Source organism: Micromonospora sp. NPDC000121 (assembly GCF_042899165.1).
GTDB lineage: Bacteria > Actinomycetota > Actinomycetes > Mycobacteriales > Micromonosporaceae > Micromonospora.
This window is the reverse complement of record NZ_JBIAZP010000017.1, coordinates 57,672-103,066: the sequence shown is the minus strand read 5'-3', so window position 1 is coordinate 103,066 and position 45,395 is coordinate 57,672. Positions and strand designations below refer to the sequence as shown.

General features: G+C 73.5%; 16 protein-coding genes (1 of these 16 only partly in view). 3 read left to right on the top strand and 13 right to left on the bottom strand.

Annotation, left to right across the window (positions count from 1 at the left end; genetic code table 11):
• From ACFY23_RS30840 to ACFY23_RS30800, 9 genes are all read right to left on the bottom strand, one after another.
• Positions 1-3,476, bottom strand: a 3,476-nt coding sequence (locus ACFY23_RS30840) for a beta-ketoacyl synthase N-terminal-like domain-containing protein (RefSeq protein ID WP_350684168.1), incomplete at its 3' end; no start/stop codon positions are given.
• Complete coding sequence (locus ACFY23_RS30835) at positions 3,454-5,355, bottom strand: ABC transporter ATP-binding protein (RefSeq protein ID WP_350684169.1); 1,902 nt, start codon at positions 5,353-5,355, stop codon at positions 3,454-3,456. The genes ACFY23_RS30835 and ACFY23_RS30840, both read right to left, overlap by 23 nt.
• The gene (locus tag ACFY23_RS30830) at positions 5,352-6,509 is read right to left on the bottom strand and encodes a CaiB/BaiF CoA-transferase family protein (RefSeq protein WP_350684170.1); all 1,158 of its coding nucleotides are present in this window, start codon (positions 6,507-6,509) and stop codon (positions 5,352-5,354) included. The genes ACFY23_RS30835 and ACFY23_RS30830 overlap by 4 nt, the downstream gene beginning before the upstream one ends.
• 53 nt (positions 6,510-6,562) lie before the next feature.
• Positions 6,563-6,772: an MbtH family protein gene (locus ACFY23_RS30825; protein WP_350684171.1), complete on the bottom strand. Its 210-nt coding sequence runs from the start codon at positions 6,770-6,772 to the stop codon at positions 6,563-6,565.
• 106 nt (positions 6,773-6,878) lie between these two features.
• A complete protein-coding gene (locus tag ACFY23_RS30820) occupies positions 6,879-8,033 on the bottom strand; it encodes a branched-chain amino acid aminotransferase (RefSeq protein ID WP_350684172.1) in 1,155 nt (384 codons plus the stop codon).
• Positions 8,034-8,038: 5 nt separating this feature from the next.
• The gene (locus ACFY23_RS30815) at positions 8,039-8,404 is read right to left on the bottom strand and encodes a nuclear transport factor 2 family protein (protein WP_350684173.1); all 366 of its coding nucleotides are present in this window, start codon (positions 8,402-8,404) and stop codon (positions 8,039-8,041) included.
• A 199-nt stretch (positions 8,405-8,603) separates the two neighbouring features.
• The gene (locus ACFY23_RS30810; RefSeq protein WP_350684174.1) at positions 8,604-9,374 is read right to left on the bottom strand and encodes an alpha/beta fold hydrolase; all 771 of its coding nucleotides are present in this window, start codon (positions 9,372-9,374) and stop codon (positions 8,604-8,606) included.
• 87 nt (positions 9,375-9,461) lie between these two features.
• Positions 9,462-10,112 (bottom strand): response regulator transcription factor, encoded by a 651-nt coding sequence (locus tag ACFY23_RS30805; protein WP_350684175.1) that lies wholly within the window; start codon positions 10,110-10,112, stop codon positions 9,462-9,464.
• A gap of 11 nt (positions 10,113-10,123) precedes the next feature.
• The gene (locus tag ACFY23_RS30800) at positions 10,124-11,374 is read right to left on the bottom strand and encodes a histidine kinase (protein WP_350819527.1); all 1,251 of its coding nucleotides are present in this window, start codon (positions 11,372-11,374) and stop codon (positions 10,124-10,126) included.
• A 138-nt stretch (positions 11,375-11,512) separates the two neighbouring features.
• Here ACFY23_RS30800 and ACFY23_RS30795 point away from each other — a divergent pair, with 138 nt between their 5' ends.
• The 3 genes from ACFY23_RS30795 to ACFY23_RS30785 all read left to right on the top strand — a co-directional run bounded on the left by ACFY23_RS30795 (position 11,513) and on the right by ACFY23_RS30785 (position 14,564).
• Positions 11,513-12,481: an ATP-binding cassette domain-containing protein gene (locus ACFY23_RS30795; protein WP_350684177.1), complete on the top strand. Its 969-nt coding sequence runs from the start codon at positions 11,513-11,515 to the stop codon at positions 12,479-12,481.
• Between the two features lie 50 nt (positions 12,482-12,531).
• Positions 12,532-13,227 (top strand): ABC transporter permease subunit, encoded by a 696-nt coding sequence (locus tag ACFY23_RS30790; protein WP_350684178.1) that lies wholly within the window; start codon positions 12,532-12,534, stop codon positions 13,225-13,227.
• A gap of 317 nt (positions 13,228-13,544) precedes the next feature.
• On the top strand, positions 13,545-14,564 hold the full coding sequence (locus ACFY23_RS30785) for a cysteine synthase family protein (protein ID WP_350684179.1): 1,020 nt from the start codon (positions 13,545-13,547) through the stop codon (positions 14,562-14,564).
• A 96-nt stretch (positions 14,565-14,660) separates the two neighbouring features.
• On the opposite strand, the gene ccrA is transcribed toward ACFY23_RS30785, so the two are convergent.
• The 4 genes in view from ccrA to ACFY23_RS30765 are tightly spaced (at most 47 nt apart) and all read right to left on the bottom strand, a layout consistent with a single transcriptional unit that may run on beyond the window.
• Positions 14,661-15,893, bottom strand: a complete 1,233-nt coding sequence (ccrA, locus tag ACFY23_RS30780) for a crotonyl-CoA carboxylase/reductase (protein WP_350684180.1) — start codon at positions 15,891-15,893, stop codon at positions 14,661-14,663.
• Complete coding sequence (locus ACFY23_RS30775; protein WP_350819529.1) at positions 15,877-35,403, bottom strand: non-ribosomal peptide synthase/polyketide synthase; 19,527 nt, start codon at positions 35,401-35,403, stop codon at positions 15,877-15,879. Before ACFY23_RS30775 ends, ccrA begins: the two co-directional genes overlap by 17 nt.
• Positions 35,404-35,450: 47 nt before the next feature.
• Complete coding sequence (locus ACFY23_RS30770) at positions 35,451-36,386, bottom strand: TauD/TfdA family dioxygenase (RefSeq protein ID WP_350685570.1); 936 nt, start codon at positions 36,384-36,386, stop codon at positions 35,451-35,453.
• Positions 36,387-36,429: 43 nt separating this feature from the next.
• Positions 36,430-45,395 carry the 3' portion of an amino acid adenylation domain-containing protein gene (locus ACFY23_RS30765; RefSeq protein ID WP_350819531.1) on the bottom strand. 5,191 nt of this gene lie beyond the right edge of the window, so 8,966 of the gene's 14,157 nt are visible here — the last part of the coding sequence; its start codon lies off the right edge, out of view; the stop codon is at positions 36,430-36,432.

Genomic DNA, 45,395 nt, shown 5'->3' with positions numbered 1-45,395 from the left:
CCCGCAAAATGCAACGCCACCAACGACGACGAACACGCCGTGTCCACCGACACCGCCGGCCCCTCAAGACCCAGCACATAAGCAATACGACCAGAGGCGACACTGATCGAACCCCCGGTCAACCCGTAACCCTCTACCAGGGCGTCGGCCTCGCCCAGCCGAGGCCCGTACTCCTGCGCCATCACGCCCGCGAACACGCCCGTCGGCGAACCACGCAGAGAGTCGGGGGCGATACCAGCCCGTTCGAGTGCCTCCCAGGAGACCTCCAGAAGCAGCCGCTGCTGCGGATCCATTGCCAAAGCCTCACGCGGCGAGATACCGAACAACTCCGGATCGAAGTCCGCGGCGGCGTCGATAAAACCGCCGACCCGAGCGAAGGAACCGTCAACCGTCCAACCACGGTCGACCGGGAAATCCCCGACCACATCACGGCCCTCGACAACCACCCGCCACAAATCCTCAGGCGAATCCACCCCACCCGGAAAACGACACGCCATACCCACGATCGCCAACGGCTCGTCGGACGGCAGGGCCCTCGGCGTACCGGGGGCGACCGCGGAGGTTCCGCCGATCCGGTCGGTCAGGTGAGCGACGAGCTCCGTAACGGTGGGGTGGTTGAAGACCACGGAGACGGGCAGCGTGGCTCCGACGGCCGCGCCGAGGCGTCTGCACAGTTCGAGGGAGAGGCTGGAGTCGAACCCGAGGTCCTTGAACGGCCGGTCCACGTCGATGTCGTCGGGTCGTTCGTGGCCGAGAACGCGGGCGGTGACGGTGCGGGTCAGTTCACCCAGGTCACTCGTCTGGACGATGATCTCGGCGCCGCCGCCGGCCGTCCCGTCGTCGGCGGGTTCGGCGGTGAACCAGTGCCGAGCGCGCTGGAAGGCGTAGGTGGGCAGGTCGACGTGGGTGCGACCGGGCCCGAGGACGGTGGTCCAGTCCACCGGCGCGCCGACGGCCCAGACCTGACCGAGCGCACGGAGCAGAGTTTCGTACTGCGGGTGGTCACGGCGTTGCGAGGCGACGACGACGCCCGGCACACCCGCGGCCTCGACGCACTCGGACATGGCGAGTTCGAGCACCGGATGGGCACTGACCTCGACGAAGACCCGGGCGCCCAGACCGACGAGGGTCTGCATGGCGAGGTCGAACCGCACGGTGTGGCGGAGGTTGCGCAGCCAGTAGCGGCCATCCATGTCGGCGGTGTCGAGCACCTCACCGGTCGCGGTGGACACCAGCGGAACCGCCGACGACCGGGGCCTCAGGCCGTCCAGCTCCGCGACCAACCGGTCGGCGACGCTGTCCACGGCGGCGGAGTGGGAGGCGTAGTCGACCGGGATCAGCCGCGCTCGTACCCCACGCTCGGTCCACCGGGCCGCGAGCGCCTCCAGCACCGGGACCGGACCGGCGACCACGGTCGACGTCGCGCTGTTGACGACTGCCGCCTCCACGCCGTCGGGAAGTTCCGGTTCGACGTCGGCCCGGCTGAGACCGACCGACAGCATGCCGCCCGTGCCGGCCAACTCGCGGATCAAGCGCGAGCGGACCACGACGATCCGGGCGCCGTCCTCCAGCGAGAGCCCACCGGCGACGCAGGCCGCGGCGACCTCGCCCTGGGAGTGGCCGACCACGCCCGTCACCGGGACACCGGAGGACAGCCACACCGCCCCGAGGGAAACCATGACCGACCACAGCAGCGGTTGCAGCACGTCCACCTGCGACAGCCAGGAGTCGTCCTCGCTCTCGAGGAGGTCGATGACGGACCAGTCGACGAGGCCGGACAGCGCGCGGTCGCACGCGGCGAGCCGGTCGGCGAAGACCGGCGACGCCCTGATCAGCTCGCGGGCCATGCCGGCCCACTGCCAGCCCTGGCCGGGAAAGACGAGCACGACCCCGCCCGGCGGGGGACCGGAGGCCTCGGCTGCCACCGAGCGCAGATCGGCGACGATCGACTCGCGGTCGGCGCCGACCACCACGGCCCGGTGCTCCATGGCGGCCCGGGAGGCCGCCAGGGCCCGCGCCACCGCCGGCACGGGGGTGGCCCGGCCCGGCCCCTGCCACCAGTCGGCCAGCCGACGCGCCTGGGCCCGCACCGCCGCAGCGGACCGGCCCGAGATCAGCACGGGCACCGGGCGGACGCCGGTCACCGGGCCGACGCCGGTTCCCGCGGTGCCCTGGGGCGCCTCGGCGAGGACCAGATGGCAGTTGGTGCCGCCCATGGCGAACGCGCTGACCCCGGCGAGCAGTGGCCCGCCGGCAGCGGGCCAGGGAGCCAGTTCCGTGCTGACCCGCAGGCCCAGCTCGCCGAGCCGGATCGCGGGGCCGGCGGTACGAAAGTTGAGGCTGGCCGGCAGTTCCCGGTGCCGCAGTGCCAGCACCACCTTCAGCAGACCGGCGATGCCGGCGGCGCCCTCGAGATGGCCGATGTTGGTCTTCACCGAGCCCACGATCAGCGGATCACCTGCCGGACGGGCCCGGCCCAGGACGGCGCCCAGCGCGGCCGCCTCGACCGGGTCGCCGACGGGGGTGCCGGTGCCGTGCAGTTCGACGTAGCCGACCTGCGCCGGAGGGACCCCGGCGCGTGCGTAGGCGCGGCGCAGCACCTGCTCCTGGCCGGCCTGGCTCGGTGCGGTGAGCCGGTCACCGCCGCCGTCGTGGTTGGTCGCGCCGCCGCGGATGACGCAGTAGACGCGGTCGCCGTCGGCGACGGCCCGGTCGAGCGGCTTCAGCACGACCAGCGCGGCGCCCTCGCCCCGGACATAGCCGTTGGCCCGCTCGTCGAAGGTGTAGCACCGCCCGTCTGGCGACAGTGCGCCGAAGTCGGCGGTGTATCGGGCGGTGTCGGCGAGGAGGTTCAGGTTGACGCCGCCCGCCAGGGCGACCTCACACTCGCCGGAGCGCAGGCTCTCGGCCGCGACGTGCACGGCGAGCAGGGAGGATGCCTGTCCGGCATCGACCGTCAGGCTGGGTCCGGAGAAGCCGAGCCGGTAGGAGATGCGGTTGGCCAGGACGCTGCGGTGCAGGCCGGTCAGGACGTGCGGCGCGTCGTCGCCCGGTCCGTGCCGGTACACCAGCTTGGCGTAGTCGTCGGCCATCGCGCCGATGAAGACTCCGACCGGGCGGCCGGTCAGGTGGTCGACGGGCAACCCGGTGTCCTCGATGCCCTCCCAGGCCAGTTCGAGCAGGAGGCGCTGCTGGGGGTCCATCATACGTGCCTCGCGCGGCGAGATCCCGAAGAATCCGGCGTCGAAACCGTCGATGTCGGGCAGGAAGCAGCCCCAGCGGGTCGGGTCGTCCGGGCCGGAGGGGTGCCAGCGCTCCGGAGGCACCTCGGTGACGGCGTGTCGGCCGTCGCGCAGCAGGGCCCAGAACGCGGCCGGGTCGGGTGCGCCCGGGAGCCGGCAGGCCAGGCCGACGATGGCGATCGGTGCCCCGCCCGGGGGCGGTACGAGCAGGTCAGCGCTTGGTGTGCTCGACAACGTCTCTCCCCGTGGTGTCGGCCGGCAGCGCCGCATCGTCGAACTGGACGGCGCAGAGTTGGGCGTAGAGGCCGCCGTGGCGCAGCAACTCATCGTGGCGGCCGTGTTCGACGACCCGGCCGCGTTCGAGAACGAGAATCTGGTCGGCGCTGCGCACGGTGGACAGCCGGTGCGCGATGACGAGGCAGGTGCGAACGGCCATGACATGGTGCAGCGCGCGCTGGACGGCCACCTCGGATTCGGAGTCCAGGTGTGCGGTCGCCTCGTCGAGGATGACGACGGGCGGTGCCTTGACGAGCAGCCGGGCCAAGGCGAGCCGCTGCTTCTCGCCGCCGGAGAGCCGGTATCCGCGGTCACCGACGACGGTGTCGAGCCCGTCGGGCAGACGCCGCATCAGATCGGCCAACTGGGCCGCCTCCAGCGCGGCGTGCATCTCGGCGTCCGTCACGCCCGGCCGGGCGTACTCCAGGTTGGCGCGGATGGTGTCGTGGAACAGGTGGGAGTCCTGGGTGACCACGCCGATGGCCGCGTTGAGCGAGGCGAGCGTCAGGTCGCGCACGTCGTGCCCGTCGATGCTGACGCTGCCGGACGTCACGTCGTACAGCCGGGGCAACAGGTTCAGCAGGCTGCTCTTCCCGGCGCCCGACGGCCCGACCAGGGCGATCATCTGGCCGGGCTCGGCGCGGAAGGACACGTCACGGACCACGACCGGGTTGGGCGCCTCGACCGGGCCGCTCTCCGTCGGCGCGGACAGGTCGCCCTCGGCACTGTCTGGGTAGGCGAAGCAGACGTTGCGGAACTCGACCCGGCCGGCGGCATCGGTCAGTGTCACGGCGTCCGGCCGCTCGGCGACGTGCGGCGCGAGGTCGAGCACCTCGAAGACCCGGTCGAAGCTGACCAGTGCGGTCATCACGTCGGCGTGCACGTTGGAGAGCCCGACCAGCGGGCGGTAGAGGCGGGTGAGCAGCGCGGCGAGCGCCACGAGCGCACCCAGCTGGATCGTGCCGTCGATCACCTGGCGGCCGCCCAGTCCGTACACCAGCGCGGTGGTGACGGCGGCGAGCACGGTCAGCGTGACGGCGAAGACCCGGCCGTACATGAAGACGACGACACCGGCGTCGCGCAGGTCCCTGGCGTTGGCGGCGAACCGGCCCGCGTCGTCGGCTCGGCGGCCGTACAGCTTGGACAGCACGGCGCCGGCCACGTTGAACCGCTCTGCCATGAAGCCGCCGAGTGCCGCGTCGGCCTGCATCTGCCGCCGGGTCACGTGCTGCATGCGGCGGCCCACGATGCGGGCTGGCAGGTAGATGAACGTCGGCAGCAGGATCGCGATGACGAGGGTCAGCTGCCAGGAGAGGTAGGCCATCGTGACGAGCACCGCCGCCATGCTGATGACGCTGGAGACGACGGACGACAGGGTGGTGGTGAGCGCGCGCTGCGCGCCGTTCACGTCGGCGCCGAGCCGACTGAGCAGGGTGCCGGTGTGGTTGTGCGTGTAGAAGGCGACCGACATGCGCTGCAGGTGCTCGAAGACCTGGATCCGCAGGTCGCACACGACGCCTTGGCCGATGCGCGCGGAGAACCAGTGTTGGGCGAGATTGACGACGCCGTTGACCAACGCGGTGGCCGCGACCAACGCGGCGAGCCCGAGCACCACGCCCACGTCCCGGGGCAGGATGCCGCGGTCGATGATGAGCTTGAGCAGCAGCGGATCCAGCACGACGGCGATCGCGTCCAGAGAGACCAGCAGCAGCAGGATCAGCAGGTCCCGCCGGTAGGGGCCGGCGTAGCGCACGACCCGGCGCAGGGTGCCCGGCCGGACGCGTGAGCGGGCGGCCGGGCGTTCCTGGAGCAGGGAGTGGATGCCCGGGTTGGTCATGTCGCGGCGGTTCCGCCGGCGTCCGGGGCCTGGACCTCAGCGAGCAGGTCCTCGGTGTGCTCGCCGAGTTCGGGGGCGCGGCGGCGGAACGTGTCCAGACCGGCGCCGAACCGCACGGGGAACCGCACCTGCGGCACCGTCGTGCCGCCAGGGGCGGACGCCTCGCCGACGAGCCCGCGCGCCTGCACGTGCGGGTCGGCTTGGAACGCCGCGGCGTCATCGAGCACCGGCGCCCACGGCACATCTACCGCCGACAGCCGTCCGTTCCACCAGTCCAGCGTCCGGGCTGCCACGACCTTGGTGAGCAACGCGTGCACGTCGGCCTTGTGCCGGGTGCGCTCGCGGCGCGTGTCGTAGGCGTCCGTCCCCAGTTCGGGAAACTCTGGTGTCAGTGCCGTGCGAAAGGTGAGCCAGAACCGGTCCTCGAACAGCACCAGCGACAGCCGCTTCCCGTCGGCGGTCTCGAACAGGTCGTAGTCGCCCATCACCAGCGGGCTGTCGGCCGGTGTCGCGAGGTGCCGCGACGGCAGCAGCATGGGCGCCGTCCAGGCCGACGCGGCCTCGTGCGCGGCGACGTCGATGTGCTGGCCGCGGCGGGTGGCTCGGGCACCGGGCAGGGCGACGGCGAGGGCCAGCGCGGCGTACATCGCGGCGGCCAGGTCGGCGACCCGGACGCCGACCCGATCCACCCGCTCACCTGCCCGGTGCGGCAGGGCGAAGAAGCCGGCCAGGGCCAGGAAGTTGAGGTCGTGGCCGGGCCGGTTCGCGTACGGGCCGTCCTGCCCGAAGCCGGACAGCGAACAGAGCACCACGCCGGGATTGACGGTGCGCAGGCGCTCGTAGCCCAGGCCCATCCGGTCGAGCACGCCCGGCCGGAAGCTCTCCACCACCGCGTCGGCCGTCGCCACGAGCCGGAGGAACGCGGCCACACCGTCGGCGGTACGTAGATCGAGCGCAAGCGACCGCTTGTTGCGGTTGATGGCGGCGAATCCTTCGGCGTCGACCCGCCGGCTCGGGTCACCGCCGTCGGGCGACTCCACCTTGATGACGTCGGCACCCAGATCCGCGAGCAGCATGGTGGCGAAGGCGCCCGGAAGCAGCCTGGTGAGATCCAGGATCCGCGCCCCGTCGACCGCCGACCACGTTACCGTCATGTCGCACCCCTCGTGATCTCTCTCGCCCGCGCTGATGGGCGCGGCTCGGTCGGTCAGCCGCCCATCTGCTCGATGAGGCTCTTCGGCCGCAGATCGGTCCAGTTCTCCTCGACGTAGGCGAGGCAGGCGTCACGGCTGTCCTCGCCGTGTGCGACCGTCCACCCCGCGGGCACCTCGGCGAAGTGGGGCCACAGCGAGTGCTGGCCCTCGTCGTTGACCAGCACGTAGAAACGGCCGTCGGGGTCGTCGAACGGGTTCGTCACGGTTTCCTCCCATGGGTACGTCGGTCAGGGTCAGGCGGCACGCGTCGGATCGCGTGCAGCGGAGCAGACTGTCAGGTCGCGGTACGTCGCGGCGGCGGGTCGACCGTCAGCGCACGGGGTGCCGCCAGCCGCGGGGGTCTGGGCCGTCGCCTCGTTGCGCGGCCGTCAGGGCGGCCCGCAACCGCCCGGTGACCGGGGCGCCTGCGGCGGACCCGGCGTTCCAGGCGCCGTCAGCGGTGACGACGCGACGGATGCGCGTCACGCCCGCGGCGGTGCCGCAGGCGAAGGCCTCCGTGATCTCGCCGCGCGCGGCACCGTCACGCCAATCCTCCAGGGCCAGAGGCCTTTCGGTGGCGCGCAGCCCGGCGTCGCGGGCGAGGGTGAGGAGCGAGTCGCGGGTGACGCCCGGCAGGATCGTGCCGGTGAGCGGCGGCGTGACGATTTCGGCGGCGGCGCCGCTGCCACGCACGACGAAGACGTTCATGCCGCCCATCTCCTCGACCCAGCGCCGCTCCGTCGCGTCCAGGTACAGGACCTGCTGGCACTCGTGGTCGGCGGCCTCCTGCTGGGCGAGGTAACCGGAGGCGTAGTTGCCGGCGCACTTCGCCTCGCCGGTGCCGCCGATGACGGCCCGCGTGTAGGTGTCGGTGACCCACACGGAGACACCGTCCTCCGCGGCGCCGAAGAAGTTCTCCGTCACGAAGGCCATCAGCAGATAGCGGTAGGTGGTGGCCGGCCGCAACCCGAGGTGCGGCTCTTCCGCGTACAGGATGGGGCGCAGGTAGAGACTTCGGCCTTCGGCGGCAGGCACCCAGGCCCGGTCGATCCGCACCAGCTCCTGGATGGACTCCGTGAACAGCGATTCCGGCAGCTCGGGCATTTTGAATCGGCGCGCCGACCGCTGCAGGCGGCGGGCGTGGTCGGCCATCCGGAACACCGATGTCTGGCCGTCGGGTGACCGGTATGCCTTGAGCCCTTCGAAGACGACCTGGCCGTAGTGCAGCCCGACCATCGCCGGGTCCAGTGGCAGGCTGCCGTACGGCCGCAGGGACGCGTGGTGCCAGCCGCGGTCGGCGGTCCAGCGGATCGTCACCATGTGCTCGGTGAACGCCTGCCCGAACGGGGAATCCCGCAGCCGGGCGGCTCTCGCGGAGGGGCTCAGCAGCTCCGACGCCGCGACGCCGAAACGACTCCACTCGGTCGTTGTCTCGGTGCGGGCTCCGGTTCCGGCAGGGTCCAGCTGATCCGCGCGACGGGACATGCGCATCACACCATGGGGGCGAAGAAGTACGTGTCGCGCCGGCTGAACAAGCCGTCCGGTGCGATTTCGAAGAAGTCGGCGAACCTGAGCCGCACGTGGTCACCCGACTTGAGTACGCCTTCGAAGTCACCCTGAACCGCGACGGTGGTGCCGTCGCAGATCGTCGCGCGCAGGGTGTGCCGCCCGTCGGCTATCACGCGATCCGCGCGGTAGAAATCGTCGAGCGCGGCACGGCCCTTGAACGTGTCGTATCCAGGCCGGTCATAGACCGCGTCGGGTGTGAACAGTGCGACCATACCCGTGACGTCGCCTTTGTCGACCAATTCGTAATAGCGGCGGACACGCGTCAACGCCTCTTCCGACATGACCATGCAGGAACCACTCCCCCGTAAGACCTGCTATTGGTATGGCCCGGGCGGGTCTCCGCTGCCCGCTTCATGCAGCACCACAACGCCGGACCTGGGGCTTAGTATCGATACATCTGAGTCTTTCGATTGCCTGCGTCGAACTATAACGGCTGTCCGTACCGACCGGAACCCTTTTGACGCAAGCAATATCGTTTACGTCGCCCTACACCGCGCCCTGCGGGCGCAACCGCGCCATGACGTCGCGCACCAGTTCCTCGGTGTCCTCGTGCAGGAAGAAGTGCCCGCCGGAGAAGACCCGCAGCTCGCTCGGACCGGCGGTGAACTCACGCCAGGCGGCGACCGCGTCCACCTCGACATCGGCGTCGGCGGCACCGGCGTAGACCGTCATCGGCGCGCTCACCAGCGCACCCGGCCGGTGCCGGTACGTCTCGATCAACCGTAGGTCACTGCGGAACGCCGGAAGCACCAGCTGGCGGATGTCCTCGTCGGCGAGCAGCCACATGTCCGCCGCGCCGAGCCGGCTCATCTCCGTGACGAGTTCGTCGTCGGGCGCGCGGTGCAGTTGCCGGGTGGGCCTCCGGTTCGGCGCGGCGTTCGCCGACACGAACACGTGCGCAACCTGTACGCCGTGCAGGATCTCCAGGCGGAGCGCGACTTCGTAGGCGATCGCGGCGCCCATGCTGTGCCCGAACACGGCCACCTCACAGCCGAGCTCGCCCTGCAGTGCGCCGGTGACCAGGTCCGCCATGCGGGGCAGGTCGTCGACGCACGGCTCGGCGAGCCGGTCCTGACGGCCGGGATACTGCACGGCGAGCAGCTCGACGTCGTGCGGCAGCAGCGCGGCCCACCCGCGGTAGGCCGCCGCGCTGCCACCGGCATAAGGAAGGCAGACCAGCCGCAGCCGCGGCGACTGGACCGGACGGTAGCGGCGCAGCCACGCTTTGCCAGGTGATCGGACGGCACTGTCTGACATGGACTCCCCCGTGTTGGCGACGGCGGACGCCACGCGCGCCACACCGTCTTCCGCGAGTCGTGAGGGTCCGTGACGCATCCGGTGCGATCAGCGCCTGGGCACCATCCCGGCTTCGTAGGCGGCGATCACGGCCTGGGTGCGATCCCGGACCTGGAGCTTCGCCAGCACACTGCTGACATGTGTCTTCACGGTCTGCCGACCCAGCACGAGTCTTGCGGCGATCTCGGTGTTTGACAACCCCTGCGCCATGAGACGAAGCACCTCGCGCTCGCGGGCGGTCAGCGCGGCGACCGCGGCCAGGTTACCGCCGGGCGCGGGATCGGACTGCTCACCCGGGGGGAGGTAGCTCGCCGGGACCACCCGTGAGGAGCCGTCCGCCGCCAGCCGGATCGCGTGGGCGATCTCGCCCGCCGACGCCCGTTTGCGCAGCAGGCCGTGTGCCCCCGCCCGCAGCGCGGCGTGCACATAGGCGTCCTGCTCCAGCGTGGTGAGGATGAGAACGCGCGGCGGCGAGACGAAGGCTCGCCGCACCTCGGCCGTGGCCTGGATGCCGTCCATCACCGGCATCCGCACGTCGAGCAGCACCACGTGCGGCCGCGTGGCCCTGACGGCCGCCACGACCTCGCTGCCGTCGGCGGCCTCACCGACCACGCGCAGATCGTCATTGGCCTCGATGAGGACCCGCAACCCGGCGCGGACCAGCTCCTCGTCGTCGACAAGAAGGACGTCAATGCCCACGGGACGAGAGTCTAGTGCGTCGTCGCCGCCGCCTCGTCCTGCGGCGCGTGCGGCAGCCGGACGTGCACCCGCCAGCGCTGGCCGACCGGTCCAGCGGCGAGCACCTCGCCACCGAGCAGCACGACCCGTTCACGGATGCCGCGCAGCCCGCCGGAGCGCGGGCCGGCGCCGTTCGCCCGGCGGGCGGCCGGCGGCGAGCCGGGGTGGCGCAACGGGCTGTCGACGCACAGGTCCATCTGGTCGGCACCGATCTCCACGCGCACGGAGACCGGCACCGCACCGCCGTGGCGCAGCGCGTTGGTGAGACCCTCCTGCACGATGCGGTACGCCTCGCGGGAGATCACCGTGGACAGCACGCCGACGGGGCCGTTCACGGTGGCGTCGACCCGCGCGCCGGTGGTGCGGGTGCTGCGCACGAGCGTGCCCAGCTCGGCCAGCGTGGGAGCGGGTGGGGCGGCGGCCGGGTCACCGCGCACGATCGTCAGCACCCGCTCCAGGTCCTCCATCGCGCTGCGGCCGGTCCGCTCGATTGCGCCGAGTGCCTCGCCGACGAAGGCGCTGTCGCGTTCGTGGACCTCGCGCGCCGCCATCGCCTGGAGCACGATGGTGGCCAGCGCGTGCCCGATCGCGTCGTGCAGCTCACGCGCCACCAGGTTCTGCTCCAGCAACCGCTCGGCCCGCGCCTCGGCGGCGGCCACCCGCTCGGTGGGCGACGGGCCCAGCAGCCACAGCGCACCCGCTGCCAGCAGCCTGCCGGAGAGCGCCACCGGCCAGACCGTCGCGACCGCCAGCAGCGGCACCAGTGCCAGCCAGAGCGGCGACCGGCCGGCGGGCAGGGAGACCCCGAAGAGCACCACGTCGGTGGCGCCGAGCGGGGCGGAGAGCAGCACCACCGTGGACTCCAGCATCGCGACGGTGAAGTAGGCGACGACCACTCCCAGCTCGAGGCGCAGCAGCAGCCATGCGACGGTGCGCCCACGCGCGGACCACGACGGCTCACCGCCGGGCAGCACGGCCGCGTCGCCGCCGAACAGCAGCACCCGCGCCTGTGCGCGCTCCGCGTCCCGCACCCGCGGCAGCAGGCCGGCCAGCAGCAGCACCGGGACCGGCACCACCAGCAGCCACGCGGCGGTCCGCGGCGCCGAACCCTCCAGCCCCGGGGCGACGGCCGTACAGGCCGCGGCGAAGACGGCGGCGATCAGCATGTGCAGCCAACGGGCGTAGGTGATCGGCGCGAACAGCGGTGTCACGAATGCGCGCACGCCCCCATCATGTCATCTCCGACCCGGCCGCCGGCCTGCGAAACCATCCCGTGGCGGGAGCGATCTCCCTCCCCGGGGGGAGCCGCACGGCGGGCCACTTCACGACCATGGTGGGCATGTCTACGAGAGGCAAGGCACATGATCGAGGTACGTGAGCTGAGCAAGAGGTACGGCAAGACCCTGGCCGTCGACCGGCTCACCTTCGACGTCACCCCGGGCCAGGTGACGGGCTTCCTCGGGCCCAACGGCGCCGGGAAGTCCACCACCATGCGGATGATCCTCGGGCTGGACCGGCCCAGTCACGGCGACATCCGCATCGACGGCAAACGCTACGTGGAGCTCGCCGAGCCGTTGCGGCACGTGGGTGCGCTGCTCAACGCGAAGGACGCGCAGGAGGCCCGCACGGCCTACGATCATCTGCTCGCCATCGCGCAGACCAACCGCATCTCCCGGCAGCGTGTCGACGAGGTGCTGGCCATCGTGGGCCTGACCGATGTGGCCGGGCGGCGTATCGGTGGGTTCTCCCTCGGCATGTCGCAGCGTCTGGGCATCGCGGTGGCGCTGCTCGGCGACCCGCCGATCCTGATGTTCGACGAGCCGGTCAACGGCCTGGACCCCGAGGGCATCCTCTGGATCCGCAACCTGATGAAGGGCCTGGCCCACGAGGGCCGCACGGTCTTCGTCTCCAGCCACCTGATGAGCGAGATGGCGATCACCGCCGACCACCTCATCGTCATCGGCCGCGGCAAGCTGCTGGCCGACACCACGATGGCGGAGTTCATCAAGGTCAACGCCCGGGGCGTGGTGCGGATCCGGTCCGCCGCGCAGAACCGGCTGGAGTCGTTGATGCGCGCAGAGGGCATGGAGGTCGTCGCGCACCCCGACGGCCTGATCGAGACCGACGAGCGGCACACCGCGCGGGTCGGACAGCTGGCCGCCGACGAAGCCATCCCGCTGCTGGAGCTCAGCCCGCAGCGGCCGTCGCTGGAGGAGGCGTTCATGCGTATGACCGCGACCGCGGTGGAGTTCTCCGCCGCGTCCCCCGCCGGCCGGCCGGCCGAGCGGACCCGGCAGTTGGCCGGCAGCAGCCGGGACGAGGGAAGGTGACGATGTCCCCGCAGGCGGTTCTCAGATCGGAGTGGACGAAGGTCCGCTCCGTGCGCAGTCACGCCTGGACCCTGGCGGCCACGTTCGTCGTGGTGCTCGGGATCAGCGCGGCGGTCAGCAGCTTCTACGGCGAGGGCGAGGCCCTGAGCCCGGACTTCGACGCTACGGCGCTGGCGTACTACGGCGTGAACTTCGGCCAGCTGGCGGTGATCGCGTTCGGTGTGATCGCGGTCAGCGGGGAGTACTCCAGCGGCATGATCCGCACCTCGCTGGCCGCGGTGCCGCGGCGCGGGCTCTTCCTGGCCTGCAAGCTGGCCACGGCGACCGCGGTGATGCTCGTCGTGGGCATGCTCACCAGCGTGGTGACGTTCTTCGTCACCCAGGCGCTGATGCCCAACGCGGCGTCCCTCGGCGATCCGGGCGTCGCCCGAGCGATCGTCGGCGCCGGGCTCTACCTCGCGCTGCTGGCGCTGTTCTCGATGGCCGTGACGTTCATGCTCCGCAACGCGGTGCTGGCGATGGGCGTGCTGATGCCGATGTTCTTCCTGGTCTCGCCGTTCGTCGCCTCGATCGAGCAGGTCGAGCCGGTGGCGAAGTACATGCCCGACCGGGCCGGCATCCTGATCACGCAGTCCAAGCCCGCGGCGGACTCGCTCGGCCCGTGGGTCGGCCTGGGCCTCATGGCGGCCTGGGTGGCCGTCGCGATCGTCGGCGCCTGGATCGTGCTCCGCCGCCGGGACGCATAGCCCTGTGGGTCCTGGGCCGGCTCTGCCTTCGCGTCGGCGTGACGCGAAGGCAGAGCCGCGCCGGGAGCTAGCGACAAACGCCTATGTATTGCTAGGCTCGCCCCCACGTCATAAATGACCAACGGGGGCTCCACCGAAGCATAGTCACAGGCTGTGACCATGCGCTTCGGCGTGGACTCCGAAGTATCCACTCCACTTGGCCTGGCCAGGATCTACCGCGCCGATCTGCATTCCCGGGGGACTCCGTCCGCCGGGCGTCGGCGCTTCCGACATGCCGGGGAGTCCTTGCAGGCTGCGCATTCCGTAACGGCGGTGAAATGGTCGTCTCGCATTTTCCGGTCAGTTTCGAGGAAGAATACTCGGTCGGTGGCACCCCGCTGGTCTCCATCGGGGTTCCGGTGCGTGGCCGTGCGCGCCGCATCTGGCTGAAGATCGAAGCTGGCAACCAGTTCGGCTCGATCAAGGCCCGTACCGCGCACGGGCTGCTCAGCACACTGGAGACGGCCGGGCGCCTCAGCCCGGGGCAACGGGTCGTCGAGTCGTCCTCGGGCAACCTCGGCGTGGCACTGGCCGGGCTGTGCGCGGCGCGGGGCTACCGGTGCACCCTCGTCGTGGACGCCACCGCGCCGCCGGAGAGCGTGCGCCGCATCGCCGCGTACGGCGCTGACGTCGTACAGATCGGTGACGTCAGTGGCGGCAACGCCGTGCGGGCCCGGTTGAGCATGGTGCAGGACATCCTCCGGGCGGACCCGTCGGCGGTCTGGACCGACCAGTACCACAGCCCCGCCAACCCCGACGTGCACTACCGGTGGACGGCGCCCGAGCTGGTCGGCGACCTGAGCGGCGGGCTGGACGCGGCGGCCGTCGCGGTCTCCACCGGCGGCACGCTCGCCGGGGTGTCACGGTACCTGCGGGAGCAGCACCCGGGCACCCGGGTGATCGCCGTGGACGCCGTCGGCTCGGCGGCGACCGGTGGTGACCCGGCCCCGCGACCGTTCAAACTCGCCGGCTTCGGCTCCGGCGTACGGTCGTCGTTCCTGGCCCCGGCGGACTGGGACAGGCACGTGCGGGTCGGCGACCTGGACGGCGCCTGGGCGTGCCGCATCCTCCGGGAACGCACCGGGCTCGCGCTCGGCGGCTCCGGCGGGGCCGCGGTGCTCGGCGCCGTGGTCGCGACCCTCGGCGATCCGGAGCTGCGCGACATCGCCTGCATCTGCGCGGACGGCGGCGAGAAGTACGCCGCCACCGTCTACAGCAGCGCGCTGCCCGAACCGGGGGACACACCGTCCGAACTCGCCGAGGCACTCGCCTGTCTGCGCTCGGCCCGGCCCTCCTGAGGATCCGGACAACCGCCCACTGTCAGGCCATGCTGGGCCTGGTGCGGGCCGCCAAAGGCGGGACGGCCCCCGGGGGCCGTCCCGCCTTCGCGCTGTTCAGCCCGTCTGCCCGGGCGCCGACGCGCCGATCAGCACGGCCATGTTCCCCGGCTCGTGCCGATTCTCGTACAGGGCCTGATGCAGTGAACCGATCTCGTTCATCGGCTCGGCCACCGTCACGCACGGATCCAGCCGGCCCGCGCCGGCCAGCTGGACCATCGCCGCGGTCTCGCGCACGTTCGCCGCGTGCGAGCCCTGCAACCGCTTCTGGTGCATCCAGAGGAACCGCAGGTCCAGGTCCCCGTTGTAGCCACTCGTGCCGGCGCAGGTCACCACCATGCCCGCGTTGTCGCACAGATACACCGACGTCGGCAGCGTGTCGCGGCCCGGGTGCTCGAAGACGATCCGCGGGTTGCGGCGCTCACCGAGCACCTCCCAGAACTTGCGCCCGAAGGCCCGCACACCGGCCATCCACCTGGCGTACTCCGGCGTGTCCTGGTCGGGCATCCGGCCCCAGTGGTCGAACTCGGACCGGTCGATTACCCCGACCGCGCCGAGCCGCCGGCAGTGCTCGGCCTTGGCCTCGCTGGACACCACGGCGACCGGCCGGCCACCGAACTGGCTCACCAACTGGATCGCCATCGACCCCAGGCCGCCCGCGCCGCCCCACACCAGCACCGGGTCACCGGGTTGCACCGTGTGCGGGTGCCACCCGAACAGCTGCCGGTAGGCGGTCGCCGCGCAGCCGATCATCGCGCCGGCGCCCTCCCACGTGAGGGTGGGAGGCTTGGCGTAACACTGGTACTCGTCGACCAGGCAGTACTGCGAGAAGGCCCCGAAGTTGCTCTCGTAGCCCCAGGCGACCTGGGAGCGCGAAGCGGTCGGGTCCACCCCGAGGCGGATGTCGGGCGCGGACTCGTTCCACTGCAGGCCACCGAAGATGACATGGTCGCCCACGCGGAACTGGGTGACCTCGGAGCCGACGGCGTAGACCACACCGGAACCCTCGGTGCCGGCGATGTGGAAGTCGTACGGGTCGCCCTTCTTCTGCCGAAGGGCGATCACGTCGGCGGGTGCGCCGAGCGCCGCCCACACGCCGTTGTAGTTGATACCGGCCGCCATGACCGAGACCAGGACCTGCTTCGGCCCGACCGGCGGCACCTCGACGACCTCGATCTCGAACGCCTTCGCCGGCTGGCCGTACCGGCTGCGGCGGATCAGCGCCGCGTGCATGAATCGCGGGACCTCGCCCAACGGCGCGGTCGTGCCCAGGTCATGAAGCTCCTGCATCGGTCACGTCCTTTCTCGTACGGTGTGGAAGCCGGTCGCCGAGCCTCTCGACGACGACGGCGAGAGCTTCCGAACGCAGCAGGTCGCTGTGCGCGAACGGCAGCGGGTGGCCGGTCATCCGGCCGGTGACGAACGGCTTCCACCGGGCCAACGCCGCGCCCGGGTCGGTCCCGTCCGCGACGAACAGCTGCAGATCGCCGTCGAAGACCTCCGGTTCGTACGACCGGCGAAGGCGCAAGCCGGTGCGGAACGTCTCGAGCACGGTCTCCACCCGGCCGGCGAGCAGGTCGCCCAGCGGCCCGCCGCGCTCCCGGAGCTCCTCGGCGGCACGGGCCACGGTCAGCCCTTCCGTCCCGGTGGAGTCGAGTGTGACGTCGGCGGCCTCCAGCAGCACCGGTAGGACATCTTCGGCGGCGGGCACGACGATGTCGTCCCCGTCGCGCGCCGGGAACGCGTCCAGCAGCGCCAGCAGCTCGACCCGCTCCCCCGTCGCCTGCAACGCCGTCGCCATGGCGTGTGCCACCAGCCCGCCGAAGGACCAGCCGACGAGGTGGTAGGGCCCGTGCGGCTGGACCGCCCGCAGCTGCGCCACGTAGTCGGCGGCCATCTCCGCCACGTCGGCCGGTTGGTAGCCGGGGGTGCTGTAGGCGCGGGCTTGGAGCCCGTACACCGGCTGACCGGGCGGTAGGTGGCGCAGCAGCCCGTAGTAGCGCCAGCTCAGGCCACCACCGGCGTGCACGCAGAACAGCGGCGGCCGGTCACCCGCGGCCCGCAGCGGGAGCAGCACGGCGAAGCTGTCGGCCGCGCCGGCCGCCGGGTCGTCCAGCGCCTCGGCGACCCGCGCCGGGGTGGGCCCGGCGAACAGCGCCTGGATGCTCAGCCCCGCGCCGAAGACCGTACGCAGCCGGGTCAGCAGCGCGGCGGCGAGCAGCGAGTTGCCGCCCAGCGCGAAGAAGTCGTCGTCCAGCCGCACCCGCTCGATGCCCAGGACCTCCGCGAAGACCGCGCACAGCAGCGCCTCGCGGGGGGTACGCGGTGACCGGCCCGCCCCGCCACCGACCGACGGCAGTGGCAACGCGGCGCGGTCCAGCTTGGCGTTGCTGGTCAGCGGCAACCGCTGCAGCGTCACGAACGCCGAGGGCACCATGTAGTCGGGCAGCGACCCGCGCAGGTGCTCCACGAGCACCGGTGGCTCCGGCACCGTGGCGCCGGGCGCCGCCACCAGGTATGCCACGAGGCGCCGGTCATCCGGCCGGTACTCCTGGGCCAGGACGGCGGCCTGCCCGACCGCCGGGTGGCCGGTCAGCGCGGTCTCGATCTCGCCTGTCTCGATCCGGAAACCGCGGATCTTCACCTGGTCGTCGACCCGGCCGACGAACTCGAGTCGCCCGTCCGGCCGCCACCGCACCAGGTCGCCGGTCCGGTACATGCGGGTGCCGGGCGGCCCGAAGGGATCGGCCGGGAACCAGCGCGCCGTCGTGGCCGGATCCCGCTCGTAGCCCTGCGCCAGACCGGATCCGGCGAGGTACAGCTCTCCCGCGACGCCGACCGGCACCGGGCGGACGAACGCGTCGAGTACGTAGCCGCGCATGTTGTCCAGCAGCCGGCCGATCGGCACGGTGTCGCCCACCGGGTCGCCCTGGCGCATCGCGTGGTGCACCGCGAAGACCGTCGCCTCGGTCGGCCCGTAGCCGTTGGTCACCACGGTCTGCGGGCACGCCGCGAGGACCGCGCGTACCGCGTCGGCGGAGACCACGTCGCCACCGGTGCGGACCTCGCGCAGACCCGCGAAGCAGGCCGGGTCCTCCTCGGCCAGCAGCCGGAACAGCCCGGCCGACAGCCACAGGCCGGTGATCCGCTCGCCGACGATCAGGTCGCGCAGCACCGCGGTGTCCAGCGCTTGTGGCGGGGCGATGACGACCTCGCCGCCGTTGAGCAGCGGCACCCACCACTCCAGCGTCGAGGCGTCCCAGGCGTGCGGTGAGTGGAACAGCACGCGTTCCTGGCTGCCGGTGCGCCAGCACCGGTCGGCCGCCAGCTCGACGACGTCGCGGTGGGTGACGGCGGCCCCCTTCGGCAGCCCCGTCGAACCCGACGTGTACATGACGTAGGCGACCTGGTCCGGCACGACCGGCGGCAGGGCGTCGGGGCCGGACGTGTCGCCGGTGTCGGCGAGATCGTCGAGCGTCACCGGGACGACCGTCACCCGGCCGCTCAGCCCGGCGAGCCAGTCGTCTGTGCGGTCGCCGCCGGTGAGCAGGAACGGCGCCGCGGTCTCGCCCAGGATCAGCCGCTGCCGGGCGGCGGGGTGTTTCGGGTCGAGCGGGACGTACGCGCCGCCCGCCCGGCCGACCGCGAGCGCGGCGACCACCAGCTCGACCGAGCGCTCGAACAGCAGCCCCACCCGCTGGTCCGGCAGCAGGCCCAGGCCGACGAGGCGGCGGGCCAGCCGGCTGGCGACCGCGTCGAGTTCCCGGTAGGTCAGGGCATGCCCGCCCAGCCTCAGCGCGGGCGCGTCCGGCCGCTGGCCCGCCACCCGCGCGAAGGCGTCGGTGATGGTCTGCGGGCCGTCGTCGACCGGCTGCCGCGTGGCGTTCCACTCGACCAGCAGGGTGTGCCGTTCGGTCTCGTCGAGCAGGCCGAGACGGCCCACCGGCTGGTCCCAGTCGGCCGCGGTGGCCGCCAGTACCCTCTCCAGCCGTCCCAGCAGCTCTCTGGCGGTCTCCGCGGTGAACAGGTCGCACCGGTAGTCCAGCCGCAACCGCAGCCCGCCACGGGTCGGTGAGGCGGCCACGACGAGCGGGTAGTGCGCGGAGTCACGGCCGTCGACCCGGGTGACCCGGAGTCCCTCCGGCGTGCCCGTGGCGTCGTCCCCCGCGGCGTCGATCGGGTAGTTCTCGAACACGAACGCCGTGTCGAACAGCTCGCCGATGCCGGCCAGCCGGTGGATGTGCGCCAGCCCGAGGTACTGGTGCGGGGTCAGCTCCGACTGTTCGTTCTGCACCCGCCGCAGCGCCTGCGGCCAGGGCGCGCCCGGGTCGAGGCGCACCCGGACCGGCACGGTGTTGATGAACAGGCCGACCATCCTCTCGATGCCGGGCAGCTCGGGCGGCCGGCCGGACACGGTGGCGCCGAACACGACGTCCCGGCGGCCGGTCAGACCACCCAGCACGACCGCCCAGGCGGTCTGGAGCACGGTGTTGAGGGTCACCCCGGTCGCGGCGGCCCGGCGTTGCACCGCCGTGGCGACGTCGGCCGGCAGGTCGGCGAGAAGCCGCTCGGGCAGCCGGTCGGCCGGGCCGGGATCGGGCCGGCAGAGCCGGGTCGCCTCGGTGACGCCGGACAGCGCCTGCCGCCAGGCCGCCTCGGTGCCGGCTCGGTCCTGTCCGACGAGCCAGCGCAGGTAGCGGCGGAAGTCCGCGGCCGGCGGCAGACCGGCGGCAGACCCTCCGGCGGCGTAGAGCCCGACCAGGTCCCGCAGCAGCAGCGGCGCTGACCAGCCGTCGAAGAGGATGTGGTGGTTGGTGAGGACCAGTCGGTACCGCCGGTCAGCGATCCGCACGAGCAGCAGGCGCAGCAGCGGCGGACGGTCCGGGTCGAAGCCGGCCGCGCGTTCGGCGGCCGCCAGCCGGTCCAGCGCGGCGTCGCGCTCCCCCTCGGGCAGGGACGTGATGTCGGCCTCGGTCCACGGCAGCTCGACACGCTCGCGTACGTACTGCACCGCGGCGCCGTCGACCAGGTACCGGAATCCGGCGCGCAGGTTCGGGTGGCGCTCCAGCAACGCCGCACCGGCCGCCCGCAGCGCCGCCGGGTCGAGGTCGCCCTCGCAGTCCACGGCGAGCTGCACCAGGTACGGGTCCGGCCCGTCGCCGCGGTGGTGGAGGTGGAAGAGCAGGCCCTCCTGCAGCGGCGCGAGCGGCAGCACGTCGGCCAGCCCGGCCGGGTCTTCCTGCAACGCGTCGAGGTCCTGCTGGGTGAGGTCGACGAGCGGGAAGTCCGATGGGGTGTGCCCACCGCCGCCGGGCCGGCCGGCGCACTCCACCAACGCGGCGAGGGCCGCGTGCCACAGTTCGGTCAGCTCCCGCACCTCGGCGGCGCCGAACATGCCCGCCGGCCAGCTCCAGCGGGTGAGCAGCCGGGGACCGCCGGCCTCTTCGCGGGTGATGGCGCTGATGTCCAGCACGTGCGAGACGGCCAAGCCGGGATCGCTGCCGGGCAGCCGGAGTTCGTCGGCGGGGGCCGGCGACCAGCCGGTGCCGGTGTCGACGGACGCGGCACCGCCGGAACGGCCGAGGTAGTTGAAGCCGATCTGCGGCCCGGCGAGCGGGGCGAGCACCGCGGCGGTGTCGGGGTTGAGGTGGCGCAGCAACCCGTAGCCCAGGCCGTTGTCCGGCAGCGCACGCAGGGTCTCCTTGACGCGCTTGAGGAGCGTGCCGGCGTCAGACGTGTCATCCGGGTCGATGCCGCCGAGGTCCACCGCGACCGGGTACATCGTGGTGAACCAGCCCACGGTGCGGGTCACGTCCAGACCCGCGCCCGCGTCCTCGCGGCCGTGCCCCTCGACGTCGACGAGCACCGCCGGTGCGACAGAGCCGCGCCGTTGCCGCCACCGGGCCACGGCCAGGGCGAGCCCGGTCAGCAGGATCTCGTTCGGCTGCGCGTGGAACGCGGCCGGGACGGACGTCAGCAGCGGGGTGGTGACCTCGGCCGGCAGCTCGGCGGTGACGGCCTGCGCCGTGCCGCGCACGTCGCGGCCGGGATCGAGCGCCCGGGCACCGAGCGGTGGCTCCGGACGGGCCAGCATCCGCGACCACAGCGGCAGTTCGGCCACCCGGCGCGGATCGCGCGCCGCCTCGTGCAGCGCCAACGCCCAGCGGCGCAGCGAGGTGGGCACCGGCGGGAGCACGACGGGCTCGTCACCGGTCGCCGACTCCCACGCCGAGGCCAGGTCCGGCAGCAGAATGCTCCAGGAGACCCGGTCGACGACGAGGTGGTGCGCGACGATCAGCAGCCGCCCCGGCGTCTGCGGCCCGGCGTCGAACCAGACGACCTCGACGACCGCGCCGGCGTCCGGGTCGAGCCGGCGGCGGGCCGCCTCGCCGTGGGTGCCGAGCGCCTCGCGCAGGGCCGCCGCGTCCAGGCCCGCCACGTCGACCCGGCGCACCCGGTCGGCGGCGGCCACGCTGCCGCGCGGCCCGACCGACAGTTCCCAGGCGTTCGGGCGCCGGTGCAGGCGGATCCGCAGCGCGTCGTGGTTGTCCACGACGGCCTGCACCGCGCGGGTGAGCCGGTCCAGCCCGGTACCGCCCGGAACCCGCAGCAGCCTCGACTGGTTCAGGCCCTCGATGGGGCCGGTGAGCCCGCGCAGCCACGACACGATCGGCGTCGGCGGCACCGTGCCGGTGCCGTCGTCGGCCGCCGCGTCCGGCGCGTCGGCCTCGGTGACGACAGCGGCGAGGGCGGCGATGGTCTGGTGCCGGAAGATGTCGCGCGGGGTGAACAGCAGTCCGGCGGCGCGCGCCCGGCTGACCAGCTGGATGGCGACGATGCTGTCGCCGCCGATCGCGAAGAAGTTGTCGTCCACGCCGACGCCGTCCAGCCCCAACACGCCGGCCACGAGCGCGCAGAGCTGCGCCTCGCGACCGTCGGCGGGCTCCCGGCGGGAGCCGGCGGGGTCGCGGGGCGCTGGCAGGGCCGCCCGGTCGACCTTGCCGTTGACCGTCAGCGGTAGTTCGGGCATGCGTACGAAGGCCGACGGGACCATGTAGTCCGGCAGCAGCCCGGCGAGGTGGGCACGCAGCTCCGCCTCACCCGGGTCGGCGTCCGGGCGCGCGACGACGTAGGCGACGAGGCGCCGGTCGCCGGAAGCACCCGCTCGCACCAGCACGAGCGCCTGCGCCACACCGGGCGCGGCGGCCAGTGCCGCCTCGATCTCGCCCAGCTCGATCCGGAAGCCGCGCAGCTTCACCTGGTGGTCGGCCCGGCCGAGGAAGTCCAGCTGGCCGTCGGCGCGGCGGCGGACCAGGTCGCCGGTGCGGTACATCCGCTCGCCCGGCCCGCCGAAGGGATCGGCGACGAACCGGTCCGCGGTGAGCCCGCTCTGTCCGAGGTAGCCCCGGGCAAGGTTGATGCCGGAGAGGTACAGCTCGCCCGGGACTCCGGCCGGGACCGGGTTCAGCTGGGCGTCGAGGACGTACGCCCGGGTGTTGGGCAACGGCCGTCCGATCGGCGGCACGCCCGCGCGCGGCTCGAGGGGTTCGGTCATCGTCGCGCAGACCGTCGCCTCGGTGGGTCCGTACGCGTTGAACATCCGCCGTCCCGTGGCCCAGCCGGCCGCCAGATCGGCCGACGGCGCCTCACCGACGACGGCCAGCGTGCGCACCGACGGCAGGCTGCCGACGGGGAGCCTGCTGAGCACCGCGGGCGGCAGCGTCACGTGGCTGACCTGCCGCTCGGCGATCAGCTCCGGAAGGTTGGCCAGCTGCACGAGCCGGTCGGCGAGCCCCAGCACGATGCACCCGCCGGAGACCAGCGGCGCGCACAGCTCCGACAGGGCGGAGTCGAAACTCAGGGATGCGAACTGGAGCAACCGTGCGCCGGGACCGAGGTCGTACGCGACCTTGCGGGTCAGGACCAGGTTGGGGATGCCCCGGTGGGTCAGCACGACCCCCTTGGGGCGGCCGGTCGACCCGGAGGTGTAGATGACGTAGGCGGGGTGGTCGGCGGTCAGCGGCGCCGTTCGGTCGGCGTCGGTCAGGTCGCTGTCCGCCCGGGCGGCGAGGTCGGCACGCACGCCCGCGTCGTCGAGCAGGAGCCGGCGTGCGGCGGCGACGGGCAGCTGCCCCGCGACCGTCGAGGTGGTGACCAGCACGGCCGGCGTGGCGTCGGTGAGCATCAGTGCGATGCGCTCCGCCGGATAGTCCGGATCGATCGGCAGGTAGGCCGCGCCACTCTTGAGCACCGCCAGCACGGCGACGACCATGTCGGCCGAGCGCGGCACGGCGAGCGCGACGAGCTGCTCCGGTCCGGCCCCGTGGTCGCGCAGCAGGCGGGCGAGGCGGTTGGCGCGGGCGTTGAGTTCGGCGTAGGAGACCACCTCGGTGCCGAACTCCACCGCCGGCGCGTCGGGCGTGCGGGCGGCCTGCGCCTGGACCAGGTCGGGTACGAGGACGTCCGGCGCCGGGCTGGCGGCGCGCTGCCACTCGGCGAGCAGTTCCCGGCGCTCGTCGGCGTCGAGCAGGTCCACCGCGCCGATCCGCTGATCGGGTTCCCGCACGACGGCCTCGAGCAGGCGTACGAGCCGGGAAGCGATCGTCTGTGCGGTGCCGCGTTCGAACAGGTCCTCGGCGTAGGCGAGGGTGCCGGTCATCCCGGCGGGTCGGCCGTCGGCGCCGGAACTCTCGGCCAACCGCACCGACAGGTCGAACTTCGCCGACGTGGGCCCGGTTGCGGTGTCGAGCTGGTCGCTGTCGGCCTTGAGGCCGGCGGAGTCGAGGTTGGGCGGGACGGCGGCGGGCGCGCTCGCCGGTTGCAGCGACAGCATGACCTGGAAGAGGGGATGCCGCGCCAGCGACCGCACCGGGTTGAGCACCTCCACCAGACGCTCGAACGGCAGATCCTGATACCCGTACGCCGCCAGGTCAGCCTCACGCACCCGACCCAGCAACTCCCGGAACGACGGATCCCCACTCGTGTCCGTCCGCAACACCAACGTGTTGACGAAGAACCCCACCAACTCGTCGAGCGCGTCGTCGGACCGGCCCGCCACCGGCGTACCGATCGGCACATCCGACCCCGCGCCCAACCGGGTCAGCAACGCCGCCAGCGCCGCCTGCACCACCATGAACACACTCGTCCCCGTCGACCGTGCCACGGCGGTCACCCGGGCGTGCAGCCCGGCGTCGAGGACGAGCGGGACGGTGCCGCCGCGGTGGGACAGCGCCGCGGGCCGCGGATGGTCGAAGGGCAGCGTCAGCTCCTCGGGCAGCGCGGCCAGGGTCTTGGTCCAGTAGGCCAACTGCTGGGCGATCGGGCTGTCCGGGTCGCTTTCGCTGCCCAGCCACCGGTGCTGCCAGAGCGCGTAGTCGGCGTACTGCACCGGCAACGGCTGCCAGGCGGGCGCACTTGCGGTGCGCCGGGCCGCGTAGGCCTCGGCCAGGTCACGCGCGAGCGGCCCGGCCGACCAGCCGTCGGTGGCGATGTGGTGACAGGTCACGACAAGCAGGTGCTCGAGCGGGCCGAGGGCCACCAGAGCGGCGCGCACCGGCGGTTCGGCCGCCAGGTCGAAGGCGCGGTCGAGCTGTTCGCGGACGCAACGGTCGGCGTCGCCCGGTGCGGGATGCAGCACCGGGAGGGCGGGGACGGCCGCCGTCGCGGGCAGGACCACCTGGAACGGCTCCTGGTCGATCTCACGGAAGACCGTGCGCAGGCTCTCGTGCCGGCCCACCACGTCGGCGAACGCCTGCCGCAGCGCGTCGGCGTCGAGGTCGCCGCGCAGCCGCAGCACCATCGGCACGTTGTAGGTGGCGCTCGGCCCCTCCAACTGGTTGATCAGCCAGAGCCGGCGCTGGGCGAAGGACAGCGGGATGCGCTCCGGCCGCGGCAGCACCTCCAGGGGCGGGCGGGCCGGCGCCCCACCGGTCAGCCTGCGGGCCAGAGCCGCCACCGTGGGGGTCTCGAAGACCTGGCGGACCGGCATCTCCTCGCCGAAGGCCGAGCGGATCCGGCTCACCAGCCGGGTCGCCGCCAGGGAGTGACCGCCCAGCTCGAAGAAGTTGTCGTCGACGCCGACCCGGGCCACATCCAGCACCTCGGCGAACAGCGTGCAGAGCAGGTCCTCGCGCGGATCGGACGGGCCCCGCCCGGCCGGTGCGGACGGCAGCTCGGGTGCGGGCAGGGCCTTGCGGTCGAGTTTGCCGTTCGCGTTGAGCGGCAACGCGTCCAACCCGAGGAACGTCGCGGGGACGAGCTGCTCCGGCAGCGTGCGCCGCAGGTGCCGGCGAAGCTCGGCCGGCGACGGCAGCGTGGCGCCGGCTGCCGGGACCGCGTAGCCGACGAGACGATCGGCGTGCACGGCGACGGCGGCGCGGTCCACCGCCGGGTGCGCGGCCAGCACCGTCTCGATCTCGCCCAGTTCGATCCGCACACCGCGCACCTTGACCTGGTCGTCGGCGCGGCCGGCGAAGAAGAGGTCGCCCTCGGCGTCGCGTCGCGCCAGGTCCCCGGTGCGGTACATGCGGGCGCCGGGCGGGCCGTAGGGGTCGGCGACGAACCGGCCCGCGGTCAGACCGGGCCGCCGGTGGTAGCCGCGGGCGACCCCGACACCGCTGATGTACATCTCGCCGACGACCCCCGCCGGCACCGGCTGGAGGCAGGCATCGAGCAGGCGCACGGTGACGCCGTCGTTGGGCCTGCCGATCGGCGTGTCGCCCGCGTTCGCCGGCGTCAGCCGGCCCAGCGTGCAGTGGATCGACGCCTCGGTCGGCCCGTAGGTGTTGAACATCCTCCGGCCGCCGGCCCATCGCTGCGCGAGCGCGGGCGGGATGGCCTCGCCGCCGACGAGCAGCGTGTGCAGGCCCGGCACCCGGTCCCGGTCGACCAACGCCAGCACCGACGGCACGAGGACGGCCAGGTCGACGCCGTGACGCCGGATCAGCTCCGCCAGGTCCTCGCCGGAGACCATCGCCTGGGCCGGGCCGAGGCACAGGGTGGCACCGGACCCGAGGGCGATGAACGTCTCCCAGACGGAGTTGTCGAATCCGGCCGAGGCGTGCTGGAGCACGGTCCGGCCGGGGCCCGCGCCGAACGCCCGCACGGACGCCTCGATGATCGGCACGACCGTGCGGTGCTCGACGACGACGCCCTTGGGGCGGCCGGTCGATCCGGACGTGTAGATCACGTACGCCGGGTTGGCGGGGTGCCGCTCGACCGGGGGTTCGTCGGTGGGCAGCCGGGTCAGATCCGCACGGTCGAGGACCAGGACCGTACGGTCGGCGGTCCGCGGCCACCGGTCGGCGACGTCGGCGGCGGTGACCAGCAGGACGGGATCCGCGTCGGAGAGCAGATAGGCGATCCGCTCCGGCGGGTGCTCGGTGTCCAGCGGCAGGTACGCGGCGCCGGTCTTCAGCGTGGCGAGGATGGCGACCACCAGGTCGACCGAGCGGGGCACGGCGACGGCGACGGTCTTCTCCGGCCCGGCGCCGCGGTCGGCGAGCGCGTGCGCCAGCCGGTTCGCCCGCCGCACCAGCTCGGCGTAGGTGACCTCGGTGTCGCCGTACGCCACGGCGACCGCGTCGGGCGTGCGGCTGGCCTGCGCGGTGACGAGGCCGTCGAGGGTCGGCGTCCGCTCACGCACCGCCTCGGCCGCGGCGGTGAGCAGGTCCCGCTCCGGCGCGGTGAGCACGTCGAGCGCGCCGATCCGGGCGGCCGGGTCGGTGACGAACGCGCGCAGCACCCGGACGTACCGCTGGAGCATGGTGTCCACGGTGGAGGCGTCGAAGAGGTCGGCGCTGTACTCCACGACGCCTTCGATCCCCTCGGCCTGCCCGCCGGCGCCCCGCCGCTCCCCCATCGCGAACGACAGGTCGAACTTCGCCACGTCGGCGGCTTCGGCCACCGCGCTGAGGCTCAGCCCGGGCAGCTGGATGCTCGCCTCGGGGGTGTTCTGCAACGACAGCATGACCTGGAACAACGGGTGCCGGGAGAGGGAGCGGGCCGGATTGAGCACCTCGACGAGACGTTCGAACGGCAGGTCCTGGTGCTCGTACGCGGCCAGATCGGTCTCGCGGACCCGGCCGATCAGCTCCTGCACGCTCGGGTTGCCGGCGGTGCTCGTGCGCAGCACCAGGGTGTTGATGAAGAATCCGACGAGGTCGTCCAGGGTGCTGTCGGTCCGCCCGGCGATCGGGCTGCCGACCGGGATGTCGGTGCCGGCGCCGAGCCGGGTCAGCAGCGCGGCGAGGCCCGCCTGCAACACCATGAAGAGGCTGGCCTTGTTCCGCCGGGCCAGGACGCCGAGCTGCTTGTGCAGCTCCGCGTCGAGGGTGAATCGGATCTTGCCGCCCTGGTACGACGACACGGCCGGACGGCGCCGGTCGACCGGCAGGTCCAGTTCCTCGGGGAGCCCGGCGAGGACGGTGGTCCAGTAGTCGCGCTGCCGGGCGATCGGGCTGTCCGGATCGTCCTCGTCGCCGAGCCACGTCCGCTGCCAGGCCGCGTAGTCGGCGTACTGGACAGGGAGCGCCGGCAGGTCGGCCGCCCGCCCGTCGCGCCGCGCGGTGTAGGCGAGGGCGAGGTCGCGGGCCAGCGGCCGCATCGACCAGCCGTCGCCGGCGATGTGGTGCAGCACCGCGACGAGCACGTGCTCGCCCGGGCCCATGGTCAACAGCACCGCCCGCAGGGGCAGCTCCTCGGCGAGCCGGAACCCGCGCCGGATCAGGGCCCGCACCTCGGCCGCCACGCCGTCGGGCCCCGGCTCCACCACCGGAAGCGCCACCATCTCCGCCGCCCGTGCCGGGTCGAGGATCAGTTGCCGCGGTTCGCCGTCGGCCTCGGGGAACAGTGTGCGGAGACTCTCGTGGCGCATGACCACGTCGCGCAGCGCGGCGAGCAGGGCGTCGCGGTCGAGGTCGCCGCGTAGCCGCAGCACCATCGGGATGCTGTACAGCGGGCTCGCGCTCTCCAGTTCGTTGAGGAACCACAGCCTGCGCTGCGCGAAGGACAACGGCACGGTGCCCGTACGCGGCACGGCCACGACCGGCGCCCGGCCGCGCCCCGCCGACTCGGCGAGCCGGCGGGCCACGCCCGCTGCCGTCGGCGTCTCGAACAGCGCCCGGATCGGCAGCTCCGTGCCGAAGGTGGCCCGGACCCGGCCGACCAGCCGGGTCGCCGACAGCGAGTGCCCGCCCAGCTCGAAGAAGTTCTCGTCCACGCCGACCCGGCCGACGCCGAGCACCTCGGCGAACAGACCGCAGAGGATCTCCTCCTGCGGGTTGCGCGGCGGGCGCGCCTCGGCCAGCCCGCCCACCACCGGAACCGGCAGGGCCCGCCGGTCCACCTTGCCGTTGGGGGTCAGCGGCAGCTCGTCCAGGACGACCACGGTCTGCGGAACCATGTACTCGGGAAGGCTCTCACCGACGAACCGGCGGACCTCGGCGGCCACCGGCCGGTGCCCGTCGCGCCCGACCACGTACGCCACCAGGCGCCGGTCGCCCGGCAGGTCCTCGCGCACGATCACCGCGGCGCGGGCGATGCGGGGATGGCGGCTGAGCGCGGCCTCGATCTCGCCCGGCTCGATCCGGAAGCCGCGCACCTTCACCTGGTCGTCGACGCGGCCGACGAAGTCGAGCGTGCCGTCGGCGTTCCACCGGACCAGGTCGCCGGTGCGGTACATCCGGGAGCCGGCCGGTCCGAACGGGTCGGCGACGAACCGTGCCGACGACAGGGCGGCGCGGCGCAGGTATCCGCGCGCGACCCGGTTCCCGGCGAGATACAGCTCGCCGACGGCGCCGGCGGGCAGCAGCCGAAGGCCGCTGTCGAGGACGTAGCAGCGGGTGTTCGGCAGCGGGCGGCCGATCGGCACGGCGCCCGCCGAGGCCGGCGCACCGGCCGGGATGCGGTGCTCGGTGGCGCTGACGGTGGTCTCGGTCGGGCCGTAGACGTTGAGGACCGCGACGTCCGGGTGCTGCTGCCGCCAGTCGTCGAGCTGAGCGCCGGTCAGCGGTTCGCCGGCCAGCAGCAGCTCCTGCGTCGGTGCCAGGTCGACCGCCGCGGACTGCATCAGCGTCAGGTGGCTCGGGGTGCCCTTGAACAGCGTCCAGCCGGAGGGCAGGGTGGGGTGCGCGTGATCCGGGACCGCCTCCTCGATGGCGGCCAGCCGGACGCAACCGCCCGTCACCAGCGGGGCGTGCAGTGCGGTCACCGACATGTCGAACGACACCGACGAGTGCAGCAGCGCCACCCCGGCGGCCGACGGGTAGGCGGCGGCCGCGTGCCCGAGGTAGTCGGCGAGCATCCGGTGCTCCACGACGACGCCCTTGGGCCGACCCGTCGAGCCGGACGTGTAGATCACGTACGCGGGGTGCCGGTCGAGCAGCGTGGCGGTGCGGTCGGCGTCGGTCAGGTCGGTGTCGTCCGCGGCGTCCACCTCGGCCGCGACGGCGGGATCGTCGACGGCGACGACGGGCACGTCGGCCAGCCGCCAGCGCGCGGCGACCTCCCGCGTCGTGAGGAGCACGACCGGCGCGGCGTCGGCGGCCATGAACGCGACCCGCTCCGCCGGGTAGTCCGTGTCCAGGGGCAGGTACGCGGCGCCGGTCTGGGTGATCGCGTGCAGCGCCACCACGAGGTCGGTGCCACGGGGTACGGCGAGCGCGACGATCCGCTCCGGTTCGGCGCCACGGGCGACGAGTACCCGCGCCAGCCGGTTCGCCCGGCGGCGTAGCGCGTCGTAGGTCACGGCCTCCGCCGCGTCGACGAGCGCGATGGCGTCGGGGGTGCGGTGGGCCTGGGCGAGGAGCAGGCCGGGCAGGGTCCGGCCCGGGCTCTCCACGCGTGACGGCCCGGCGCCGGCGTCGAGCATGCGGCGGCGTTCGCTGGCGAGCAGCGGCTCGATGGCGGCGACCCGGGCGGCCGGATCGCCGGCGAAGCGGGACAGCACCCGCACCAGCCGGTCCAGCAGCCCGTCGACGGCCTCCGGCGTGAAGAGGTCGGGCCGGTAGTTCATCCGCAGGTGCAGCCGGGTGCCCGGTACGGCGGTGAGGCTGAGCGGGTAGTGCGAGACGGTACGGCCGGGTACGGCCTCGATCCGCAGCCCGGTGTCCGCGATGTCGGGCGCCGCCGGCAGGACCGGATAGCTCTCGAACGCCACCGCGGTGTCGAAGAGTTCCTCGGCTCCGACCAGCTGCTGGATGTCGGCGAGGCTGAGGTGCTGGTGCGCCATCAGCGCCGACTGCTCCGCCTGCACCCGCCGTGCCAGATCGCCGAGGGTGTCCGCGGCGTTCGGCCGGATCCGGACCGGCACGGTGTTGATGAACAGGCCCACCATCCGCTCGACGCCGAGGACCTCCGGGGGCCGTCCCGCCACGGTGGCGCCGAAGCAGACGTCGTCGCGGCCGGTGGCCGAACGCAGCAGCAGCGCCCACGCACTCTGCACGACGGTGTTGACGGTGACGCCGAGCCCGCGGGCGACCGACGCCAGCGCCTCGGTGTCCGCCTCGGGCAGCTCGATCGAGGTCGACTCCGGGCGCAGTGGCCGGCGGGCCCGGTCGGCGGGGGCGAGCAGGGTCGGCCCGTCGAGGCCGTCGAGGGCCTCCCGCCAGCGGGCTTCGGCCTCGGTGCGCTCGTGACCGGCGAGCCAGGCGAGGAAGTCGCGGTAGCGGCCGGCCGGCGGCAGCCGCCGCCCGTCGCCGTGCCGGTACAGCAGGAAGAGTTCCTCCATCAGGATGGGGCGGGACCAACCGTCGACCAGGATGTGGTGGGTGCTGACGATGAACCGGTGCTGCTGCGGGCCGGTGCGCAGCAGGGTGAACCGCAGCAGCGGCGCCTGCCCCAGGTCGAAGCGGATCCGTCGATCCTCCCGGGTGAGCCGGTCGGCCTCGGCCGCGATCTCCGCTTCGGGCAGGCCGGTCAGGTCGACCTCGTGCCAGGGCGTGTCCACCTCGGCGAGGATCACCTGCACGGGTTCGCGCAGGCCCTCGTGGCAGAAGGTCGCCCGCAGGTTGTCGTGGCGGCGCAGCACCATGCCGGCGGCGGCGCGCAGGGCGGCGCTGTCCAGCGGTCCGGTGATGTCCAGGACCGTCTGCACCATGTACACGTCGGGCGCGTTCTCGTCGAAGAGCGTGTGGAAGAGCAGCCCCTTCTGCAGCGGCGCCAGCGGCAACAGGTCGGCGGCGCCCGGGTGCTGGCCGAGCAGCTGGGCGATCTCGTCGGCGCCGAGCGTGACGAGCGGGAAGTCCGACGCGGCGCGGGCGGCGACGACGACGCCCGGCGCGGCCGCCCGGTCCACCAGCGCACCGGCCGCACGCTGCCACAGCTCGCCCAGCTCGCGGACGTCCGCCTCGCCGAGCAGCGTCCGCGGCCACGTCAGCGAGGTGATCAGCCGGGGGCCGTCCGACCCGTCCTGGGCGAACAGGTTCAGCTCGATCGCGTGGGCGGGTGGCAGTTCGCCGCCCCGGTCGGTGCCGAGCGCGGCGAGCGCCGGGTCGGGCTGCCACTCCCCGCCGCCGTCCGCGTGGCCGGAGCCGACGCGGCCGAGGTAGTTGAAGCCGATCTGCGGGCGCGGCGAATCGGCGAGCTGCGCACCGGCGGCCGCGCCGCCGTAGCGCAGGATGCCGTAGCCGAGGCCGTCGTCGGGCAACCCGGCCAGCAGGTCCTTGACCGCGGCCACGGTACGGTCCAGCGCCTCCGGCGCCCACCGGCCGGCCGTGTCGGCCGGGGCGCCGGTGAGGCGCACGGGGTACAGCGAGGTGAACCAGCCGACCGTCCGGGACAGGTCGGCCCCGGGCAACAGCTCACCGCGTCCGTGCCCCTCGAGGTCGACCAGTACGCCGGCGCCGCTGTCCTGGCCGCGCGACCGGCGCCACTGCGTGACCGCGAGGGCGAGGGCCGCCAGCAGCACGTCGTTGACCCGGGCGCGGAAGGCGGCCGGCACCGAGCTGAGCAGCGGCCCGGCCACCGCCGGTGGCAGCTCCAGGTTGAGGGTGCGCAACGTCTGCGCCGTGTCGCGCGTGCGGTCCAGCGGCCGGTCACCGACCAGCGGCTCGGGTTCGCGAAGCATCGCCGCCCACCGCTCGGCCTCGGCCGCCCGCGCCGGATCGGCCGCCGCGGCCTGCAAGGCGGTGGCCCAGCGCCGGAACGAGGTGCCGCCGGGCGGCAGCACGACCGGCTCCCCCGCCGCGACCGCGGTCCACGCCTGCGCCAGGTCGGGCAGCAGCACCCGCCACGAGACCCCGTCGACGACGAGGTGGTGCAGCACCAGCAGCAGCCGGCCGGGCCGGTCGGGGCCGGCGTCGAACCAGACTGCCCGGACCATCCGCCCGTGTGCCGGGTCCAGCTCGCCCCGGGCGATCGCGGCCTGTCCGGCCAGGAGCGCGACGGCGTCCGCGTCGCAGAGGGCCGCGACGTCGACCCGGCGCAGCAGCCCGGCGGCGTCGACGGTGCCGGGCGGCCCGATCCGCAGCACCGGCCGGCCGTCCGGACCGTCGGCGAGCCGGGCGCGCAGCACGGGATGGTGGTCGAGCACCGCGCGCAGGACGGCGGTGAGCCGGTCGGCGTCCAGGCCGGCCGGCACGCGCAGCAGCATCGACTGGGCCAGCCGCTCGAACGGTCCGCCACGCTCGCGGAACGCGTGCATGATCGGGGTCAGCGGCGCGTCGCCCGTACCGTCGTCGGCGGGCTCCGCGTCCGGGTGCGTCTGCTCGGCGGCGACCGCCGCCAGCCCGGCGGCGGTGGGGTTCTGGAAGATGTCGCGCGGGGTCAGCCGCACGCCGGCCTTACGCAGCCGGGCCACGAGCGCGATGGCGAGGATGCTGTCGCCGCCGAGGTCGAAGAAGTTGTCGTCCGGGCCGGCCTGCGTCACGCCGACGACGGCCGCGACGGCCTCGCAGATCACCGCTTCCTCGGGCGTGCGTGGTGCGCCGGTCGTGGCGGGGTCGGAGGCCGGCGCGGGCAGGGCCCGCCGGTCCAGCTTGCCGCTCGGGTTGAGCGGGAACTCGTCCAACGTCACCAGCGCCGTCGGCACCATGTACTCCGGTAGCCGCCGCCGCAGGTGCTCCTGGAGACCGGCGAGGGCCGGGGCCGGGCCGTCGGGAACCACGTAGGCGACCAGCCGTCGACTGCCGGAGCGGTCGGCGCGGAACAGGACCACCGCACGGGCCACTCCCGGGCACGCGGCGAGCGCCGCCTCGATCTCGCCGAGTTCGACCCGCTGACCGCGCACCTTCACCTGGCCGTCGGCCCGACCGAGGTAGTCGAGGATGCCGTCGGCGCGCCAGGCCACGAGGTCGCCGGTGCGGTACATCCGTGCGCCGCCACCGGCGAACGGATCGGCGACGAACCGGTCGGCGGTGAGACCGGGGCGGCGCAGGTATCCGCGGCCCAGCTGCGCACCGGCCAGGTACAGCTCGCCGGTCACGCCCGGCGGCACCGGCCGCAGCGCGGCGTCGAGCACGTAGACCCGGCTGTTCCACACCGGGCGGCCGATCGGCACGACCTGGCCCGTCGCCTCCGCCGGGACCTGGCAGGTGATGATTTCCACCGCGGCCTCGGTGGGCCCGTAGAGATTGTGCAGCTCGGCGTCGAGGGTACGGTGGAACCGCTCGGCGACCTCGGCGGGCAGTGCCTCGCCGCTGCACAGCACCCGGCGCAGCGTGCCGAGCCGGGCGGCGGCCGGTTCGCGGAGGAACACGTCGAGCAGGACCGGCACGAAGTGGACGGTGGTGACCCGTTCCCGGTCGATGAGCTCGGCCAGGTAGGCCGCGTCGCGGTGACCGTCCGGCCGCGCGATCACCAGGGTGGCGCCGGCCTGGAGCGGCCAGAACAGCTCCCAGACCGACACGTCGAAGCTGACCGGGGTCTTCTGCATCACCCGGTCCTCGGCGGTGAGGGGATAACGGTCCTGCCCCCACAGCAGACGGTTCGCGACGGCCTCGTGGGCGACCACGACGCCCTTGGGCCGCCCGGTCGATCCGGAGGTGTAGATGACGTACGCGGCGTGGCCGGGCAGCAGCGCCGTGACCGGGTCGGTGGCGGGCTGGGCGGCGAGTTGCTCGTGCAGCGCCGGATCGTCCAACACGACCGCCGGCGTGCCGTCCGGCAGCTCACCGGCGACGGACCCGACGGTGAGCACGCACACCGGTGCGGCGTCGGCGAGCATGAACGCCAGCCGCTCGGCCGGATAGCCGGTGTCCAGCGGCAGGTAGGCGCCACCGGCCTTGTGCACGGCGTACAGCGCGACGAGCAGGTCGATGCCGCGCGGCACGGCGACCGCGACGGTGCGCTCCGGCCCGACACCGCGCGCGACGAGCAGGTGCGCCAGGCGGTTGGCCCGCTCGTTGAACTGCGCGTACGTGAGGGTCTCGCCCTCGAACACCAGCGCGGGGTGCTCCGGGCTGCGCGAGACCTGGGCCTCGAACAGCGCCGGCAGGGTGGCCGGCGGCAACGGATGCGCGGTGTCGTTCCAGCCGCTGAGGATCCGCTCCCGTTCGGCCGGTTCGAGGGTGTCGATGCGGGCGAGGATCAGGTCCGGGTCGGCAGCCATCGCCGTCAGCGCGCGCGTCAGCCGGTCGAGGACCCCTTCCGCGACGTCCGCGCCGATCAGGTCCGCCCGGTGGTCCACCCGCAGGACGAGGTCGTCGCCGGCGTTCGCGGCGACCAGGGTGAGCGGGTAGTGCGTGGCGTCGCGCCCGTGCAGCCCGACCACCCGAAGGCCGGGAGCGACCTCCGCGTCGCGGTCGGATACCGGGTAGTTCTCGTAGACGAACGCGGTGTCGAACAGATCCCCGCCGACGACCTGTTGGATGCGCGCCAGCCCGAGGTGCTGGTGCTCGCGCAGACCCGCCTGCTCGTCCTGCAGCCGCGCGGCGATCTGCGTCCAGGCCCGCGCCGGGTCCAGCCGGACCCGTACCGGGACGGTGTCCAGCAGCAGGCCGATCATCGCCTCGCTGCCCGGCAGCTCCGCGGGCCGGCTGGCCACGATGGCGCCGAAGACCACGTCGGTCCGCCCCGTGAGCCCGCCGAGCACTGTTGCCCACGCGGTCTGGAGCACGGTGCCCACCGTCAGCCCGGCCGCGGCGGCCCGCTCCCGCAGGGCGCTGCTCAGGTCGGCCGGCAGGGGCCGCACCAGCCGCTCCGGCATCGCGCTGCGCCGGCCCGGATCCGCCGGCGCCAGGCGGGTCGGTTCGTCGACGCCGGCGAACGCCGCCCGCCAGGCCCGCGCCGCAGCGTCCCGGTCGCGGCCCGCGAGCCAGCCGAGATATTCCCGGTACGGCGTGGCGGGCGGCAGCACAGCCAGGTCGCCGCGCGAACCGTAGAGCGCGAACAGCTCCCGCAGCAGCAAGGGCATCGACCAGCCGTCGAGCAGAATGTGGTGGATCGTGATGACCAGCCGGTGCCGCCCGCCGCCGCGGGCGGCGAGCACGAATCGCATGAGCGGCGGTGCGCCGAGGTCGAAGCGGTGCGCCCGCTCGTCGTCAGCCAGCCGCCGCAACTCCTCGTCGGCCTCGGACTCCGTCAGTCCACCGAGGTCGCGCACGACCCACGGCAGCGCCGCCTTCTTGGGCACCACCGCGAGCATGCGGTCCGCCCGCTGGTAACGGAACGCGGCGCGCAGGTGGGGATGCCGGTCCAGCAGGGCCTCCGCCGCCGTCCGCAGGCGCTCGGCGTCGAGCTCGCCGGCCAGGTCGAGCGCCATCTGCACCGTGTAGACGTCGGTCCCGTCGTCGTACACGCTGTGGAACAGCAGGCCTTCCTGCAACGGCGACAACGGCAGAATCTCCGAGATCCCTGACTGCATCGCGGTGGTGCCTTCCGGTCGATGGGTGGCGGCGGGAGGAGGGCGGCTCAGTCCGACATGGCGACGAGCACGCGGCGCTGGCCCGCGTACGGCCGGCGGCCGTGTCCGACGAGCACGTTGTCGATGACCATGAGGTCGCCCTCGCGCCAGTCGACGTCGACCGCGTGCTCCAGGCCGGTCTGCTGGATGTGGACGATCCACTCGGCGGGGATCGGAGTGCCGTCGGCGAACTGGGCCGCCTGGGGCGCCTCGTCCTCGCTCAGCAGCTCCATCAGGTCGGCGGCCTCCTCGCCGAGACCCGCGACGTGCCACTGGTCGGCCTGGTTGAACCAGACCTCGAGGCCGCTGACGGGGTGGCGGATGGTGGCCGGACGGACCTGGCTGATCCAGAGCGTGTCGTCGGCGCGCCACTCCCACTCCGCGTCGGTGTCCTTGAGGAACGCCTCGACCTCTTCCCGGTCGTCGGTCTCGAAGGTGGCCTGCCAGCTCTTGCCGAGTCCGAGGCCGCCGTGGAGGTTCTGGACGTAGCGCACCCCGCCGGCGAACGCCTCGCGCACCTCGGGGCGGATGGCGTCCAGCCAGAGCCGGCCGTCGACGACCGGGGTGGCGCCGCCGCTGGTAGGCGCCTGCTGGCAGAAGAAGATGAGCCGGGCGGGCCAGCGCGCGGCGTACGACATCTCGTTGTGCATGGAGATGGTGAACTCCGGCGGATAGTCCGTGGAGGTGTACAGGTTGTCGCCGACCTTGGTGCGCGGCGAGTTGCCGTGCACGTAGGCCAACCGGTTGGGCAGCAGCGTGTCGATCACCGGGTTCAGCGTCGTCGGGGCGATCCCGAATCCGCGGAACACCAGTGCCTTGTGCTCGACCAGCAGTCCCCCGACGTCCTGGGCGGACAGCCAGGCGAGCAGGCCGTCGGCGCCCGGCTGGGCGCCGACGTCGGACGGGCTGATCTCCAGCGGCTTCCACAGCTCGCTATCGGTCATGGAGGCACTCCTCTTCGTGGACTCCGTGCGGACGGTGGTGGCGTCAGGCGCCCCATTCGGCTTCGAGCTCGTCCAGCTCCTGCTGACTGAGCTGGACGAGGGGGTGGTCCGACGGCGTCGAGCCGCCGCTGCCGGGACGGCGTACGTGCGTGGCGATCGCGTCCAGCACGGTGACCCAGAGCTCGGCCAGCGCCCGGACCCGCTCCTCGTCGAAGAGCCCGTCCGGCCAGGTCCAGGTGGCGCTGAGCCTCGGGCCGTCCGCGCCGTCGTAGGTCGCCGCGCTGAGGGCGAGCGCGTGCGCCACCGGCAGGTCCGGGTCGGTCGCCGCGACGTAGGGCCCGCCGGCCACGCCGGTCCAGCCGGTCGCCTCCGGTCCGCCGTCGCCGCCGGTGCGCAGCCGGCCTAGGTAGTTGAACGCGACCGGCGGCGGTGCGGCCGCTAGCTGGGCCGAGGTCTCGGGGTTGAGGTACCGCAGGAGTCCGTAGCCGATGCCCTTGTCGGGGAACGCGCGCAGTTGCTCCTTGACCCGCTTGAGGGCTTCGCCGAGGTCGGGACCGGCCGTCTCGACCGCGTCCGGCGCCAGTGCTCCGGGGTCGATCCGCACGGGGTGCAGCGAGGTGAACCAGCCGATCGTGCGGCTCACGTCGAGTTCTGGGTCGACCGCCTCGCGGCCGTGTCCCTCGACCGCGACGACCACCGAGGTCTCGTCGCCGGCGTCGGCGACCATTCCGGCCCGCCACCGGGCGACCGCGATCGCCAGCGCGGTGAGCAGGACGTCGTCGATCCGGGCGTGGTAGGCCGCGGGCACACCGGTCAGCAGGTCCTCGGTGAGGTCGCCGGGCACCGGCACGGTCACCGACCGCACGCCGCCCGCCCGGTGGCGGGCCGGGTCGAGCGGGTAGGCCACGGCGAGGGGGTCGGGCCGCTGCGTCACCGCGCTCCACAGCTCCAGCTCGGCGAGCCGCTCGGGGCGGTGGGCGTGCTCGGTGAGGGTCTGCGTCCAGCGGCGGAAGGAGGTGGCGACCGGTTCCAGCCGCACCGGCCGGTCGGCGGCGACGGCCTCCCAGGCCGCCGCCAGGTCCGGCACGAGAATGCGCCAGGAGACCCCGTCGACCACCAGGTGGTGCATGACGAGCAGCAGCCGTCCGGGCCGGTCCGGGCCCGGGTCGAACCAGACGATCTGCGCCGTCACCCCCGCGTCGGGATCGAGGCGGCGCCGGGCGCGCTCGCCCTCCGCGGCCACCAGGTTGCGGAAGACCGAGCCTTCGACGGCCTGGACGGTGACGCGGCGCACCCAGTCGTCCACCCGCACCGTGCCGACCGGCGGCACGGCCAGGCGCCAGGCCGGACCGTCGCGGAGCAGCCGGGCGCGGAGCAGGTCGTGGTGGTCCGCCAGTGCCTGCACCGCCACCGTCAGCCTCTGCAACCCGAGGCCAGCCGGCACCGCCAGGAGAACGGACTGGTTGAACCCGGCGATCGGTCCGCCGAGTTCGCGCAGCCAGCCCATCACCGGGGTCTCGGGGACCTCGCCGACGCCGTCGGCCGCGGCTGGCCCGGTCCCCGCGGGGTTCTCGTCGACGCGCGCGACCCGGGCGAGGTCGGCGACGGTCTGGTGCCGGAACACGTCGCGTGGGGTGAACACGATGCCGGCGGCGCGGGCCCGGCTCACCAGTTGGATGGCGACGATGCTGTCGCCGCCGATGGTGAAGAAGTTGTCGCTCGGCCACACCGTCGGCCGGTGCAACAGCGTGGCGACGATGGCGGTCAGTACCTCTTCGGTCCGGGTCTGTGGCCCGCGGCCCTCGGCGGTCGGCATCATCGTGGGTGCCGGCAGCGCCGCCCGGTCGGCTTTGCCGTTGGTGTTGAGCGGGATCCGGGGCACCGCGATCAGTACCGCCGGAACCATGTAGTCCGGCAACGCCTCGGCGATCCGGTCGCGGATCACGGCGACGTCGGGCATCGTCGTGGCCCCGGTTCCCCGGGCCGGCGCCACGTAGCCCACCAGCGCCCGCTCACCCGGCCGGTCCTCGCGGACCAGCACGGCGGACTGCCCGACGCCCGGGCAGGCGGCGAGGGCCGCCTCCACCTCGCCCAGCTCGATCCGGAACCCGCGCACCTTCACCTGGTCGTCGGTGCGGCCGAGAAACTCCAGCTCCCCGTCGGGCCGTTGCCGCACCTGGTCGCCGGTGCGGTACATCCTGGTGCCGTCGGTGGCGAAGGGGTCGGCGACGAAGCGTTCAGCGGTCAGCCCGGCGCGGCCCAGGTAGCCGCGGGCGAGCCCCTCACCGGCCACGTAGAGTTCGCCGGGCGTACCGGGCAGCGCGGGCGCGAGCCGATCGTCCAGCACGTACAGCCGGGTGTTGTCCATCGCGCGGCCGATCGGCACCGGACGCTCGGCGGGCAGCGGCCGGGTCAGCGCGTGGTGCGCGACGGCGAGCGTGGTCTCGGTCGGGCCGTAGCTGTTGGTCAGCCGCAGACCGGGGTGGGCGGCGAGCACGCGCGAGGCGATGGCCGGCGACATCGCGTCGCCGCCGACGTAGACGTCGCGCACGCCGGCCAGCGCACCGGTGTGCTCGGTGGCGAGCAGCCGGAACAGGCCTTCGGCCATGAGCAGCCGGGTGACGCCGTGCCGCACGATCGTGTCCGCCAGCGCGGCCAGGTCCATGCCGTCGCCGTCGGCCACGACGACCCGGCCGCCGGTCAGCAGCGGTCCCCACAGCTCGTAGGTGGAGGCGTCGAAGGCGTACGGCGAGTGCATGAGGACGCGGTCGTCGGGCCCGTGCCGCCACCACCCGTCCGCGACCAGGTCGACGACGCTGCGGTGGGTGACCGCGACACCCTTCGGGGTGCCGGTCGAACCCGAGGTGTAGAGCACGTAGGCGAGCTGCCCGGGCCGGACCTCGACCGGCGGTCCGCCGTGCGCGTCCGGACCGGACTCGTCGGCCAGCAGCGTCTGCGGGTGCAGCGGCGGCTCGTCGACCAGGTGCTCGCGGTCGGTGACGAGCGCTACCGCGCCGGTCTCGGCGATCATGCGGCGCAGCCGCGCGGACGGGTTCCGGGGGTCCAGCGGCAGGTAGCTTCCGCCGGCCTTCAGCACGCCCAGCACGGCCACGGGGTACTGCCACGACCGGCCCGTCAGGACGGCCACCCGGGCCTCGGGGAGCATTCCGCGTGCGACGAGCGCGGCGGCCAGCCGGTCGGAGCGGCGGTCGAGTTCGGCGTAGGTGAGCGTGGTGTCGCCGTGTACGAGGGCGATCCGGTCGGGCTCACGGGCGGCCCGGGCGCGGAACAGCGAGGGCAGGGTGCCGTCGGGCACCGGCCGGGTGACGCCGCTGCCGCTGACCAGCAGCTCGCGCCGCCCCTCGGCGCCCAGCAGGTCGATGGCGCTGATGCGGGCCTCAGGTTGGGCCACGACGGCGTCGAGCAGCCGGGCCAGGCGGGCCGCGACGGTCTCGACGGTCGCGCGGTCGAACAGGTCGGTGGCGTACTCCACGAGGCCGTGGATGCCGGCCGGGTTCGACTCGGCGTCACGCTGCTCGGTGAGGCTGAAGGACAGGTCGAACTTGGCGGTGGCGGCCTCGACGGGGATCGGTTCGATCTCGAACCCGTCGAGGTCGAAGCCGACCGGCGTGGCGCTGTGCAGGATCAGCATGACCTGGAAGAGCGGATGCCGCGCCAGCGACCGCACCGGGTTGAGCACCTCCACCAGACGCTCGAACGGCAGATCCTGATACCCGTACGCCGCCAGGTCAGCCTCACGCACCCGACCCAGCAACTCCCGGAACGACGGATCCCCACTCGTGTCCGTCCGCAACACCAACGTGTTGACGAAGAACCCCACCAACTCGTCGAGCGCGTCGTCGGACCGGCCCGCCACCGGCGTACCGATCGGCACATCCGACCCCGCGCCCAACCGGGTCAGCAACGCCGCCAGCGCCGCCTGCACCACCATGAACACACTCGTCCCCGTCGACCGCGCCAGGGCCAGGAGGCCGCGGTGGACCCGCGGCGGGAGGGCGAACGGCACCGAGTCACCGCGGTGGGTCGGTACGGCCGGCGGTACCCGGTCGGTCGGCAGAGACAGCTCCTGGGGAGCTCCGGCGAGCGCGATCGTCCAGTAGGCCAACTGCTGCGCGAGCGGGCTCTCCGGGTCGTCCTCGTCGCCCAGCCACCGGTGCTGCCACAGTGCGTAGTCGGCGTACTGGACCGGCAGCGGCGCCCAGGTGGGCACGCCACCGGCCCGCCGGGCCGCGTACGCGTGCGCCAGGTCGCGGCCGAACGGCCCGAGGGACCAGCCGTCGCCGGCAACGTGGTGCACGACCACGACCAGCACGTGTTCCCGCGGGCCGAGCACGAGCAGCGTGGCGCGCAGCGGAAGGTCGGTGGTCAGGTCGAAGCCGCGGTTGACCAGTCCCGCGAGGGTGGCGGCGAGTTCCTCGTCGGTGCAGTCGCGCACGGCCAGCTCGGTGGCGGCCGCGGCCGGCGACAGGACCACCTGCCGGGGCAGGCCGTCGACTTCCGGCAGGACGGTACGCAGGCTCTCGTGCCGGGCCACCACGTCGGTCAGCGCCGCGGTCAGGGCGAGCCGGTCCAGGGCTCCGGTGAGGCGCAGCACCAGTGGGATGTTGTACGTCGCGTTCGGTCCTTCGAGCCGGTTGAGGAACCACAGCCGGCGCTGCGCGTAGGACAGCGGCACGACCTCGGGCCGCTCGGCGGCCGTCACGGCGGGGCGGGTGCGGCCACCGGCGGCCTTGAGCCGTTCGGCGAGCGCGACCACCGTCGGCGCGTCGAAGATCGCCCGGATCGACAGCTCCGCCCGGAACACCGAGCGGATCCGGCTGAGCAGTCGCATCGCCAGCAGCGAGTGCCCGCCGAGGTCGAAGAAGTTCTCGTCGATGCCGACGTCGGCGACGTCGAGCAGTTCGGCGAAGAGCCCGCACAGGATCTCTTCCTGCGGGTCGCGCGGCCGGCGGCGGTGGGCCCGGCCGGCGGCGACCGGCGCGGGTAGCGCCCGGCGGTCCAGCTTGCCGTTGGCGGTCAGCGGCAGGACGTCGAGCGGCACGACGACGGCCGGAACGAGGTACTCGGGCAGCCGTTCGGCCAGGTGCGCGCGGAGCTGATCGGGATCGGCCGCCGTCACGGCGTAGCCGACGAGCCGCTTCTCCCCCGGCTGGTCCTCGCGCACGACCACCGCGGCGGCCGACACCGCCGGATGCGCGGCGAGCACGGCCGACACCTCACCGGGTTCGATCCGGAACCCGCGTACCTTGACCTGGTCGTCGGTGCGGCCCAGGTACTCGACGGTCCCGTCGGCGCCGCGTCGTACCAGGTCGCCCGTGCGGTACATCCGTTCGCCGGGCGTGAACGGGTCGGGAACGAAGCGTTCGGCGGTCAGGCCGGGGCGCCGCAGGTAGCCGCGGGCGAGGCCCGTCCCGCCGATGTACAGCTCACCGGCGACGCCGTCGGGCACCGGGTTGAGGAAGGCGTCGAAAACGTAGGCGCCGGTGTTGGTCATCGGACGGCCGATCGGCACCGGTCCCGGCCCGGGGGTGACGCCGGGCGGAATGTGGTGGTCCAGGCAGCCGATGGTCGCCTCGGTCGGTCCGTAGTGGTTCACGACGGTGACGTCCGGGTGCCGCTCCCGCCACTGTCGCAGCAGCTCACCGGTGAGCGCCTCGCCGCCGAGCATCAGCGTCGCGGTGGGCGAGCAGGCCTCCGGCAGGGTGGCCAGCAGCGGCAGGTGGCTCGGGGTGACCTTGAGGAACGTGTACCGGCCGGTCGGCGGCACGGTGGTGTCGTCCAGGTCGGCCACGTGCAGGCAGCCACCGGCCAGCAGCGAGCCGTAGAGCGTCGTGGCGACCAGGTCGAAGGCGATTGGTGAGTGCAGCAGGGTCACGCCGTCGATTCCCGGGTACGACCCGGCGGCGCGCCTGGCGTAGTCCACGACGGAGCGATGCTCCACGACGACGCCCTTGGGTCGTCCCGTCGAGCCGGAGGTGTAGATGACGTACGCGGCGTGCCGGTCACCGGGCGGCCCGGCCGGCCAGGGCGCGTCGCCGCCGTCGGCGTCGTCACCACCGAGGATCAGCGTGGGGACGTCGGCGGTCCATCGGTCGGCCACCTCGCCGGTGGTGAGCAACAGGCACGGCGCCGCCTCGGTGAGCACGGCCGCCGCCCGTCCGGCCGGCAGCGCGGCGTCCAGCGGCAGATACGCCGCGCCGCTGCGCAGCACCGCGAGCACCGCCACGACCTGCTCGGCCGAGCGGGGCACCGCCATCGCCACGACGCGCTCCGGTCCGGCTCCGCGCGCCACGAGGGCATGGGCCAGCCGCCCGGCCCGCTCGTCCAGCGCCGCGTACGTCAGGCTCTCGGTGCCGCAGACCACCGCCGGGGCGTCCGGCGTGCGCGCCACCTGGGCGGCGAACAGGTCGACGAGAGTCTCCCCGGTCACCGGTTGCCGCGGACCGGCCGCCGCCGCCAGCGCGGCGCGGCGTTCCTCGTCCGACAGCAACGGCGCCGACCCGATCCGGGTCGCCGGGTCGGCCACGAACGCGCGCAGGAGCCGCAGGTAGCGCTCCAGCAGCAGCTCGACGGTGGCCTCGTCGAACAGGTCGGCGGCATAGCTCGCCGCACCGTCGATGCCGAGCGGGGTGCCGTCCGGCGCGGCCCGCTCGACGGCGGTCAGCAGAAGGTCGAACTTCGCCATCTCCGGATCGACCGGGTCGAGTTCGACATCGAGACCGGCCAGCTCGAAGCTGGACCGCACCACGTTCTGGAGGATCAGCTTCACCTGCACCAGCGGGTGGCGCGACAGGGTCCGGGCCGGGTTGAGCATCTCCACAAGGCGCTCGAACGGCAGGTCCTGGTGCTCGTAGGCGGCCAGGTCGGTCTCGCGGACGCGGGCCAGCATCTCGGTGAAGGCCGGGTCGCCGCCGGTGTCGGTGCGCAAAACGAGGGTGTTGACGAAGAACCCGATCAGGTCGTCGAGGGCCTCGTCGGTGCGGCCGGCGACCGACCCGCCGATCGGCACGTCGGTGCCTGCGCCGAGCCGCGTGAACAGCGCGGCGAGCGCCGCGTGGAGCACCATGAAGACCGTCGTGCCGGTCGACCGGGCGAGCGCGGCGACGTCGGCGTGCGATCGCGCGTCGAGGGCGAAGCGGAGCAGGCCCGCCCGCTCGGACGGCACCGCCGGCCGGGGCCGGTCGACCGGCAGGGCCAACTCCTCGGGCAGGTCCGCGAGGGCCTGCGTCCAGTACGCCATCTGCCGGGCGATCGGGCTGTCCGGGTCCTGCTCACTGCCGAGCCACTCGCGCTGCCAGAGCGCGTAGTCGGCGTACTGCGCCGGCAGCGGCGTCCACCGTGGCGCGAGGCCGGAGCGGCGCGCCGCGTACGCGGTGGAGAGGTCCCGGGCCAGCGGCCCGGTGGACCAACCGTCACCGGCGATGTGGTGCAGCACCAGGACGAGGACGTGCCGGTCCGTGCCGGTGGCCAGCAGCCAGGCCCGCAGCGGCGGTTCGGCGGTGAGGTCGAAGCCCGCGCCGGCCAGCTCCGCGACCTCGGCCGCGACCCGGTCCGGTGCGCAGTCGCGCACGGGCAGGTCCGGCACCCCGGCGTCGGGCGGCAGCACCACCTGCCGGGGTGCCCCGTCGGCCTCGGGGTAGAGCGTCCGCAGGCTCTCGTGGCGACCCACGAGGTCGGCGAGCGCCGCCCGCAGCGCGGCCCGGTCGAGGGCGCCGTCGATCCGGACCACGAACGGGATGTTGTACGTGGCCTTCGCCCCTTCGAGCCGGTTGAGGAACCACAGCCGGCGCTGCGCGTACGACAGCGGCACCACGTCGGGGCGGGGCCGGGCGGTCAGTGCGGGCCGGGCCCGGTCGCGGGTCGTCGCGGTCCGGCCGGCCAGGGCGGCGGCGGTCGGCGCGTCGAACAGCGCCCGCACCGGCAGCTCCACGCCCAGTACCTGCCGCAGCCGGCTCATCACGCGGGTGGCCAGCAGGGAGTGCCCGCCCAGGTCGAAGAAGCTGTCGTCGACGCCGACCCGGGAGATTCCAAGGACGTCGGCGAAGACACCGGCGATGATCTCCTCCACGGGCCCGCGACCGGACCGCCCGCCGGTCCCGGCGACGACGGGTACCGGCAGTGCCGCCCGGTCGAGTTTGCCGTTGGCGGTCAGCGGCAACGCGTCGAGCGTGACGAACACGCTCGGGACCATGTGCTCCGGCAGTACGCCGGACAGCTCCTTGCGAACCTGTCCGTAGTCGCCGGGACCGACCAGGTAACCGGCCAGGCGGTCGCGCCCGTCGGCGTCGCGGACCACCGTCACCACGGCGTCGGTGACCTCCGGCAGCGCGCGCAGGTGGCTCTCCACCTCACCGAGCTCGACCCGCTGGCCACGGATCTTGACCTGGAAGTCGTCGCGGCCGAGGAACTCGAGCGCGCCGTCGGCCCGGTAGCGGGCCCGGTCGCCGGTGCGGTAGAGCCGGCCGCCGGGTTGGGTGGCGAACGGGTCGGCGACGAACGTCCGCGCCGTGGTCGCCGGATCGCCGAGGTAGCCCCGGCCGACGCCGACGCCGCCGACGTAGAGGTCACCGGGGATCCCGGCGGGCAGGACGTCGAGGCTCGGTCCCAGCACGTACAGCCGGGTGTTGCGAATCGCGGTGCCGATCGGCACGGGAGCGTGTCCGTCGAGCGACGTCGAGGTGAGCCGCGCGTGGGTCACGTCGTCGGCGCACTCCGTGGGCCCGTACGCGTTGACCAGGTCGATCGCCGGGTACCGGGCGAACCACCGGTCGCAGAGGTCGTGGGCGAGTTCCTCGCCGGTCACCATGAGCGCGCGCAGCGCCGGCAGCGCCGGCGCCGGGTCGCCGTCGTCCCAGGCGTCCAGTGCGACCCGCAGTACGGAGGGCACGACCTCCAACACCGTCACGGCCTCGTCCGCGGCGAGCCGGAACAGCGCGACCGGGTCGGTGACGGTGTCCCGGTCCGGCACGCGTACCCGGCCGCCGACGA

What these genes read in the sequence shown, in the direction of transcription:
- ACFY23_RS30835 (WP_350684169.1), bottom strand. Translation starts at nt 5,355, where the DNA reads ATGACCAACCCGGGCATCCACTCCCTGCTCCAGGAACGCCCGGCCGCC.
- ACFY23_RS30830 (WP_350684170.1), bottom strand. Translation starts at nt 6,509, where the DNA reads ATGACGGTAACGTGGTCGGCGGTCGACGGGGCGCGGATCCTGGATCTC.
- ACFY23_RS30820 (WP_350684172.1), bottom strand. Translation starts at nt 8,033, where the DNA reads ATGTCCCGTCGCGCGGATCAGCTGGACCCTGCCGGAACCGGAGCCCGC.
- ACFY23_RS30815 (WP_350684173.1), bottom strand. Translation starts at nt 8,404, where the DNA reads ATGGTCATGTCGGAAGAGGCGTTGACGCGTGTCCGCCGCTATTACGAA.
- ACFY23_RS30810 (WP_350684174.1), bottom strand. Translation starts at nt 9,374, where the DNA reads ATGTCAGACAGTGCCGTCCGATCACCTGGCAAAGCGTGGCTGCGCCGC.
- ACFY23_RS30795 (WP_350684177.1), top strand. Translation starts at nt 11,513, where the DNA reads ATGATCGAGGTACGTGAGCTGAGCAAGAGGTACGGCAAGACCCTGGCC.
- ACFY23_RS30785 (WP_350684179.1), top strand. Translation starts at nt 13,545, where the DNA reads ATGGTCGTCTCGCATTTTCCGGTCAGTTTCGAGGAAGAATACTCGGTC.
- ccrA (WP_350684180.1), bottom strand. Translation starts at nt 15,893, where the DNA reads ATGCAGGAGCTTCATGACCTGGGCACGACCGCGCCGTTGGGCGAGGTC.
- ACFY23_RS30775 (WP_350819529.1), bottom strand. Translation starts at nt 35,403, where the DNA reads ATGCAGTCAGGGATCTCGGAGATTCTGCCGTTGTCGCCGTTGCAGGAA.
- ACFY23_RS30770 (WP_350685570.1), bottom strand. Translation starts at nt 36,386, where the DNA reads ATGACCGATAGCGAGCTGTGGAAGCCGCTGGAGATCAGCCCGTCCGAC.